Source organism: Wandonia haliotis (assembly GCF_039523435.1).
Lineage (GTDB): Bacteria > Bacteroidota > Bacteroidia > Flavobacteriales_D > Crocinitomicaceae > Wandonia > Wandonia haliotis.
Window position 1 is genome coordinate 947,034 of sequence record NZ_BAAAFH010000022.1, and the last position, 57,671, is coordinate 1,004,704.

Genomic DNA, 57,671 nt, shown 5'->3' on the forward strand with positions numbered 1-57,671 from the left:
ATTATTCCAGATTGTTGTAACACCCGACGGGCAGTTATCCGTTGCAACACTATTCACCAATGAGGGATTAGAGGGGTTCGAATACTTACTCAGGTACAAATCTCCATACGTTACCGTGTTATCGTTCATATTCGCATTGCTGTTGGCCACAGGACTCAAAGCACTGTATTCACCACCATCGAAGTACAAACGAACATCAACCGAACCTGAGGGCTGAATCTGAGGGGTTATCACCCAACGACGTCCCAATACGGCCGTACGGTTCTGAGGGGTAGGGATAGCACAGGCATCTATTTCAAAAGGAGCTACCTGAACATACGATGTTGCAGTTACATTGCCCAGATTCTGTCCATGAGAATTAATGGCACAAAGCAGACGACCCGAAACGCTGTTGTAGAAATGAACCCAACCGTTTTCGGAAACAACACAGGTGGCTGATTCTCCATCAATCGACAGGAAACCACTCGGGTTAGGAACCGTTACACTGGTTGAGGCACAAGTACTCGCAGGACATCCTCCCGAACTACTCGCACGAACATAATACGTCGTGCCACTACCTGGACTCACATTTATCGATGGACCCGTACCAATTACCGTACTTCCGCATGAGCCCGAGAACCATTCATAATGAGCTCCACTCACTAAGGTACCACCGCTTTGGGTCAGTGTGACCTGATTCCCCTGACAGTAGGTACCTCCTCCTGTTACGGAAGAAGGAGCTGTTGAGGGACTACCCACAGTAAAGCTCACATCGCTGCTGCAATAACCTACTGTAGCTCGAAGCGTTACTGCCCCCGTATATGCTCCAGGCAGGTAATTAGATCCCGAAAAACTTCCCCCTCCGGAAACAATCGACCAGTTCACCGTAGGGTTATTGTGTGCCCCGCCCAACGTATACGTCAAAGGAAGGGTTCCTCCTGAACAAATACCAGCGGTACTCGTAGTATTTGTTACTGTCGTGTTCTGACGGTAACGCAATACAGCTGATTGTCCCGTGAAATCATGCCCCGTGGCTCCACCACAGGTGTTCAGAGTTTCACACGCTCTGTTAGAAGTCACATTGATCCGATGATTTCCCGAAGTATTTGCATTAAAAGTAACCGTGTTCGTCCCAACAGAACTAACAGGACTGTAGCCTGCACAAGTTGTACCCGCTCCCCAGGCCTGCATATAAGCCGTACTCATAGCAGTTCCACAAGCAGCAGTTCCCAGGTTCTCTACCGTATAGTTAACGCCATTGGTTAAAGACAAAACCGAATGCGTTCCGGAACCCGCACACCACGTTCCCGACCAATTCGTACAACTTGGTGCTGCCGGAATCGTTCCATTAGCAGAGGCAGTAGAACCTACTTGTGTGGGAACCCCTCCTCCTCCAGATGGAATAGTATATGTTACACGCAAAATCGGACGCTTATTAACATCTGTCGAGCCATCACCGACCCCATCAGACCCATGAACATAATACGATCCGTTGTATGCAGTCTTATAGTACCCCACATTTATTGCACCTGTGATATTAGCTTGTACAATAGAAACTCCTGTCGCATTAATTGGTAACGTATTTACTCCTGTAGGAATATTATCATAAGAATGATGATTCGCTCCAGTGATGGTATTATACAAAGTCGTACCATTCATTGTCCCCGGATTACCCGTAAAAACTCGCAAGCGGTTGGCTTGTTGACTTGAATAAGTCTTGCTCTCTACATAAAAAATCACTTCTACCGAAGTAATCGTTGCACAATCAGGAACATAAGAACCGATATCAAATCTGGCCCAGGATGCGCGGCAGGTTGGACATCCCCCAACATTATTATTCCATTGAAGGTAACCATATGATTTACTTCCTCCATCTGTTACTCTTCCCGAATTAGGGTTAGATGGTCCCGTACAGGGAATATTTACAGTTGTCTGTGACACAACTAATGTAGAGACCATCACAAAAACAACCAATGTGAAATAACTAACACATTTCTGAAAAATCATAGTATTCTGTTTTCATTTAATTAAATCTCACTCACCGGTCTATCAGACAGACCAGTAAAACAAGCATTCAGTGTTAACAGATACCTAACTTCCGTGTGAGTAGTAGCAAGTTAATCCTGTTCAGAAATTCACCTCAAACGTATTTACTGTTAAATAAAAACGCAGAAAACCTCTTGTAAACACCTAGCTGACAAATATATACAAAAATGTAACTTTTACCCAAGAGGGGCTACCCCCTCAAAAAAATAAACTCACTCAAAATAAAAAATTTGTAGTTTTACTAAATCGAGTACGAAAAGTTAATTTGTGATCAACCTTGCACATATCATTAATCCCGTAAAAACCGGAGAAAATTCTGACTTATTTGTAGCACAACCCGTTACATTCGAGTCAATGATAAGAGCGCGTCAATTTTCCAAATTTACAGATCAAATAAATCTCTACACAACACAATTTGAAGAAGATACAGCAATAATACCAACCTGTTTCACACAACTCTCGCACCTCGAAAGGAGTATTTTAGCCGTGAATACCGAATTAAAGGGGAAAAAATTACCTCTGATCCATGATATTCTGGAAAAGGCATATCTTGAAACAGATGAACAATATATAATCTATACAAATGTAGATATTGCACTTATGCCACATTTCTACGACCGCGTGATCCAACTCATTGAAAACGGGCATGATGCTATTGTAATTAATCGAAGACGAATCAGACCTGATTATAAAGGAATCGAAAACCTTCCTGAAATGTATGGTGAACTTGGCAGGTCTCATCCTGGTTTTGACTGTTTTGTTTTCAAACGTGATCTGTTTGACAAATTTCAACTTGGTAGTATTTGTATAGGAATTTCTTTTCTGGAGGTTACACTCCTCCACAACTTATCTGCTTTTGCTAAAAAACCTGTTTTTATACTTGATGAACACTTAACTTTTCATCTGGGAACAGATGTTTTGGTTCCCCGAAAAAAGAATCCGTATTATCATCATAACAGAAAAGAATACTTCGAGAAAATCAAACCACAATTAGCCTCTAAATTTGAGTTAAAAAAGTTTCCTTATGGAAATCTTCCCTGGTATGAACGAGCGATAAAATGGGGTCTTAATCCGTCGTTATTTACACGGACTTATCTACAACTTGAAGGGAAGAATTTCTTCCAAAGAGTAAAAATGTTACTTGATGAAATCAGATGGCGAATTCTCCAACGTTAAATTAAGAGAAGTAGTTTCATCAGTTGCGGTTCTTTTATGCGGAAATTTTCCGCTGTCAATTTCCATTTTCCAAACCCCAAACTATATTCACCTTCTCGCATAAACCCCAGAAATTCATTATAATCTTCCGCCTGTTGATTACCCTTCTTTATTTTTGCATATACCTTCTTCAGACCTAGTTCTTCAAATGCAAAATGTAATAACAATACAGAAGCTTCTAACGCGATTCCAGTGCCGGAATAGGATACCTCCCCTATAAATAAACCAGTTTCAGCTGTTGCCTGTACTCTATCAATATCCGCCAGATGGATCATTCCAATAGGGGTTTCATTATACCTGATCAGGAAATACCGGTTTTCGTCATTTGTGACCGAATTCAGCCACTTTATCTGATCTGTCTCACTAATTATGGACTGGTACTCCATTTGTCTTCTTATAGGCTCTGAATTTCTCCATACCCGGACAAGTTCAGCAGTTTCCGGAGTTAAAGATTCCAGCACTAAATTGTTCCCTTTTAGTCTCAACATTTCTTCCTGATCAATACTCTGTCAAAATTCTTTTGCGCCACCCAAAGCCTCCGAATATATTCACCTATGATTCCCAAAGAAAGGAGAATCATACCCGTAGAAAAAAAGATAGATACAATGAGCGATGTAAAACCCAGTTCAGAACCAAAAGCAAATTTAGCGTAGATATAATAGCAGCCTATAATGAAGAAAATAATAGACATGAGTAACCCAAACCGTGTTATTATTTTCAAAGGTAATGGGGAATGCAACATAAGAATCTGGATCGCAAAACGTATCAGTTTCCAGGTTGAATAGTTTGATTCTCCATTCACTCGTTTTGCATGACTCACTTTACAACTTTCAACAGCGGAAGCATTTCTGAGTAAAAACTCATCCAGAAAAATAACAGGAGACAACGACATTTTAAACCCTTCAACAACCTCAGATTTCATTAAGCGAAAAGAGGTTACTATTGAGTAGTCAATATCCGAATACCCCATTAGCCTCTTTAGCATTCTACTCCCCAGATTTCGACCTGCTGCATGCGCTTTATCATCGTACGTTCCATAGACAAGATCAAGATCCTCCAGATCCATTTTCGCTATCAAAACATCAAAATCTTCCGGATTATGTTGTAAATCATCATCCATAGTACCTACCAAAGAAGATGAAGAAAAAGAAAACCCTACAGCCGTTGCGGTATGCTGACCGTAATTCTTTGCTAACTGAATTACCTCAAAAGAAAAGTTCAGGACCTCCTGTAATTTATCGACAAGACATTGATAACTGTTATCCCCACTTGCGTCATCTACAAATATAAAATGCACATTAGCGGATACATTAGCCGACCAATTCTCTAAACTTACCAACAAGTCTGGGATATTCGCTTCGGCATTATATACAGGAATTACTATATCAATATCCTTCATACGCTATAGTTTCAACGAAAACGGGGGAAAACATACCTCAGGATTTAGCTTTAAAACCACTGATGCAATCGAAAAACCAACACCAAAACCACTCAGTAGTGTCCATTCTTTACTATTCTCATTTAGTCGTTCCCTGACGACTCCAATTGTAACCGGAATGCTTGCAGAAGCCGTATTACCATAATCATATAACGAGTAAGGAGTCTTCTCGACGGGAATCGATAACTTTTTCCGTACAGCCTCATTAATTACTTTGTTAGCCTGATGAAAAAAACATAACCCTACATCGTCTTTATCAATAGAAAAATGATCCAGCAAACCTTCTATATTTTTAGGGACGTATTTTACAGAATAGTTAAATATATCAATCCCGTTCAACCGCATATAGGTATTAGCATCCTTTCCCGTCTCCGCATATATTGCATTCCGACCCTTACCAAACGTCTCCAGATTAAAATACATATCTGATGAATCATCAGAAAGTCCCCTCTTTTCAATCCCTACTACTGAAACCGCATCTGAGAATACCGGGCGAACCGCTTTGTCAGTCTCCTCCGTAAGAAAAGAGGAAATATCTCCACAACATAAAACAGCCCGGGCATTATTCCCAGATAAACCGGATAATACCTGATTAACTGTATAAAGACCATAGACAAAGCCTGAACAGCCGGAGTTAATATCATAGCAAAATACTTCTTCCTCCAAATTGAGAAGTTCATGTAGCTTACAAGCGACTGATGGAATTGCATTATGTTGATTCTGCGTCACACAAATCAATACATCTATACTTTCCTTTTCCCAATTCAACTCTTCCAGCAGCTTTTCAACCAATGGATGAAAAAACTCCTCAATAGAAAGTGATTTATCTTCAACAATTTTTCTAAAACGGATTCCTGTATGTCTTACCAAAGGCTCTCTCTCTTCCTCCGGGATCAGATCAAGAATGAGATTATCTTCTGTATTCTCAGGAACACCGGAAACTACTCCTTTTATACAGGTATTACGAGTAGTAAAGTATCCCATTATTCGGCTGCTTTAATGAGTTCATAAATATCCTTCAGAGTTGTACACCTTGCCAAATCAGAAGATGAAACCAACACATTCATTTCATCACTTATGCGGGAAATGAATACCAATGCATTTAAAGAACTCCAGGTTCTGATTTCTCTGAAAGGCATATCAGCTGACACTTCTCGACGGTCAACCAGAAGTTCTTCAGCAGTAAAATCAAGAAAATCGTCAATAAGCAGTAGTTTCATTATCAAACAAATATAGTAGTATTCGAATCAATTCAAACTGAAAGATAAAAAAGAAAAATGAATAAAAAAACCCGTACTCTTTCACAGTACGGGTTCCAATTATATACTTTTCAGAAATTAATGTTCTTCTTCTCCTTCTGCCAGAGGAACTATCTGAGGGATAAAGTCTTCTTCGGCACCAGGCTTACTGTAATCGTAAGGCCATCTGTGTACTTCAGGAAGAGCTCCCGGCCAGTTTCCGTGAATATGTTCAACTGGTGTAGTCCACTCCAGTGTATTTGACTTCCATGGGTTTTGAACTGCTTTAGGTCCTCTGTAAATACTATAGAAGAAATTATAAAGGAAAATCAGCTGAGCAAATCCACCCAGGATAGCAAACACCGAGATAATTTGATTCAATTCAAAAATAATCTCGAATTGGTTAGCATCGAATGTCTCGTATACTGAGTAATCATAGTAACGACGTGGTGCTCCCGCAATTCCAACAAAGTGCATTGGGAAGAATACTCCGTATCCTGAGATAAGAGTTGTCCAGAAGTGAACGTATCCCAATCTTGTGTTCATCATTTTTCCGTACATCTTAGGGAACCAGTGATAAACACCCGCAAACATTCCGAATACGGCTGACATTCCCATTACAACGTGGAAGTGCGCCACAACAAAATAGGTATCGTGAACAGCAATATCAAGTGCTGAATCGGCAAGGATAATACCTGTAACACCACCTGTAATAAAGGTCGATACCATACCTACAGCAAACAACATCGCCGGAGTATAAACGATAGAACCTCTCCACAGTGTTGTCAGGTAGTTAAATACCTTAACTGCCGATGGAATTGCAATCAAAAGTGTCGTAAATACGAAGACACTCCCCAGGAATGGGTTCATTCCAGTAACGAACATGTGGTGTCCCCATACTATAAAGGAAAGGAAACCGATCGCAAGAATAGAACCGATCATCGCACGATATCCGAAAATAGGCTTACGCGAATTCGTAGAAATAATCTCCGAAGAAAGCCCTAAAGCAGGAAGAAGTACGATATATACCTCAGGGTGTCCAAGGAACCAAAACAAGTGCTGATATAATAACGGAGAACCTCCTGTATTATCAAGCATTTCACCACCTACAATAATATCACTTAAATAGAATGAAGTTCCCATTGTTCTGTCCATGATCAACAAAAGTGCTGCAGAGAAAAGAACAGGGAAAGAAAGCAAACCTAGAACTGCAGTTACAAAGAAAGCCCAGATTGTAAGTGGCATTCTTGTCATGTGCATTCCTTTAGTACGCAAGTTCAACACAGTTACAATGTAGTTCAATGATCCGATCAATGAAGATGCGATAAAGATTGCCATTGAAGTCAACCAAAGTGTCATCCCCAATCCTGAACCAGGAACAGCCTGCGGCAATGCCGATAACGGTGGGTAAACCGTCCAGCCGGCCATTGCTGGCCCTGTCTCGATAAATAAAGATATAATCATTATTGCCGAAGAAAGGAAGAACAACCAGTAAGAAAGCATGTTCATGAATCCGGATGCCATATCACGTGCACCGATCTGGTAAGGGATAAGCAAGTTAGAGAACGTTCCAGACAAACCTCCTGTCAAAAGGAAGAATACCATGATCGTACCGTGCATTGTTACCAAACCAAGATACATATTTCTATCCAGGATACCATCCGGCGCCCATCGATCTCCTAGAAATGCATGCAAGAAATCCGAACTTTCTTCCGGCCAACCTAATTGAATACGGAACAAAATAGATAATAACATCGCTACCACTCCCATGAACACTGCAGTTAACAAGAACTGCTTTGAGATCATTTTATGGTCGTGACTAAAGATATATTTTGAAACAAAATTCTCTTCGTGATGTCCGTGTGCTTCGTGAGCTCCAACTGCCATTTTCTAAAATTTATTTGTTAGTATAATTAATCTTATTTCTTAAATGTGTTTTCAGCAATTTCCTGCGTCCACCACTCATTGTATTGTGCCTCATCCAATACTTCGACAAACAACTTCATATTTGAGTGCGATGCACCACAAATTTTGTTACACATCAAAATATACTGGAAATCATCATCATTCAATTCTTTACGCATCTCTTCTGTCGTCATAGAAGGGGTAAACTTCATACGTGTAACCATTCCAGGTACAGTGTTAATCTGTGCACGGAAATGAGGGAAGAAAGCACTGTGTATGATATCTTCAGCACGGAAGCTGAATTCATATTCTCTACCTTTACACAATACCAACTTTGTATTTGACGGTTTTACAATATCATCGTATGCATAAACATCAAGACTGTCATTGTGCAGGTTCTGAAGTTGTTTCAAACGAAGATAAATTCGTTCTTTACTTGCTAAATCCCCGCGCATCTTCTCCATAGACTCAACCGAGAAAATATTATCCGGATTATTAATACGATCCTCAGCAGCTTTAATCAAACTGTCCATTTCCTGAACACGTGCATCAATTGTATTACGCGTAGCCAATCCTAACGGGTTATTTCCGTTGATTAGTTTGTAATCGAATTTACCAAGAACATTATCTTCTCCAGCGTAACGTACTGTCCAGTCGAACTGCTTTGAATATAACTCCACTCGAATTGCATCTTCTCCTGAAGCACCTTGTCTTTCATTCCAGTTTTTCAATCCAAGAATGATAATAACTGCAAGAACTATAGAAGGAACGACAGTCCATAAAAGCTCCAGTTTGTTATTATGAGGATACCAGTATGCCTTAACGCCTGGTTTTTTGTAATACTTATAGGCAAACCAGAACAATAACCCGTTCGTAAGGAAGAAAACTAATAAAATAATAATCAAATTCAATCCCATCAACCAGTCATATCCTACACCCTCAACAGAAGCTGCTACAGGAATTCCTCCTGCACCATAACGAGCTACCATCCACAGAAAAGACCCGAAGAAGATAAACATGAACAGCAACATTAGATTTGCGTTCATCTTATTATCTCTCAATTCAATTTCCTCTTCGCGACGGTTACGCAGCTTCGAGGTCAATTCGTAAACCCGCATCAATTGCGCTACAGCAATGATTCCTAAAACGATTACGATAAGTGCTATGAACTTCATTCTTCCTTATTTATTCGGTTTTTTTACTAAATCTTAAATTTCATGATGAATACTCTCGTCCAGGAACGGGTGATTCACCGGAGTAAGAGGAGCTTTTGTTAATGCGTTCAATACAACATATATGAACACTCCCGCAAACAGAAGGAACAATCCAACTTCAAAGAAAGAAATGGATGCACTACTTCCGATTGACCCGGGTACTACCATCATGTATACATCTACCCAGTGGAAAGCTAAAATTACCAAACCTACGAATGTAAGAATTCCAGAATTACGTTTTGCTTCACGCGACATCAACATCAGCATAGGAAGTGCAAAGTTGATAATAAACATTGTAAAGTAAAGCAATTTAAAGTCCTCTATTCTTTGTTGGTAATAAATTACCTCTTCTCCCATATTCGAATACCAGATCAACATAAATTGTGAGAACCATAGGTAAGACCAAAGGAAAGAAGTCGCAAATGTCCATTTTCCAAGGTCATGAATATGACTGTCATTTACTTTCGGCAAGTATCCGTTCTTCTTAAGGTGTAATGTCAATATTACAAGAACAACCATTGTAGAAGTCCACATTCCTGCAAAAACATACCATCCGAACAATGTCGAGAACCAGTGAACATCAATTGACATAATCCAGTCCCATGAAGATGTTGAACTAAATACAGCGAAAAGAACAAGGAAAGTAGCTCCTTTACGGTAATTTTTAAAGTGGATATCAGTACCTCCTACCTGATCCTCCAAAAGTGAACGCTGACGGAATCCACGATAGAAAATGTAGTATACCGCCAGATAAATCACTGTTCTGATCAGGAAGAAAGGAACATTCAGATAAGCCGATTTATTCTGAATGATGTGATCGTTTGCCACTGTATCCGGATCCATCCAAATATAAATGTGACCTCCGTGTGTTAAAGAAAGTACTACAAAAACAATTAATAATATAATTGCTCCTACCGGGATATACCCAGCAACACCTTCAATAACCCTTTTTACATAAGCATACCAACCTGTTTCTGTTGCATACTGTAAAGCAAGGAAGAACAAAGCTCCCAAAGCTATTGCGAAAAAGAAGAACCCATCAATAAGAAAGTTCGCCATGATTCGCTGAAATTTGTCCTCCCCTTCACCCATCGTGAAGATTCCTACAATTGCTAACAGTGCTCCAATTGATATCAATCCGAGAACAAGTTTTTTTGACTTATTTGAAATACTAAATTCCATCGCTGTGCTTTTTTGTACTTTCTTATAGTTAATTATCCTGCCATCTGGTTATCATCCTGAACATCTCCTTCGGCTCCTTCCGTTACGTCACCCTCGTCTTCTACAGACTCAGACTCCGGATACTTGTCATTCTGAAGCTTTTTTATGTAATGAATTACATTCCAGATTTCTTCTTTATTCAACAACGAAGCGTGTGCTCCCATCAAACCTTTTCCATAGTAAATAGAGTAGAACATTTGTCCATCCGCAATGGCAAGCGTTCCGTAATTTGGTACTCCGGAATATGCTCCAGATTCAACCATAGGTCCTTTACCATCTCCTTTTTCACCATGACAGTGCTGACAGAATTTTGAGTACAATTTCTTTCCTTTATCCAATACTTCTTTGGCATTATCCGCATCAATCATAACCGGATTCATATCTTTTGCTGCCAATTCGTACTCTCTACCCAATGAATCGCTCAATTCACTTCCGTAGTGTCCATGAGACATGTCCATTCCCTGATCAGCAAGACGGTGATAAGGAAGCATCATTAGTACATGCTTTTTATCTGTTCCGTGGTAAGGAATTGTTCCTACCGGAGGAGTCATTGCCGATTGAGTTAAAGATCGGTTTTCATCATAACGTTCTCTTACCTCTCCATAATCCACATACGGTTCAATTGCAGGTGAACGATACATGTCTGGCATGTATTCATAATACGGACTATCTGCATTTGAACTACAGGAAGAGAAAAGGATCACTCCCGCAGACATGGACAATGTTAGTGTAGCTATTGCCTTTAAAGTTTTCTTCATGGCAAACTATTTTAATTCTTTTTGATCTAATTCAATAATTCCCGTTTCCTTCAGCATCGCCTGTAATTCATCCTCAGAAAACTGAGCATTTTCCGACAAACGTAGCTCCATAACAAACTTGTCATCTGTTGTTCTAGGATCAGGGTTATCCGCCTTCATACCTGGCAATGTTTTGTTACGCAACAAATACGTAATTGACATTCCGTGAGCAGCACAAAGAACTGTAAACTCAAACGTAATCGGAATAAAAGCGAGCATATTCTCCAAATACGTTCCGTTTGGTTTACCACCAATATTCATCGGCCAGTCATCAATCATGAAGTAACGCATACCGATCGTAGCAAGTGTAAGACCCGTAAGACCATAAATGAAGGACATGATTCCTAAACGTGTCTGTTTTACACCGATTATTGGGTCAATACCGTGAATCGGGAATGGAGAGAATACCTCTGCGATTCTGACACCTTTTGCGACCAACTTCTTTGCACCATCTTTTAGTACATCGTCGTCGTCATACATTGCATATAATACTTTATCCGCCATGTCTGTGCTTCATTAATGATTATTACTTTCATGACCATGTGCATGGTCGTCCGACTGATTTTTGTATGATTCTCCTGAAGACTTCAGAATTGTCTTAAGCTCGTTCAATGGTAATACCGGGAAGAAACGTGCAAACAACAAGAAGAAAACAAAGAACAATCCGATAGTTCCTACAAAGATTCCGATATCAATGTGTGTCGGGTAGAACATACTCCAAGAAGATGGAAGGTAATCTCTGTGAATTGATGTTACGATAATTACAAAACGCTCAAACCACATACCGATGTTTACTACAATCGAAATGATGAATGTAAACAACAAACTTCTTCTTAACTTCTTGAACCACATCAACTGCGGAGAGATTACGTTACAAGTCATCATCGACCAGTAAGCCCACCAGTATGGTCCGGAGAAACGGTTAATAAATGCGTATGATTCGTACTCAACTCCAGAATACCATGATACGAAAAGCTCCGTAAGGTATGCCACCCCAACAATCGAACCGGTTACCATGATTACAATATTCATGTATTCTACGTGTCTTGTATGAATGTATGCCTCAAGATGCATTGCTTTACGCATAACCAACATCAGTGTCTGTACCATCGCAAAACCGGAGAATACCGCTCCCGCAACGAAGTAAGGAGGGAAAATCGTGGTGTGCCATCCCGGAATAACTGAAGTTGCAAAGTCAAAAGATACAATCGAGTGTACCGAGAATACAAGTGGTGTGGCAACACCGGCAAGTACAAGTGAAACCAATTCAAAACGATTCCAGTGTTTTGCTCTTCCTGACCATCCGAAAGCCATCAAAGTATACATTTTCTTAGATAGCGGATTCTTAACACGATCCCGTAAAGTAGCAAAGTCAGGAATCAATCCGATGTACCAGAAAACAACTGATACAGAAAGATACGTTGAAATCGCGAATACGTCCCAAAGAAGTGGTGAGTTGAAGTTCACCCAAAGCGATCCGAACTGGTTAGGTAAAGGAAGTACCCAATAAGCCATCCAGATACGTCCCATGTGAATCAGAGGGAAAAGCCCTGCCATAAATACAGCGAAGATTGTCATCGCTTCAGCAGAACGGTTAATCGCCATTCTCCATTTCTGACGGAACAAAAGAAGTACTGCAGAAATAAGTGTTCCGGCGTGACCAATACCTACCCACCATACAAAGTTGGTAATATCCCAGGCCCAACCAACGGTTTTGTTCAATCCCCAAACTCCGATACCTGTACCAAGAAGATAAAGTATTGTACCTACTCCGTATAGTCCAATAATTGCGGCAATCGTAAATAATACATACCACATTTTGGGTGCCTTGTCCTCGATAGGCTTACAAACGTCATCTGTAATATCGTGATACGTCTTGTGGCCTAAAATCAGGGGCTCTCTAATCGCGGATTCCTTGTGCATTACAATTTATTTTAAAAAATATTGTTATTAATGATGACCTTCATTTCCGTGCCCTTCACTACCGTGATGAGCGTAATCCTTTTCTACCTGAGCAGCATCCAACCCGGCATTATCATGGTTACGAACTTTAACCTGGTACCAGATATTTGGTTTCACACCAATCTCTTCCAGTGCCTGATATGCACGCTTACCTTCTGAAGCTACGCGTACTTCCGAATGCGTATCGTTCCAGTCCCCAATTGTGATTGCATTTGTAGCACAAGCATCAGCACATGCAACAGTTACATCACCATCTTTAACGGGTCTTCCTTCTGCTTTCGCTACAAGTTTACCTTCCTGAATTTTCTGAACACAAAGTGAACATTTCTCCATTACACCACGTGTACGAACAGTTACATCAGGGTTCAACACCATACGTCCAAGATCATCCTGAGCAGGGTTGATTTCTGTAAACTTCTTGTATGCAGGATAATTAAACCAGTTGAATCGACGTACTTTGTACGGACAGTTGTTCGCACAGTAACGTGTACCAATACAACGGTTATAAGCCATTTGGTTCAATCCTTCATTCGAGTGGTTAGTCGCCGCAACCGGGCATACTGTCTCACATGGTGCGTGATTACAGTGCTGACACATCATCGGCATAAATACTACCGAAGGATTTTCTTCAATATTATCTTCTAATGCTCCGTACGAGAATTCTTCTTTCTTCGTACCAACAGCTAATTCATCTTCTGACTTGTAATAACGGTCAATACGCAACCACGCCATCTCACGCCCACGTCTTACTTCATCCTTACCAACAACCGGAACGTTGTTTTCAGACTGACATGCAATTAGACATGTTCCACATCCTAAACACGAGTTTAAGTCGATAGAAAGTGCCCAACGGTGCCCAACATGTTCAACAGGATGAGAAGTCCACAAATCAAATTTACTTACATGCTCCTTACCATGGTGCGTTGTAAGCATGTGTGGCGGGTTGTATGCTGTTTCATTCTTCTTATTGAAAATATCAAGCGTTGTTTCTCTTACAATAGAAGAACGTCCCATAGCTGTCAACTGGAACTGTGTTGCTGCAATCGGATAGTTTCCTCCGATCTTTTTCACAGAACCAACAACATCATACGACATATACCCGGCAGAAATATCGATCAGTCGGAAAGCATTTTTACCAATAGAAGCACGTTTACCTTCTTCCATTTCGTATCCTCCGTATTCTTTCGTACGGAATGCTGCTTTACCTATTTCCTCTCCATTTTCTCCACGTCCGTATCCAAGTGCTATACCTATTGTACCAGACGCTTGTCCAGGAGTAGCAATCACAGGCAATTCGAATGTTTCATTTCCAACAGTAACACTTGCCAATGTAGCTCCATGCTCCTGATCCAATTTCACATTGTAACCGGCATCCTTAGCTTCCTTGTAGTTCATGGTGATATAGTTATCCCATGTTACTTTAGAAAGTGAATCCGGCATTTCCTGCAACCATGGGTTTCCTGCCTGAAGACCAATACCCATTGATGCTTTTTGATACAATACTACTTCTACATCACCACCTTTTGGTAATTTACCTGCAAGTCCGTTAAGAGAAGCAGCAAATTCAGGAGATGACGGAGCTTCAGCAGGAACAGTCATCGCACTATCGTGTACTGACTTATTCCAGAATGTATGGAAATCAGCAAACTCTGTTTGACGTGTAAATCCTTCCTGTTCCCAGATAGTACGTATATAGTCAAAGTAAACTTTACTTTCTCTTCCTTTACGGTTTGCTTTACCTGCCCATACAAGGAATGACTCTTGCGCCGACGCTGTATTGTGCAAAGGCTTGATAGTTGGCTGTGCAATTCCGTAATGATTTTTCACCGGAGCGTAATCGTTCCATGTCTCCAATGCATGATGATCAGGACAAACGTATTGACAGTTCGCAGCAGTTTCATCATTCCAGGAAGCAGTTGAAACAGAAAGACCTATTTTTGAAATAGCCTCTGACAATTTAGCTCCGTTTGGTGTTGTGTAAACAGGATTCGTTCCGTAGAAGATGACTGCATCCGGACCTTTTCCTACCAACACGTCTTTAACAAACTTCATCATCTTTGCCTCTTCCGATTTAAACATCGCAACAGGATTGTTCAGATTGATAGTTGTCGTATACGCACCCAGTGCGTGGTTAATCTTATTCGTTATAATCTGAAGTGCTTTGTTGTTTGATCCACAAACCACTAATGATTTACTTTTGCTTGATTTCAAAGCTTTAACAGCTTCCTTAACTTCTGCCATATCTTTTACAGCAGATGTATCAATACCGGAAATTTTTCCAGCACCTACTCCTTCAGCTATTGCAGCTAAAACAGCAGCATACTGAGAAGGCTTAACCATTCCCCGGTAATCTGCATTCGCACCTGCCATAGACATATTTGCCTCAAACTGGAAGTGCTTGGACATTTTTCCTGCTTCTGGCTTTCTGTTTTTCGCATACTCAACAGAATATGCATTAGCAAGTAACCAACCATTCAGGAAGTCTGCTCCAACAGAAACGATTGTATCTGCCTTCGCAAAATCGTAGGAAGGAATAACATCCATCCCGAAACTATCTTTATTCGCCTGACGAATTCCGTCATATGATACCGCGTCATACTGGATGTGTTCAACATTACCGTATTCTGCCGAGAAATCCGAAATAACACGGAGTGTCGAAGGACTGATAATCGTATTCGAAACGATTGTTATTTTTCCGTTCTTCGACTTGATCGCTCCAAGTGATTTTTTAATGTCTCCATCTACTTCAGACCAGGTAGTTTCCTCTCCGTTTTTCAATGGATTTTTAAGACGTTCTCCATCATAAAGTGTCAAGACAGAAGCCGCCATTTCAGGAGTAAGTCCTCCGTAAGTAATCCCGAATTCGCGATTACCTTTAATATGAATAGGACGCCCTTCGCGTGTCTTCACCAAAATTGAAGCGTAAGAATTACCATCGTAATAAGTAGACGCGTACCAGTTCGCTACCCCGGGAGTAACATCCTCAGGTTTTGTAACGTATGGTATCGCTTTAGTAACCGGAGCTTCACAAGCTGCAAGTGTCGCTGCCGCCACACTGAATCCCAGAAACTTTAAAAAGTCACGACGATCTGTTGATGCTTCTCTTAGCCTTTCATCCGCCAAGAATTCATCAACACTAAGTTCTTGAGGTGCGATTTCACCACGAGACTCGAAGTACTCAGGTTTTGCATTCACTGCTGCAAGATCTTTCGGATTATTCTCTGTCATTCCCATATTTCTATTGACCTTCAAATGTTATTAATAGTGACACTTCGCACATTCCCAACCACCAAGTTCCTTAACGGTCACTTTATCATCTTTCAAATACTTCTGGTATAATTCTTTATCATTATCCATAAGTCGACGGTGAATCTCGTCATAGTAACCTGAACCAACTGTATTTACAGGACCGTTCGAAATTTCTTTTTCACCATGACACTCAATACACCAACCCATTGTTAAAGTAGGGCGCGTAAGTTTAATATTTCCTTCTATTGCTGACAATTCTTCAACCGGAACGACTCTTGCCGTTTTCTCTTTCGTCATGTCACCGTGACACTGCTTACAATCAAGACCACCTACAAGAACGTGCTGCTTGTGATTAAAGTAAACGTGATCTGGTAAAACGTGCACCTTATTCCAAACAATAGGATCTGTTTCACCTGTGTAAGACCCCGGACCTTCCGGATCAAATCCTGCCGCAGCGTAGATTTTTGCAATCTTTTCTTTTTGCGCATCATCTTTCCCTTTCACCCCTTTGTGACAGTTCATACAAACATTCACTGTAGGGATACCAGCCGTTCTTGAACGTTCCACTGAGTTGTGACAATACTTACAATCAATACCGTTAACACCGGCATGAATATCGTGCGGGAATTCAATTGGTTGCGAAGGCTGGTAGTTATGATAAACCCCTACCGTATTCAACGCCAGGTATCCGTATACCAAACCTGACATAACAACAACCAACACAATAATTCCTACAAACTTTCTGTTTTTAAATGCCCATGAGCGAATCTCATCTCCATAGCTTTCTTCAGCAGGAGCTGTACCGGTCTCATTCTCAACTGTAGCATACTTTAACTGGCGACGAACACCTCCTACTGCCAAAATAATACCCACGAAAACAATTCCGATCAAAATCCAAACCCATGAATTAGACTCTTCCTCCATTGGCCCAGATGCAGCATCTCCACCCCCCGCAGCAACAGCGGCGACAGGAGCAGTATAATTATCGGCGTAATCAAAAATCGCCTCAATTTCCTCATCTTTCAGGAATCCGAATTTAGACATTGCTGTTGGCGACCAGGTAGCAACAGATGCTGCGTATGGATCTTTAGCAGCAGCAACACTCCAGTCACGCACCCATTCATGAAGCGAACCTTCTAATGCTCCGCCTTCCTCCCATTTAGCCCGAACGCCTTGCATCTTGGGGCCGGTACTGCTCTCCAGCACCTTATGACAGGTAGCACAATGTGTAGTAAACAACTCTTCCCCGTTGGCTGCCCATGAGAAAGAAGTCACTGAAACATAAGTAAATGCAATAAGCCCCAGAATAAACCCGGACGTCTTGCCAATTAATTGATTCATAGCCATTTTCATTAATAAAAGCTTTATCGTTCGCTAGTACGGATACTTTTTATTGTTCGCAAATTTAGAAGAAACAGCTATTCCCCTGACAGTTTTATGACAAAAAAGATCGGTTGGCGGGTAATTTAAAACGATTCTAAATAACTAAAATCATCATGAAGCTGCATTGCCTATTTCTAGTCAATGTTTTACACTTCTGTACCCATCCTGTGAGCGCAAAAAAATGTTAAATCTATCTATCTGTTTCGTTAATTACTTTTCGCTACAACAACCTACGTTCCGACAAAAAAAGTAATTTTGTTCCCGGTTACACCTTACTTAGGATGGAACGAAAATTGTAACACAGAAAAACATGAGATCAATACTTATTATTCTTTCAGTAGTTTTTACCTGCTCAACTGTTTTTTCACAGAATGAGGATTGGCTTACTTATCCGGTTACCAAAGAGACCAAACAAACTCCGGGAAAAGTAGTCTACAAAGAAGATCCACGCACTCAAAAATTGATTGACCACCTATCCATCCCGCAACCTCCGGAATATAAGGTAGTAATTGACGGATATCGTGTACAGATTTATTTTTCTAACGATCGTACTCAAATTGATCGGCAGCGCGACATCTTCCAACGCAGCTTTCCGGATACCGAAACCTATGTTCAATATGAAGCTCCTAATTACAGCATTAAAGCGGGTAATTTCCGTACAGAGCTGGAAGCGGAAAAACTTCGCTCACAAATTATAGCTGAATTTCCCGCGAGCATTATTCAGAAAAGTAAAATAGAGCTTCCTAAAATCAAAGAACCGGTAGAGCTGGATGACGAACAGGAGAAATAGAAAAAAAAGCAAGAGAAAACCTACTGTCAAAAAGTTATTCCTTTTTGGTAGTGAATGGTTCTTTATACTACTCTTCTTTATTACATTTTGGTTTTCTTATGTGATTGTACTGGATATTCCTCCGATGGAAAATCCGGATATTCTGCATCAAAAAAGAAAAGAAGTCAGTTCTACTATACGAACATTTGGAAATTCATGGGCGAAGAAAAGTAATGATACGGACTGGATCGTGTATCTGGAAGGGACTCCCTTTTCGAGAGGATACGCTTATGGACAACTCATCAAAGAATCTGTACAATTACAGGAAGATCATTTTATAGACCAGATTGAGAAAATGGTTCCCTCAGCAGGGTTCAGAAAGTTTCTGATGGTGATGATCGCTTTCTTTAATCGCGATCTGGATGAGTATATTCCCCAGGAGTTCCTTTCAGAAATCTACGGTGTGTCGTTCTCTTTTTCGGACAGTTACGATAACCTTGCCGGCAAATTTGATCGTATTCTCAATTATCATGCTGCTCATGACATCGGTCATGCACTTAACGATTATGCAGTAGTCGGATGCACTTCTTTTTCTGCAAAAGGAGAATATACCGAAGACGGATCAATGCTGGTCGGAAGAAACTTTGATTTCTACATGGGTGATAATTTTGCCCGTGAGAAGGTTCTTACTATAATGAAACCAAGCGAAGGATATGGTTATGTTTCCTATTCGTGGGCCGGTATGATGGGAGCAGTATCAGGGATGAATGAAAAGGGAATCTCTGTAACGATTAATGCTGCGAAATCGCATCTCCCTACAGTATCCAAAATGCCTATTTCTCTGCTTACCCGCGAAATTCTTCAGTATGCTGCGACTACGGAAGAAGCCATCGAGATTGTTAAAAACCGAGATGTATTTGTTTCTGAAACATTTATGGTTTCTTCTGCTTCGGAAAAAAAGACAATTTTAATTGAGAAGGCACCGCAAACAATGGATGTGTTTGAAACAGCTGATGAGCTTATTATTTGCTCCAACCATTATCAATCGGAAGCTTTCAAAAAAGATGAGTTTAACCAGGAAAACATCAGGGAATCTGACTCCAAGTTCAGATACGACCGCATGCAGCAACTGATTAATGAGCAATTCCCCCTTACACCCGTCAAAGCAGCAGGAATATTACGTAATAAAGAAGGATTGAACGATCAATTCATTGGATATGGCAATCCCAAATCTCTCAATCAGTTTATTGCCCATCACGGGATTATTTTTGAACCCGAAAAAATGCGCCTCTGGGTATCAACTTCTCCTTATCAAATGGGAGAATTTATCTGTTACGATCTAGCGACAATTTTCAGTACAGAAACGCTTACCCATGCATCTCCGATCACTATTGATTCACTTTCTATTCCGGAAGACATCTTCATTCAGACCACTGATTTTGAAGCTTTCAATCAATGGAAAACTATCAAACAACTACTATTTGAAGATTATTTCCTCGGAAAAGAATATTCGCTGACCCCTGATAAGGAACAAGAGTTCATTCGTTATAATCCGGAAAGTTATGTCACGTATATGACGCTGGCCGAATTCTACAAATCCAAAGGAGACTGTAAAAAAGCAGTTGATTATCTGGACATTGCCCTTACTAAGGAGCAAGCCTCTTTGAAGGAACAAAAATCTATCGAGAAACTACGTAATGAATGTATTGAACACATATCCGGAAATTGATTTCAAAACTTCGTCAGTAATTCAAACTGCTCAACTTGAAAAGTTAAAGCAATTACTGTACTACGTTTCTGAAAATTCCACCTACTACAAAAACCTGTTTGCAGAAAATTCGATCCATGTTCATTCAATTCATTCACTGGAGGATTTTCAAAAACTTCCGTTGACAACCAAAGCAGATCTTGCACAATATAACGAAGATTTTTTGTGTATCCCTCTTTCGGATGTCGCTGACTTTACCACAACATCCGGAACTACCGGACGCCCGATAGCATCTTATCAATCACGCGCGGATTTGGACAGACTCGCCTATAATGAGGCCCTATCCATGTTATGTACAGGCGCAGGAAGTGAAGATGTTTTTCAGCTCATGACAACAATTGACAAACGTTTCATGGCCGGATTAGCTTATTACCTTGGTATTCAAAAAATAGGTGCAGGAATTGTACGAAATGGTCCGGGAGGAATTCCTCTCCAATGGGATTCCATTTTACGTTTCAAGCCAACAGTTCTTATTGCAATTCCAAGCTTCATCCCTGATCTGATTGATTATGCCGAACAAAACGGAATTGATTATAAAAACAGCAGCGTACAAAAAATTATTTGTATCGGTCAACCGCTGCGGAATGAGCAATTAGAATTGAATGAGCTCGGAAAAGCGATCTGTTCAAGATGGAATGTCGAGCTCTACTCCACTTATGCTTCGACCGAAATGGCCACTGCATTTACCGAATGTCAGGCAGGAAAAGGTGGACACATGCCCTCAGAACTCATTTTTCTTGAAGTACTGGATGAAAAAGGGAATCATGTTAAAAACGGAGAGCCTGGTGAAGTCGTAATAACAACTTTAGGTGTAGAAGCAATGCCACTGGTTCGGTACAAGACAGGTGATGTCTGCCACTATTTCTCCGAGCCCTGCAGTTGCGGGCGAACCACTCCGCGACTAGGCCCTGTAATCGGACGTAAAAATCAAATGCTAAAAGTAAAAGGAACCACAATATTTCCTTCTGCTATTTACGATGCTGTTGAAAAAGTAATCCCCGAACCGGATTATATTCTTGAAATCTCATTGGGAGATTACTCCAACGATCACATTACTATTCTTATTGATAATAAACACATCGCTAAGGCTGAAAATCTATCCGTCCGTCTGAAATCTTCACTACGTATGATGCCCGAACTCAAGTTTACTGACAAACAAACCTTACGCAAACTAAAGTTCCCCGAAGACGTAAGAAAACCTCTGAAATTTGTAGATAAACGCTAAAACAGGATAAGACTGAAAACACGAAGTCCTCAGTCTTACCCTTATTGCGAAAAAACACAACACAGAAACCTCCCGATACGTTTATCAGAAGTCTATTATCTGTGTAAATACCGGAGCTTCGCTGATCAGTATTTTCCCTTCAAACTCGACAAGTTTCAGGTAAATTGTTTCCTGATAATCAAATTGCGCTTCAAACTTGCTCAACGCTTCTTTGGACATACCCGCTTCCTGGTATTTTTTCTTTAAACTTTTGTCTTCTCCATATCCTTTACGTTTTCCCTGAAGGTTAAAGTACATTTTTCCTCTCTCAGCAACTTTTCCAAACGAAATTCCGGAAATGGCAATATCAACTCCCGGGTGGTCATCTCCTGGTTTCAACTCAACAAACGTATTCTTCAATTTATCAGCTTGGTCTTTAAACGCTTTGATAATTTCATCTCCACCCGGTACAATAAATGCTTTGATCTTCTCCTCTGCGCCTGGTTTACCTAAAAAGAAATCGGCAAACGCTTCTTTCGCATTTTTTGTATACATTTCCTCATAGAGATCTGAAAAATATGGTATTTCGGCAGGTTGTTTCTCTTTTTGATATACTTCCCTAAATCCAACTGCTCCAGCTGTTCTGTAAAGGTTTTTATCTCCTGTAGGAGTGCCGTGTTCAATTTTATTACCGGGTCCTCCTTCAAAACCGACAAAGGTCCAATCACCCCGCTGTGTTTTGTTTACACTTCTTTCGAAAACAACTTCAATATAACCTTTACTGTTTGTGTAATTTTCTTTCGCGATTGCTTCTTCCTCTGCCGGGATATCATATTCAATCGTCTCACCAGTCAACACATACTGCCGAATGACAGACTCCTTATCCGAATAACTCTCTCTCCTTTCCGGACGTTCTGACTTTTCAATCTTTGAAATAGAAGTAAACGGTTCTACCAATTGAATGTCCATTTCTCTACTATAAGCCGCTGGATGCCCTTCCATCTGGAAAAGTGAAGCAACCAGTAATTCATGGAAAAGCGCGTCCTCTTTTCCTCCTTCAACCCGCCAGGGATTTCCAAAATGCCATGAATAATAACTCCAGCTATTCTGCAAAACCGAACTCTTTATTCTTGAATATTCAACAACCAGCGGGAGAACATACTTTACCCCTTCTTTATTAGGTGGTGTTGTTACTTTAAACGTTACAGTAGCTCTGTCCTCCGGCCAATACCAGTTAAGACGGTAACCCTGATTTGATTTGAATACATTCCATTCACTCTTCACGGGCGAGTCAACCGACGCATTCTGTTGCATTTCAAATTTGCAGGCAGCAGGGTTTGCAATTAGATACTTCTCCCGTAAGGATTTACTTACAAATGTATTCCCTGCCTGGTACTGTTTGAATACAGATTCAATGGAAGGCAATGCAGGAGCCTGCCCGTTTACTGATAGTGACAGAATGCTAATACAACAAGCTATCAGTACAATTATATGTTTATTCGTTTTCATCTTTCTATCTTTACGTTTATTACAGTTCTTCTCTCCCATTTACTCTTTTATAAACTTGTGTGTAACTCCGGACCCCATTCTAATGAGGTAGACCCCCGGAGCAAAACCGTTCACATCAACAACAGAAGTTCCGGAAATTCCTGTCTGATCCAGTACTACCTCTCCATGAACAGAATAGATCTGAATAGTTGTTGTACCGACAAGTTCAATAAACAGTTGATCTTTAACCGGGTTTGGATACATTAGGAACTGATCTTCCGTATTATTTTCCATACCGGTTGAAGAAGAACAATTTTCAGGGGCTGTCCATGCCGTCTGAATAGAATACATACAACTTGCATCCTCCTCAAAATCTACTGTAAGATCTACAGTTTCCCCATTCGCATTAAGACCCGTTAATGTAATAGTCTGGGGACTTCCTGTGGCTGCAAATAGCTGACCATTTACATTCAGATTACCACCCGGAGCATCTTCGTACTCGACAGTAATAGTTGTTTCGTATGTATTATCTTCCGGATCACATACCGTCACTTCTTCCACCACTGCATTGGTCATTGTACAGATACAGTCATTACTAAAAGAAGCTATTTCGTCTACATTTGCTGACCAATTGTCCGTGCTCCACGACGGGTCATCAACCAGAATACAGTATAAATGAGGATTTTCTGTTGCATTAAAGGTTTGAAAATTACTATTGTTTCCATTTTGTAAATTCAACCATGTCAATTGATTTTCACCACATTTGAGACGATAAAGTTCTGGATTTGAACTGATATCCAATGTTGTTAACGCACTCCCTTCACAGTACAAAATAGATAATTCGTCCAACATACTTACGTCCAGAATCTCAATTGGACTATTGGAACAATTCAGGTTCTCAAGATTCAGGTTAGTACTCACATCCAATTGCGTTAACCCGGTATTATTATACAGGGTCAGGATTTCCAAATTAGAGCACCCATTTAAGTTAATCGTTGTCAAAGGTGTATTATCGCATTCGAAAAAGCGCATCCCTATATTACCGCTTAAGTCAATAGTCGTTATTTGATTATCACTGCAATTCATATCAAAAACATTAATAAACGCTTCAATTCCGGTAAGATCAGTAATCCCCATCCCGATACAGTAGATACTTCCTACGTAGGCAACTGCTTCTTCACACTGTATTTCGGTATCACCGTTTGTGTTAATAGCGCTTTCTCCTACCAGATAAGCCTTAAATGCAGCATCAGGAATAGTAACTATACAGGCATTAAATGCCTCACAATCCTCAGTAAACGTAGCAGTAGGATCAGTATTATTCCAGTTTGCCTCACTCCAAACCGCATCATCAACCTGTATACAAGTCAGATCAGGGTTATTATTGGTATTAAAGTCAGACCCCGGCATATTCAGATTATTGCCATTCTGTACATTCAGTTCGGTTAATAGGTTACTAAAACAGTTTAGTTTAATCAACATGGTATTTGCGCTCAGATCTAGCTCCGAAAGTTGATTAAGTCGACAATCCAAAGTAGTCAAATTGGAATTAGTACTTACATCTAATACTGACAACTGATTATTTCCGCAAAACACAAGCTCCAATGCCGGTAATCCACTCAAATCCAAAGATGTTACTTCATTATTTGTCAAAGTTAAAGCAGTAAGAACAGAGTTATTCCCTAATAGTAAAGAAGTAAGCGCATTATTATGACACGAAGCCGATTCCACCAGTACATTATTGCTCAAATCTAAAGCGGTGATATTCTGTCCTACACAAGTAAACCCGGTAATATTAGTAAAGGCTTCTATCCCGGTTACATCCGACACAGTTCCCGGAACAGATACAGTTGTAAGAACAATTGTCCCGGTATATCCCTCCGCCTCAGAACATTGAATTTCATTATCTCCGTTTACATTAATTAATGCCTGATTTAACAAATAGTTTTTAAAGTTTGCATCTGGAATAGTAATCACACAATTGTCGCATACTTCATCAAAACTCGTCGTTGGATCAATATTTGTCCAGTTACTTGTACTGTAGGCTGCATTATCAACTTTGATACAGGCAAGATCCGGGTTATTAGTTGCGTCAAACGATACAAATGAGGTATTTGTACCCGTACGAACATTTAGTTCTGTTAGTTGATTGCCACTACAGGTAAGATATTTCAAATCCCAATGTGCGCTTAAATCGAGTTGTGTCAACTGGTTGTTGGCGCAGTTTATATTTCTAAAAGAACCCGGACCGGAATGAAGTATGAGCGAAGAAATAGCATTATCATTTATCGTCAGGAACTGTAAGGATGTGTTGGCACTTACATCTAATGTTGTTAACTGATTGTAACGAACATTGATATTGGTCAGGTTAGTACTCGTTCCGAAATGAGCGGATGTCAATTCATTGTTATCCAAACGAACAAAAGTAAACGCTGCATTGGCACTTAAATCCACGGATGTCAACTGATTATTCGGACAATCCAGTCCTGTCGCGTTGACAAACGCCTCAATACCTGTAAGGTCCGTTATACCAGCATTACTGCAGTTGATTGTTCCTGTGTAGGCTGTTGCTTCTGAAACCTGAATCTCCATATCTCCGTTTGAGTTTATCACTGCTGAACTCAGCAAACGTGCTTTAAAATTAGCGTCAGGAATATTCACTACCTGTGCATTTGTTACATAACCTGTTAGTAAGGTTATGAGTAGTAGAAATGTCTTTTTCATCTGTTATTGGTTTTGTTCGCAATTATTCCGGTTCAGCACATTGTCAGTCCCGGCTTCTTATTCGTAAAAATCAATGATGACAGGAATTCTGACAAAAAATAAGGGTAAATAGACCTTTTTTTTTAGTAGACACAGGATTCTGTTGAGGGAATACTTGTTTATATTTGGTGTTGATAGAAAATCGTTGGTTGACACGATGATAAATCCTTTATTACAAGAAATCCGGCAATGTACAATTTGCGCTTCATCTCTTCCGTTGGGACCTAACCCTGTTGTGTCAGCCCACTCCGACAGCAAGATTGTTGTAATAGGTCAGGCTCCCGGTAGTGTGGTACACCAGACTGGAGTTCCATGGGATGACGCCAGTGGCAATCGTTTACGGGACTGGCTAGGAGTAACTGAAGATGTTTTCTATACTCCTGAAATTTTTGCCCTCATTCCTATGGGATTTTGCTATCCGGGAAAAGGAAGATCAGGAGATTTACCACCCCGCCCTGAATGTGCCCCTAAATGGCACGGTGAGTTATTGAGTCAAATTCATCACCCACAACTTATTTTACTTATCGGTACTTACGCTCAACAGTACTATTTGGGAAACCGACGAAAAAGTACGCTCACTGAAACGGTGAAAAACTACATGACCTATTCTCCGGATTACCTCCCCTTACCTCATCCTTCTCCACGAAACAATATCTGGTTAAAAAAGAATCCCTGGTTTGAAAGTGAAGTAATTGATTCCCTTAGACATCAGGTAAAATCGATTATTAACAGTTAAAATGGTTCTTCATAAAAAGTTAACAACAGCCTAAACCATCTGATTTAAAAGCACTTTCTGTTAAAAATAAGTTTTCAATCAACTCTACAAGTTAAATTATTTGACTTGTATATATGCATTACCCTATATTTGTTTCACCTGCCACTATTTAGTAATACAAAAAAAAAGCGTAAACTATGATTACTAGAGTACTACTATTCTTTTGTTTCCTGATCAGTTCAGGATTATACTCTCAGAAACTTCTTCATCCGGTTGTTGCAGATATTTCGGATAAAATGAATTGTCCTGCAGAACGCTATACAGCAACTCAACTACAGGCGGATACAGAATACCGGTTCGAACTACAAACCGGAAGTGCTTTTTCCTGTTTTGGAATCGGTTGGAAAACAGAAGAAAATACGGATATACCTGCCAGTTTATTCGCTTTCCGCTACAGAACCCGACTCTCTGGAAAAGAATGGTCAGACTGGTTAAGCGGTGATGCTGATTTTACACCAAAAGAAATCCCTTCGGGACATTACAGAACGGATGCGTGGTTCACACATGACGCTACTTCACATCAGGAAATCGAGATTGTTTTTTCGGCACCCGTGCCTATTACAGAAGTTATTCTTGACATTTTTGATGGCAATGCTTTTAAAGAATCATCCATCGAAGGATCTGTTCAGGTTACCAAATCCACTCGCGCAGCATGTCCTGAATTCCCCTCAATTATTACGAGAAGTCAATGGTGTGGGGGTTCTGCACCCTGCGGAAGTGTTCTGGCCGGATATACTCCAACCACAATTTCTCCGACGCATGTTGTGATGCATCACGGAGCATCCCCGAATACCTATACAGATGGGCAGGCAGTTGTCCGTTCTTACTGGAATTATCATGTCAATTCAAACGGATGGTCAGACATTGGTTACAATTACCTGATTGACAAGTATGGAAATCTGTATCAGGGACGTCATAACCCAAATCTCCCTACAACCGACGTACGGGCAGCTCACGCCGGAAGTGCAAATAGCGGATCGATAGGAATCAATTTTCTAGGAAATCTTGATGTGTCTATTGCTACTACGGCTCAGCTACAAAAACTCTATGAACTTCTTGCCTGGTGGTTTGACTACCGGGGAATTAACATTTTGGGTAGCTCGGGTATGACAACGCAAACAAACGGATGGCAAATTCAACCCCACTTTACCACCCATAACGCAATCGGGTCTACTTCCTGCCCTGGAAGTGATATGATTTCCCGTATGCAGAGTATCCGGGAGGCAACACAAGCCATTATTGACAATTGTTCGGATAATATTCCTCCTTCAACTGTTGCTTCTACAAACTATGATTGGCGAGGGGCAGACTTCTATGTCGGTTTTCAGGACGAAGATAATGCTAATGGAAGTGGGATAGATGAACGATACGTACAAGTACTCCACTACAACGGCAATGAATGGCGCGCAAAAGCCAGTTCCGGACAATTCAATGACAACTTTGATAATTCCATTCATTCGGACTGGACCATTTCATCCGGAACCTGGTCAATAGCGAGCAATAAAATACTACAAAGTAATCAGTCTACCAGTAACTCTAACCTATACGCTTCACTGACACAGGATAACACACAAGCCTATATGTACCAGTGGCAAATGAAACTATCCGGCACAGGAACAAACCGAAGAGGTGGTTTACATTTTTTTGCTGATAATGCCACCCTGACAAATCGGGGGAACTCCTATTTAGCCTGGTTCAGAGCAGATGACAATGCTTTTCAGCTGTATAGAGTGGAAAATGACGTGCTATATACGGTTGTCAATACTCCCGTTACGATTAATGGTAATACTACTTACGATTGCACAGTAACGTACGATCCCGCAACAGGAGCTATTCGTGCATTTCTTAATAATGAACTTGTCGGAGAATATATTGATAGTAACCCTTTTCAATCCGGACAATACATCTCCCTTCGTAACGGGAACTCAACTATGGAAGCAGACAACCTAAAAGTAAGAACCTCCCGTGGAGATGAAATTTTTGTTACAGTCGGAGCTTCATCCGGTAATCAGGCTCTTTATGAGAGCCCTACTCCATCTCAGGATGCCTGCAGAATTAATACGGTGGTTAAAGATGTTACGAATAACTGGTCTGCGCAGTATGCCAAAAATATTTACATCGACTGGACACCTCCCCAAACACAAATTGGTTCTACTTCAACAACAGCTTCCGGAGATATTGTTGTGAATTTCACAGATTCGGATAACACAAACGGAAGTGGAGTTGAAAGAAGATTCTATTCCGTTGCAGATTATAACGGAAGTCAATGGAGGTCCAATACTAACCGGGGCTATTTTACAGAATCGTTTGACAACCATATCCACACCGACTGGACCACACATACCGGAAGTTGGGCTGTCGTAAGCAATAAGCTGGTTCAATCTGATGAAAGTAGTAATAACACAAATATCTATGCTTCATTAAATCAAACGCTGTCTAACCGTTACCTGTACAGCTTTGATCTGACCATAGACGGAACAGGAACAAACCGTCGTGCAGGATTCCATTACTTCTGTGACGATCCGGATACGGAAAACAGAGGGAACTCCTACTTTATCTGGTTCCGTATCGAATCACAACGATTAGAATTCTACCGCGTTCAAAACAATGTGTTCAGTCAGGAAAAAGTAATTCCCTGCAACTTTGCAGGAGGAACAACCTATAAAACGGATGTCGTTTATGATAGGATCACAGGAGAAACCTTTGTTTATCTCAACAATAAACTGGTCGGTGAATGGCAAGATCCCAATCCGATCTCATCTGGTAATTATATTTCCTTCCGAAGCGGACATAGTAAAATGACCATTGATAACTTCCGGACTTTCCGGACTCGTTATCCTTCAGCAACACTTACTACCGGAACGATGCAATCGGACATTCGTTACGAAAGTATTTCCAGCCCGACAGGAAGAGTTAGTTCTGTAGTCATCGACTCAGCTCATAATCTATCTTCAGTTGCTCAGGAGGATTTGTTTGTTACCTGGTCAGGTTTTTTCCTCACAGCAGGAGAAGAGGAAATGGCTGCTTTTGATGTCAACATTTACCCGAATCCTTCCAGTGGTGATGTAACGGTTGAAATCCACAGTGATACTCCGGAGGAGGCTGCCCTTCTTTTATTTGACACCAAAGGCACACTTGTTTTTGAAAAACAGGAAGCCATTCGTTCGGGAAATAATACGATTTTGCTCCCTCTGGAATCAGATCTTCCAAAAGGAATGTATTATCTGATCGTACAAACTCCTTCCAAAAAAATGACATTCAAACTGATACGGGAATAGCCATTATAAACAGCTTCAGAAGAGAAACATTGTCTATCTTTGGAGATATGACAACAACAGCAGAAGAAGCCGTAAAATACATAAAAAGTAACGACAACGTCTTTATTCATTCGGCAGCTGCCGTGCCTTCACATCTGGTAAAGGCAATGACAGAACGTGCACAAGAATTACGGAATGTATCTATTTACCAGATCCATACGGAAAATGAAGCGCCTTATGCAGACCCGAAGCTGTCAGAATCATTTACGATAAAGGCACTTTTTGTAGGTTCGAACATACGTGCAAACATTCAGAATACACACGGAAGTTATATTCCTATTTTCCTGAGTGAAGCAGCTTCGCTTTTCAGAGAGAAAATTGTACCGCTTGATGTGGCTTTGATTACAGTCTCTCCGCCGGACAAACACGGATACTGTTCGATGGGAACTTCTATCGACATTTCACTTGCTGCTATGCAATCAGCAAAAATTGTCATCGCACAGGTGAACGAGTTTATGCCACGCACTATGGGAGATGGAATTATTCACGTTGATACGATTGATTACTTCGTTCATCACAATGCTCCGCTCCCGGAAATTGCCGATCATGGATCGCAGGAAGAAGTAAACACGATCGGAAAGCACATTGCCTCTATTATCGAAGACGGATCAACTTTACAAACAGGAATCGGTGCTATTCCTAATGCTGTTCTGGCTTCGTTAGGTGGACATAAGGATCTGGGAGTGCATACCGAAATGTTTTCAGACGGACTTATCCCGTTAGTTGAAAAAGGAGTTATTAACGGTCGCTTCAAAAGAAAATTCCCCGAAAAAATTGTTGCCTCGTTTGTTGTCGGTTCCCAAAAATTATATGACTTTCTGGATGATAATCCAATGGTGCATATGTTAGACGCTGCCTATGTCAATAATACGGCGGTTATTCGAAAACATCCCAAAATGGTAGCGATTAACAGTGCTATCGAAATTGATCTTACAGGACAGGTTTGTGCGGATTCCATCGGAAGTAAAATATTCTCGGGAGTTGGTGGCCAGATGGATTTCATACGCGGAGCATCCCTTTCCCCCGGCGGAAAACCAATTATTGCTATGACATCCACAACACGCAAAGGAACTTCCAAGATTGTTCCTTTCCTTAAACAGGGTGCGGGCGTTGTAACAACCCGGGCACACATTCATTATGTTGTAACCGAGTATGGAGTTGTTAATCTTTTTGGAAAAACGATAGAAGAACGTATAAAACTACTTATCAGCATCGCCCATCCGGCACATAGAGAAATGTTGGAAGAATCTGCAAGGCTGTTGTTAGGGTAGTTGTAAGTAAATCAGGCTAATTTGTGATAAATAGCTCGTATTCGTTGGCTGTCATTCCGGTTGATTGATACGGTACTATCTCAATCGTATCAAGATCACTATCCTGAAATATTCTTTCCATTGTTTCGAGGTCTACTGAACCTGATTTCAGATGCGGATAATAATACAGTGTTCCATTTTTCCTGATAACCAAGTTACTTTTTAGTTCTATCGAGTAGTAATTAACATAATCCGGTAAATTTTCTGTCAGACGGAATGTGCTATTGATTATCGTTTCCGTATCAACACATCCATGCTCATATATTTTGAATTCTATTTCATCAGGAAATTCAACAGGTTTGGTCAGGGGAATTTCAAAACTGATATCCGTTGAATAACAATCCGGTGCCCCACAATCAATTCCATGAAGATCGAAAGGTAGTTTAAAAGAAATATTATCTCCTTTGGGATTGACAAGCCCTCTAATGTATAATTCCTGAAGCAAACTTGCCTTCAAATTTTCATTAGGTTTAGATGCTAAAAGTACTTTTCTCAAAGAATCCTGGCTTTTTTCAAACAGTAATTGGGGATCAATTTCAGCCTCAATATCATTATGATCCGTTTCTATTTGATGCTGCAAATTTCCTCTCATTCCTCCTCCGGAAGAACAGGAAAAAAGAATACTGCTCAACAATAAAACTACGTATTTCATACTCGTATGGTCTATCTGTAATTGTCTCCAACTTTCTTACTCATCTACATAGAATATTTAGTTAACAACTATACGTTCCACAAACCTATCCGTTGATGTACTCACCTCTAAATAATATACTCCCTTCTCTTTTTGCATAAAATCTATCTTGTTTTGTCCCTCAAACAGTGATCCTGTCTGTATGACACGACCTGAAGCATCGATAATAGCATAACTAGAATTTTGTACCCCTTTTAGCAAAACAGTAAATTCTCCGTTTCCCGGGTTTGGATAGACTGCAACCTTTATATCCTGACTATTTTCCCTTGTTCCTGCCGTTTCTATAGTATTTGTTCTAATAAACAGACCTGAATCATAAACCCCATCTCCAACATCTGCAATAGCAATTGTCAAAACATACTCTTCCCCAATTACGAGAGCAGCATCTGTACTCAACACATTTGATAAACCATTATATTGCAAGAATCCTGCATTAACACTGTAAGGATAAGTACTCCCATCTCCATTTTCACGATAAAACACTACATTTTCCTGCCAATCCGGATCAACCTCACTACAAAAAGAAGCATTAGAATTAAGTGTTTCTCCAACCTCCCCGGAATTAACTGCATTAATACTAACCGGGATATTTTTTCCCGGTATCAGTGCAATATTCTCTTTTCCTAAATACCCTGGACCTTCTAATAAAATACCAAATACATCATTAAACTGGGAACAAACATAGGTTGGATATTCTTCTGAACCGAAAACATACTGTAAAGGTAAAATCGTATCCGTAGCGATAAATGTAAGTTGCAGAACAGCAGCATTATAGGTAGTTGCTTCAGTTAAAAATTCAAAAACCTCATGACCGCCAGTCCCGTTATCAATTCCTGACATCTCTTCATCATTTGGTCCATGAGGCCCTCTCCTCATAGAATTAATTTCTTCATCCAAAACTGTACCCGTTGTTAGAATTATTCCTTCCTCCAATAAAACATTACTACCATTTGCCTTAAAAAAACCAATCGCATTTGCAGATCCTGAATATTCTACATCAATGACTTCCATCCCCGGCCAACTTATTACATCTTTACATAAATCTTCCAGGTTATACATTGTTGTTGTATATAGCTGCCCAACTGAAATAAAACTCAAAAAAACAAATAGAAACAAGAAATTACTACCAAGTTTAGTCATACCTACCTTTTTCAATTACCCCACAAAGATAACCAATCCTTTTGCCTTGTGTTTTTGATTATTCCGCAAAATAGAAGGTATTCACGTATCAAAAATCCTAACTTTGTAAAAAATTCGTGTACCCATGAAAATTAAGTCTGCTAAGTTTGTTATCTCCAATACCAAACCGGAGAATTGTCCGAAACCCGATATGCCCGAATATGCATTTATTGGTCGTTCAAACGTTGGAAAATCTTCATTGATTAACATGTTAACGGAGCAGAACAAACTAGCCAAAACTTCAGGAAGACCCGGGAAAACACAATTAATCAATCATTTTCTGATCAATGACAACTGGTATCTGGTTGACCTTCCCGGATATGGTTTTGCAAAAGCTTCAAAATCCGAACGGAAAAAATGGGAGGAGTTTATTCAGAAATACCTGAACACACGTGAGAATCTGATCACAACATTCGTACTGATTGACAGCAGATTGGAACCTCAGAAGATTGACCTGGAATTTATGGAATGGTGTGGAATCAAAGGAATTCCATTTGCAATGGTGTTTACAAAAATTGACAAACTTTCCAGCTCTGCACTTCAAAAAAACATGGCTGCTTATAAGAAGGAAATGTTAAAAGTCTGGGAAGAAATGCCTCCCGTTTTTTCTACTTCTTCGGAGTCTGCTTTCGGAAGAGAAAAACTTTTGAATTATATTGATCAACTCAATGAGAATATCGGAAACGCTTTCGGTAACTAATTGATGACTCCCGAATATTTAAGTTGGGGACTGGCAGGATTGTTTTTCATGACGTTTCTGGCAGCTACGCTTATACCACTCGCTTCTGAAGCTGTTTTTATCACTTACCTCGTCCTGGGGTACGATCCCATAGCTGTAATTTTTGTGGCTACTGCCGGGAATTCAGGAGGAAGCATTCTCAATTATTTCATCGGAAGACTGGGAAACCCCAGGTGGATCAAAGTTTTCGGAAGTTCCGAAATAAAACTTGCCTCCTTTCGCGAACGAATTGGCAGATATGGTCATTGGACTGGACTCCTCTTCTGGTTACCCATTATCGGCGATCCGCTAACCTTAGCCATGGGTTTCTTCAGAACACGTGTCGTACCGTCTTTTTTGGTAATAACAGGAGTAAAGTTATTGCGTTACGTTGTACTTTGGCTAATCTGGGTTTATTTTTCCTAATCTTCCAGTTTCGTAAGCGTAAATTCGTAACGACTGCCTTCACGATGTAGCTCTCCTTCCATCTGATCGGTAAGAAGTTCTATCAGCTCCAGTCCGAAACCAAAATGAGAACTTTCCTTCCAGTTACCTGAATCCGAATACATCAGGGTAAATCTCCCTCCTTCGCTATCTTCTATCCGAATCTCAATTTCTCCTTCCGTTGAAGTCAGAAAAGCATGCTTAAAGGAGTTGGTCAAAAGTTCATTGAGTAATAATCCAAGAGGAACAACCGTTTTCGCTCCTGTTTCGTGAAGTTGACAGACAACTTTCACATTAATATCTTTAGACACATCCCGTGATAAACGAACGATATCATTCACAAGATCATTGATATAAATTCTCAAATCCGAGCTTGAAAGTGCCTTTTCATTATACAGCTTATCGTGTACCAGCGACATGATCATAATTCGGTTAATTGCATCCGAAAAATTCTGACGGCTTTCTTCAGAGCTCAGATCATCCCGCTGCATTTTCAACATACTTACAATAATCTGCAGATTGTTCTTTACCCGGTGATGTACCTCTCGCAGCAAAAAAGAATTGGTTTCATTCTTCCGCATCAATTCCTGATTGATTTCAATTAGTTTATTCCTGGCATAATCCTGAAAAATGAGGTGTTGGTGAATCAGGTAACCAAAAACAAGAACTGACACTACTACTTCAATCAACAACGCTAAAACTTGTGTACGGCTATGTAGTATCAATGCTTCAATATTCGCATTCAAACCAAAAAGAATAAACCAAACTAACAATCCGATATGGTAGATCAGGAAGAAAACACCTGCTTTTTTCCCGGATCCGACAAAAGCAAAGGTCACAATACAAATCATCCAGATCAGATCCGCATAATGCAGAATCTCCTGAACATAAATGGTCGACACGGAAACGATAATACTTGCAGAAATGTTAAAAATCCAGTACGCTGCTTTATAGAATCCACTGCATTTGTATAGAAGTAATAAGGTCATCAGGGAAACCAAAAACGACCCTATGTAAAAACTCAGCATCAACGGATTTCCATCCAGATAAAAAAGAGAAAGTACAGCAAAAATGAATACAAAAACAACATTCAACCTCCATACAAGGAGAAAACGACCTTTTTCATAAAAATCCTGAAAATTGGCTGTTTTTGGTGTAAACAAGGACATAATCAGAAAATAAAATATTTCTTTCTAACCGCAGAAGTTCTGAAATCATCCAATACCTCCGAATGCCCCTTTTGTCTGAATTTATCTTCCAGTTTGAACGTTCCCTTTGCTACTTTATAATCAAATTCATCCTGAAACAATGGAATAACAGCGAGGTATTTCTTTCCTTCCAATTGACCTTTAAAAAAGGAAATTGTGTCAATCGGTTCCGAAAACATAAAATAGGTTTGTTTCATGGTTTCCGAAAGAGGCTCAGGCGGATTTCCCGCCGCTATAGTATGGCCATGATCAAAAAACGTTTTATTCTTCACCAAATAATCTGAAAACCGAAACAACCAGTTGATCACCCAGTTAAATCTGGGGTTCTCCCGTTCCTCCAGTGACCAATAAGACGGCAAACAAAAGAAAAGTTCAAAAGATTTTTCTTCCTCTACTCCCTGATTTTTCAAGACTTCTGATAGTCCACTTGTAGCAAGAATTCGAAAATCTCTTCCCCCTTCCCAGTTAATTAACTGCAAATCCACTCCGTTTTTCGATTCAATATTTTTTATCTCAAGCGCCATTTATTCTACCATTTTAAGTACTGCTTCAAAAAATACTGCAGAAGACTTCAAACAACCTCTCTCTGTCATTTCAAACAATTCCTCCTCCCGTTTTTTACCATAAGGTTTACTTTGTCGAAAAGAGACAATTTTATCCGCATGAGATTGTAAACTCGTATGAATACTATCAGTTGTGGAAAAATCTACCTCTGGAGATTCGCTTCGAAGACCAATCAGATTAATAGTATCCTTCTCACAAGAGAACAGTAATAATTGCTTCGGACTCCTGTGTTCAAGATGCGTGATCCGCTCCATTAATTGTGAGAAAACGCTTTCGGAAAACAACCGCACTAACTCTATTGCTTTCTCCGGTTCATTTTTATTCAAACGCTCCCAATCTTCCGCACTGACACCGTTGATTATTAGAAACTGTTTCAATTCATCCTCAAAGTGGATCAATTCATCCTCTTTCAGCATTCTGTATCGCATACTGCAAAGGTAGGAAAGTTTTGGATTGAAAAATTTGTACTTTATTTGTACACAAAAATAATTTTACCTCAAATAAATCTGAAAATGATCTGATTCATGAAGAGCACTGATATCTTATTAAGCATCCGGAAAATAGTACGTACCGTTCACCTTGAAAGTAAACGGATCGACAAGCGCTTTGGTGTAAGTATACCGCAATTACTTTGTCTTGGATTTCTTCAGTCTCAACCCGAATTCAGAGCAACTCCCAAGCAAATCAAATTATTCCTTCAGCTCAACGCCAGCACTGTTACTGGAATACTACAACGCCTCACGGCTAAAGGACTTGTCCACAAAATTGATAACCCCGCTGATAAGAGAGCTCCGTTTATCACATTATCTGTATCGGGAGAAAGACTTCTGAATAATTCTCCTGAGCTTATCCATGAAAAAATTGCACGTAAACTGGAGAACATGACCCCTGAAAAAGTGGACGAATTGCGCAAAGCTCTTGAGCTTATTGAACGACTCATGGAAGTAAATGACAGTGAAGACGAAAATGAGATCGGCCCCTTGTATGTTTAACAAAAATTAGGACAGAAACATCTCGTTTACTTACTGGTTATCTGAATCAAATTTGGAAAATACGTTTTCTTTCACTAATTTTGTACGTGTACAAACAAAATATTGTAATTAAATGTCCAACAGGAAAAGTAAACAAAACTCAAATTCAAGATTAAACGCAAGAATAGGAAAAACCAAAAAAGCACCTAAACTCTCTGAAAAAGCTAAAAAGCATCACGAGAAATTGTGGCGACTAACAAAATCAGGCTGTATTTAAAATCAAAACTATGAATAACTCAGGAGTGACCAATGAGTTACAGGTCGACTATGAGGTTCTTCACCAGCTAAGTGTTCCTACCCTTTTAGAAATGGTAGAAATCACTGGTTTTCTGTCCAGTCAACTTGGAGAGTATAGTGACACTCCTGAATTTATCCAATCCAGTCTCGAATATGCATTTAATAAAAGTGCAGGTTCGGGAGGTTTTGCCATACTTGCTAAACACAAAGGAAAACTTATCGGAGCAAGTGTTGTAAACACGACCGCAATGCGGGGATATATCCCTTCTAATACGCTCGTTTATATCGCCGTTCATGAGGACTTCAGAAACAAGGGAATTGGTACCCGTATTCTGAAAAAAACACAACGGCTGGCTAAAGGCGGACTCGCTCTTCATGTTGAGCCGAATAACCCCGCCAGAAAATTATTTGAAAAAACAGGTTTTAACTACCGCTATCTCGAAATGAGATACGAAAATGAATAACCGTGGCTCAGTTTATTCTTAACAAAACTGCACTCCGGTGCAATTACGAATATCTCAAAACTCTTTTTGAGAAAAACAATATACAATTTGCGATCGTTAGTAAACTTCTATGTGGAACCAAGTCTTTCCTGAAAGAACTAGTTGACTTAGGTGTACAGGAAGTTGCCGACTCAAGAGTTACTAATCTCGAACGCATTAAGAAGATCAATCCGGATATCCGGACGATCTATATTAAACCACCGGCAAAAAGATCAATACGGAAAATTGTTCAATATGCTGATGTTTCCTGTAACTCGGAATTACAAACTATTCTCTGGTTAAATGAAGAAGCCAAACGACAAAATAAGATTCATAACGTGCTTATTATGATCGAAATGGGTGATCTTCGGGAAGGAGTCATGGGCGACGACCTTATGAGTTTCTATGCTTCCATTTTCGAACTGGAGCATATTCATGTCATTGGTCTGGGAACGAACCTCAACTGTCTGCATGGCGTCATGCCCTCGAGTGACAAACTGGTACAACTGGGGTTATACAAACAACTCATTGAATCTAAATTCGGACAGAAAATAGAGTGGGTCTCAGGCGGTACCTCTGTCGTACTTCCTTTGCTGTTCAGGCAACAAATCCCCGCTTCTAACAATCATTTCAGAATTGGCGAGACGTTGTATTTCGGAAATAATCTCTTTACCGGTGAAATCATCCCTGAAATGCGTAATGATGTGTTTAGGCTGAAAGCAGAAATTATTGAAATTACAGATAAACCAAAGGTTCCCTTCGGAGAATTAGCTACCAATCCGAGTGGAGAACAGTTTTCCTTCGAAGAAGAAGACTATGGGCAGACCGTTCACCGTGCAATCGTTGATATCGGAATTCTGGATGTGAACCCAGATTTTCTGTTCCCTATTAATCCGAAGATCAAAATAGGAGCAGCGAGTTCGGATATGCTTGTTGTAGAGATCCCTGCAGATCCGGGATACGCAATCGGAAGCACTATTGAGTTCCGGGTTGAATATATGGCTGCTTTACGCTTGTTAAACTCTTTTTATATCGAAAAAATTGTTGTAGAAGATCCTTCCTGATATTTTCCCGCTAATCCGCTCTTGTTTCATCTCTTTTTGAGTACTTTTAAGCAGAATCAAAAAAAGATAAAACAGTGAAAAATAGTGTATTCATTTTATCTGCTTCCTCTCTGTTGTTCTTAGGTTCCTGCGGGACCGTATACAAATGTGGGGAAGATCGTCCGGAAAGGTTTGCTGCGGGCAATCGGTTAATGGCGGTTGTAGAAGAACGGGATCAATTATGTGATCGCATTTCGGGCTATGAAAGTGAGAACAAGCAATTACAGGATTCTGTACTAACTCTTAATGAAGAAATAGCCTCCCTTTCCTCCCACAATAGTGTTCTCAAAAATACAATTCTCGATCTTGAGGAAACCAATCAACAATTAACAGAAGAAAACCAAACACTTACCAAAGAACAAATTCAACTACAAAAAGAATATTCCAATTTATTCACGGATAGCTATACTCAGGCCCACTTGTACAACGAGCGTTTGAAAGTGAAAGAACAGGAATTATCCAAAAAAGAACAATTGCTTCTGGAACGGGAAGCGGCTATTCGCGAACTACAGCAAGAACTTGCCCGACAGGATTCTATTGCAAAACGCATGAATGACATCCTCAGAAATGCTTTGCTCGGATTTAATTCAGATGAACTTACCGTAGAGATTAAAAACGGCAAAGTATATATCTCCATGTCTGACAAACTCCTTTTTAAGTCAGGAAGTGCCTCTGTTGAGAACAAAGGTCAGGAAGCTTTAGGAATTGTTGCCCGTGTATTAGAAAAAAATCAGGATTTCGACATTCTTATCGAAGGACACACAGATAACGTACCCATCAAAACAGCTCAGTACGCAGACAACTGGGATTTAAGTGTCGCTCGGGCAACTTCAATTGTACGTATTCTTGCCGGCAAATACAATCTGGATCCTAAACGGCTTACCGCTTCCGGAAAAGGAGAATTCTCCCCAAGAGCATCCAATGAAACTACCCAGGGAAGAGCACAAAATCGTAGAACCGAAATTATTCTCTCTCCGAGACTCAATGAACTTATGGAACTTCTGAATGAGTAAATTCATAGTATAACTGCCCCAGTTTTCGGGGAATATCTCTACAAACTGTGGAAAATTTCCACAGTTTTTTTGTTTTTATAAAACACTTCCCTCTTATACCAAAAACAATAACACACCCACAAAAACTTATAAAACAATAACTTACAAGAAAAGAACTATATTTTTCCTGTTATTCCACTTTTTTATGGCACGGTTTTCTCACTATGGTAAAGCGTAAACATTTAAAACATTATAGTTATGAAAAAGTTGATTATAGCAGTAGCAGCGGTAGCTCTAACAGGAATTTCTTATGCAACAGTAAACACAAACACTGAAGCGATTACAAACGAGGTACGTATCATGGAAGAAGAGCAGGATAAAACTCCAGTGAAAGCTGAAGAACTTCCTGAAGCAGTGAAAAAAGTTCTTTCATCCGATGCGTATGCCGGAACAACAATAAAGCAAGCTTTCCTTGTACAAGGTGAAAAAGCGTACTACGAAGTAGAGCTTGTAAAAGAAGATGCCTCCACAATGACAGTGAAGCTTGATGAGCAGGGGCAGGAAGTGAAGTAGGCAGTAATAGTGTGTAGAGTAAGATATTTTCCTAAAATATCTTAAAGAAGGCTGGCATTTGTCCAGCCTTTTTTACTTTTATAGTACATCCAAATATTGGTCCGTGAAACAAATATTACTTATTGAAGACGACGTTACTTTTTCAACTATTATTTCGAGCTTTCTCAAAAAAAAGGGCTTTGAAGTAAAAGCTGTTTCCGGTATACAAAAAGGATTAGAAGAGTTAAAGAACGAACGTTTTGATCTCTTACTACTCGATTATCGACTTCCTGATGGAAATGGTCTTGAACTTATCCGCGAAATGGGAGGAGAAATTCCTTTTACTCCGACTATAATCATTACCGGATTCAACGATGTCCGCACAGCCGTTAAATCTATTCAGTCTGGCGCATTCGAATACATAATTAAACCCGTTAATCCGGACGAATTAATGATGGTTATTCAGGCTGCGCTCAGAAAAAAAATCGAGGTCCGAAAACCGGAACCTTCCGTTTCTCAATCCATCATTCAGGGAGAAAGTAAGGTTTCAAAAAAATTGTATGAACACGTTAAACTGGTAGCTCCTACAGAACTGTCCGTAATGATTATCGGAGAGAGTGGAACAGGGAAAGAGCATATCGCACGGTCTATCCATGACCAGAGCAACCGCGCCGGACAGCCTTTTGTTGCAGTCGACTGTGGTGTGCTTTCAAAAGATCTTGCAGGTAGTGAATTGTTCGGGCATGTAAAAGGTGCTTTTACGGGTGCATTAACGGACAAAAAAGGATTAATGGAAGAGGCGAACGGAGGAACTCTCTTTCTGGACGAAATCGGGAATCTCAGTTATGATGTGCAGGTAAAACTGCTTCGCGTTATTCAGGAACGAATTATTCAGCCTCTGGGTAGTTCAAAAACAATCCCTGTAGATATCCGTCTTATTACCGCGACGAATGAAAATCTGATGCAAAAAGTCGAAGAAGGTGATTTTCGGGAAGATATTTACCATCGTATCAATGGCTTCAAAATTCAAATGCCACCTTTGCGTGAAAGAGGTACTGATCTCGATCTTTTCATTGCTCATTTTATTCAAATGGCAAATTCTGAATTGAATCGTGAAGTACAGCTGGTATCTCCTGAAGCACTGGCAACATTGAAACGATACGACTGGCCGGGAAACCTGAGAGAATTAAAAAATGTAATTAATCGTATGGTTCTGTTGAGTACCTCTACCTTAATTGGTCCGGAATTAATACCTGATGAAATGTTGTTTGCTCTCCGCCAACAAGAACAGGAAACAGATTTAAAGCAAACGCAGGAAAGTACGGAAAGAGAAATGATTATTCAGGTGCTTGAACAAACCCGCTATAATAAATCAAAAGCTGCCCGACTATTAAACATTGACAGAAAAACCCTTTACAATAAGATGGAGAAATATGAAATTGACGGTTAATTAACTTTCATTATCTGAAAAGTCAGTTCCTTTAGTGCCATAACTCTATGTTTTAGTTGTTCATCCGTCAGGTACCTTTCTTCTGCTTCTAATACACGGAACTTTCCTGCCAGTTCTTTTAATCCCATCTGTGCGCAACGTCCGGCCAGGCGATGAACCAGTAACAGAATATCTTCCCGCTTCTTTTGGGAAAGAGCCGTTTCCAACCCGTTCAAATCCTGTCGGGTATCCTCATGAAATTGTTGAATTACCTGCTCCAGTTCCTCTTCGCTACTCAACATTTCACGAAGGGCGGATAATTCAAATTTCTCTGTGTTATGATCTCTATTTTCAAGTACAGCGTACAGTTCGTCTGCTGTAAATGGTTTTAAAACAATCGCATCAAAACCACTTCTTAAAACAATATCTTTTTCTTCCGGTAATACCTGGGCAGTGAGAGCAACAAGTCGCACCTGATCTGTTCTTTCTCTGATAATCCGACACAATTCAATACCACTCATTCCCGGCATTCGTATATCAGCCAGAATCACATCAGGATGCGCTGTAGTTAACGCCTGTAATATATCTTCCGGTGAACTGAAGAATCTTGCCCTACCTACTCTGTTCTCCAACAGTTTCCTACACAGATTGAGAATAAACGAATCGTCATCAATTACCCATACTTCCAAATCTGAATCCGTGATCTCGTTTTTCACCTTTTCTTCAGGCACATCAATAAGTTCAGCAACCCTTACGTACAATTCGATACTAAAACAACTCCCCTCACCCGGCTCACTTTCGACTTCCACTTTTCCTTTCATTTGACGCACCAGCTGACTGACAATACTCAACCCTAATCCGGTTCCCGAATGTACTGAAGCATTATCCAGTTGTTCAAACTGATTGAAAATTCTGTCTTTATCATCCGGCTTCATGCCCACTCCGGTATCATATACCTGTAAAAGCAATTTGGCAGACCCTGGTCCGGTCTTTTTAATGGTAACGTCAAGACCAATTTCTCCCTTCTCGGTAAATTTCAGCGCATTACTCAAAAGATTAATGAGGATCTGACGCAGTCTGAAAGGATCAGAGAGGATACCTTTCTTTTCATGCTCATTCTTATATGTACATCTCCATTCTATACCCTTCTGTTCACATTGCAATCGCATCCAATCATCTAGTTCAGTAATGATTTGCTCAGGATTTATCTCTTTTTCTTCTATTACAAGGCGGTTAGAGATGATCCGGGAATAATCCAGAACTTCATTCACAACCTGAAGTAAGTGTTTCGATGACTGATAAATGGCTTTGGTATGCTCTTCCGGTCGTTCTTTCATAACCAGTTCCGAAAAACCAATAATTGATTGCAGAGGAGAACGTATCTCATGACTCATATTTGCCAGAAATCGTTGTTTGGCTTCACTATGAAAGTCTGCACGTTTCTTAGCTTCTTCCAGTTCTTTCCGATAGCTGTTCATTCGGAAAATATCACGGATTACCAAAGTTATTAGTAAAAAGGTAAGTATGGTAAAAAGCATCATTAGGCCCCGGTTGAATCCAATGGTATCACGGGCAATTTCAATAGACTCTTTCCGATCCTCCGCCATCAGGCTTTCATTTTGTCTTTTCACATCATCCAGTAGCTGCATCAAACCGCCGTATACAGTCTCATTACTGGTTATCAATAAGTGTTCTTGCTTATTCAGATAGTTCAGATTAAACATCCGCTCCTTTTCCGCTTCTTCAAACGACACGCGAATAGTTTCAAGAATACTATCTCTTTGATGTGTTGTTGAGAGTGTATCCACCTGAACCTCTGTATACTCCTCTACCAGAACTTTTGGTTCCTCTATCTTTTCTTCTGTCTTTTTCTTTCTCTTAAATAAACCTTTTTTCTCTTCTTCGAGCTCAGGCAGAGTATAATCATACGTCAAAGTTTTTGTCCGGGTTGTTGTTGTAACAATATTACTGTCTATTTTGAGCTTATTCTTTTCTACTTCTTCCGCCAGTGCCTCAAACTGCCGGTCTACTATTCCATTGTGAATATAGCTGTAACGCGTTTTCAGATATCTCTCAAATAATTTTTCACGAATACGGAAAAGGGAATCAATTTTCAACAAACGATCTAACTGCTCAGGTTGATTTTGAAATGCGTCTGTTAACTTATCCAGACGGGCGTAAATCTCTTTCAATTCTTCCGAAAACTCATCTGAAATGTCTCTTCTCCCAGATAATGCTTCCTGACGATACATATCATTCAACACCACCATTCTGTCTCTGAGAGCAATGAGGGAATCCTGTCTGGAGTCCGGCTCGGTCAACCGTTCAACGACATCATTCATACGATGAAATGCCTGCCGGTTCACCAACCATAAACTTAAAGAAAGCGTAAGTACGAACAAAAAAGCTATTGCTAACTTACCGCCAACGGATTGTATAAAATTTCCCTTTTCCCTCAAAAACTAATTTTACCTTAAAAATAGAGCTTTAGAAGAAGAAGTTTTCCCAAAAAATGCAAAAACAACTCATTTTTGAAAAAAAACGGGCAGAATTTTAGAAAAATCGGGGATTATTAATGGATAAAATGATTCGTAATAAAACTGATGATTTTTGTCTGGTAATCATTAGCATTCGTAGTATTCCAATTCCCGTGACCTTCTCCTGCATATAATGTCCATTCATTATACACAGAGACATCTGACAATTTATCGTGCAAAATGGTTACTTGCGTTGCCGGAACCAGAGGATCCTGGTCGCCATAAAAAGACAAAGTCTTAGGAGCGTTTTGTGTAATGTGGTATACGGGACTTACTTCCTGGTACAAAGCAGGGTTCTCATCGTAAGTTACAGGTCCCACCAGACTGATCAGCCCATATTCAAAATCAGGTTCACTGGTATAAGAAGGATCTGTAAAATCAGCCGGACCAACCGTATTACAAATTGCTTTTATGTACCCCTCATCATCAAACTTATATGCGTATAACATCGCCAGATGACCTCCTGCACTATTCCCCAAAAAGCAAATCTCATGCGAAAGATCATATTTACCACTAAAAATAAACTGAATGGCCTTTTCTACATCGTTTATTTGCTTCGGATATCCCGGACTACTATTCGTAGCTAATCTGTAGTTCATATTAACAATAGCACAATCCGGATACACAAATTTCAACGCATTAAAGGTACTCTGGAAGTTTTCTTTATCTCCTGCACTCCATCCTCCACCATGAATGAGGAAAAAAACCTGCGTACTTTCTGCAGAGCGATTTGCCGGCAGATATATATCCATTACCTGCTCCGGATCAGATCCGTAGGCAACATCGGTTAAGTCATACGAAACTGTAGGGTCCAACTGTTCCTGAACCGGTTCTTTTATGACCTCTTCTTCCTTTTTACAAGAGACTACAAGCGTAAATGAAAGAACCGCAAGTAACAAATAATAGCTTCTCATTTCGAAGGTTTTGGTGAATGTATTCAAATGTACAATAAATTTATTGATACCAATACAAAAACAAAAAAGCGGGATATCTACTGACATCCCGCTTTCCTTATACTAAATTATACTATTTATAATCAAACGTTTCCATAAATTTAGTAGTAAAGTTTCCTTTTCGGAAATCTTCATTATCCATTAGTTTTTTATGGAAAGGGATTGTGGTTTTTATCCCTTCGATGATATACTCGTCAAGAGCACGTTTCATTTTAAGGATAGCTTCTTCTCTTGTTTGCGCCACTACAATCAATTTTGAGATCATTGAATCGTAGTTTGGTGGAATTGTATACCCAGCATACACGTGCGTATCTAAACGAACTCCATGTCCTCCCGGGGAGTGGTATGAAGTAATCTTACCTGGAGAAGGGCGGAAATCATTTTCCGGATCCTCAGCGTTAATACGACACTGGATGGCATGCATCTGCGGATAGTAATTCTTACCTGAAATTTTCTCTCCTGCTGCAATTTTGATCTGTTCTTTGATCAGGTCAAAATTGATTACTTCTTCCGTAATGGTATGCTCAACCTGGATTCGTGTATTCATCTCCATAAAATAGAAGTCACGGTTTTTGTCCACAAGGAACTCTACCGTACCAACACCTTCGTATTTCACAGCTTTAGCAGCCTGAATGGCAGCTTGCCCCATTCGCTCACGCAGATCATCTGTCATGAAAGGACTTGGAGTCTCCTCTACCAATTTCTGGTGACGACGTTGGATAGAACAATCACGTTCCGAAAGATGACAGGCATTTCCATATTGGTCTCCGGCAATCTGGATCTCAATGTGGCGTGGCTCTTCAATGAACTTCTCCATGTAGATCCCGTCATTACCAAAAGCAGCTCCTGCTTCCTGACGTGCTGAATCCCATGCTGCTTCAATATCCTCTTCTTTCCAAACAATACGCATTCCTTTACCACCACCACCGGCAGTAGCTTTAAGAATGATCGGATATTTAATCTCTTTTGCAACTTTCTTGGCATCAGCAAGATCCTTCAATAATCCCTTTGATCCTGGAATACAAGGTACTCCGGCTTTAATCATGGTCGCCTTTGCCGTCGCTTTATCTCCCATACCGGCAATTTGCTCGGGAAGTGCACCGATAAACTTGATTCCATGCTCCTGACAAACTTTCGAAAACTTCTCATTTTCCGAAAGAAATCCATATCCGGGGTGAATAGCGTCTGCATTAGTTATTTCAGCAGCTGCAATGATATTAGGAATAGAAAGGTAAGATTGTGAACTTATTGCGGGACCGATACAAACTGCTTCGTCTGCAAACCGAACAGGCAAACTGTCCTTATCTGCAGTTGAATATACTGCAACGGTTTTGATACCCATTTCTTTACATGTTCTGATAACACGTAAAGCTATTTCACCTCTGTTGGCAATTAATATTTTTTTAAACATAGTGAATGACGTTGGTTCAACAAAAAAATGAGTCTTTGCTTATGCAGGCTCAACCAGGAAAAGAGGCTGATCGTACTCTACAGGAGTAGCATCATCAACCAGTACTTTCACGATTTTTCCGGAAACTTCTGACTCAATTTCGTTAAACAACTTCATTGCTTCAATAATACAAACTACATCACCTGACTTGATTGTATCTCCTACGTTTACAAAGTTATCTTTACCTGGACCAGGAGCTCTGTAGAACGTACCGATCATTGGTGATTTAATCGTAATCAATTTCGAGTCATCTTCAGCAGGTGCAGCTGGTTTCTCAGCAGCAGGAGCCGGTGCAGCGGCAACAGGAGCCGGAGCGGCAGCAACAGGTTGAGCCTGTGCAGCAGCAATCTGTGCAGGTGTAGCAACCGGAGCTTGTTGAAGAACGATTGTTTGCTCTTCTTTCTTCGACTTTTTACCTTCTGATTTGATTGTTATCTTAAAATCCTTTTGTTCAATTTCTACCTCAGTAACACCTGAGCGCGAAACAAACTTTATAAGTTCCTGAATCTCACTTAAATTCATAATACTCTATTATTTGGTTGGATAAATATACAAAATGTTTTTACGAATTGTAGGCCCATTTCAGATAGATAGCACCCCATGTAAATCCACCTCCAAAGGCAGAAAGAATCAGGTTATCACCCTTTTTCAACCTACTCTCCCAATCCCACAAACAAAGCGGAAGTGTACCGGCAGTTGTATTACCATACTTCTCTATGTTTACCATAACTTTCTCAGGAGGAAGCCCCATACGCGATGCTGTTGCATCAATGATACGAAGATTTGCCTGGTGCGGTACCAACCAATCTACATCATCACTTGTCAGGTTATTCTTCTCCATGATTTGTGCAGAAACTTCTGCCATATTTGTAACAGCAAATTTAAATACCTGCTTCCCTTCCTGCTTTACATAGTGTAATCTCTGGTCTACTGTATCATGTGATGCAGGTGCGGCACTACCACCACCGGGTTGTAACAGGTAATTTCTCCCTGCTCCGTCACTGTGCATAATACTATCGATGATTCCCAATCCTTCAGTATTTGGTTCCAGCAATGCTACTCCACCGCCATCACCAAAAATAACACAAGTAGTTCTGTCCTGATAATCCAGAATAGAAGTCATTTTATCCACCCCGATTACTAATACTTTCTTGTGCTTTCCTGTTTCAATGAATTGCGCTCCGATAGTCAGTCCGTATATAAAACCTGAACAGGCCGCAATGACATCAAAACTCCATGCATTTTTCATTCCGACTTTATCGGAAATGACGTTCGCTGTACTTGGGAAAGGGTAGTCCGGAGTAACCGTACCACAAATTACAAGATCAATATCCAATGGATCGATATTTTTCTTTTCCAGCAATTTCTTTACAGCAGCGGCCCCCATATCTGAAGTAGGACCATCTTTCATAATACGCCTTTCACGAATACCTGTTCTTGTACGAATCCACTCGTCAGACGTATCTACAATTTTTGACAAATCTTCATTTGTCATCACGTGTTCAGGAACATATCCCTCAACACCTGTAATTGCTGCTGTAACCTTTCCCATTATTTAAAAGCTTCTTTAATTTTCTTCGACAAATCAGAACCTACTACGTTTGCGGTATGCAGAATCATATTCTTCACCGCAACATCGTTGGAAATTCCATGACCGATAACAACTGTTCCGTTCACACCTAAAATAGGAGTACCACCGTAATTTTCGTAATTAAAACGGTCAAAATACTCATCTTCCACCCCTCTTTTTCTGAGAAGTGAATAAAACCCTTCGGCTGTCTTCAGAACAACGTTACCTGTAAACCCATCACAAACAATAACATCTGCACGATCTGTAAACAAATCGCGTCCTTCAATATTTCCGACAAAATTCAGATCATCCGATTCCTGAAGTAGTTTGTGTGTAGTTGTAGTCAGTAGGTTCCCCTTTTCAGGTTCCTCACCAATATTCAGCAAACCGACACGAGGATTCTCGATTCCGTTTACGTGCTTCATATAAAGTGAACCTAAAATTGCAAACTGATATAAGACATCCGGTTTACAATCCGCATTTGCCCCCACGTCCAAGAGAATCGATTCTCCTCCCGTAAGTTTGGGAAGCGTGGATGTAATGCAGGGACGAATCACTCCCGGAATTGCATTTATCTTATAAATAGACCCTACCAGCATTGCGCCTGTATTTCCTGTACTGGCAAAAGCATCAATCTGTTTTGTTGCCAGCAACTCAAACCCGACAGCAATACTACTGTTCGGTTTTTTCGGCAATGCACGTGTAGGGTGATCACTCATAGTGATCACCTCCGGAGCATGTACAAAATCCACCTTGTCAGGATCTTCCCCTAACCCGGCAATCTGTTTACGGGCGATTTCTTCGTCGCCTATAAATACAATACGACAATCCTCCGGAAGATCTTTGAGGGCGAGATAAGCTCCTGCAACATTCGCATCAGGAGCGAAATCTCCTCCCATAATATCTATTCCAATCCTCATCTGGAATCTCGTATTCAGCTGTAAAAAATTATACAGCTACTTCTTTCTCAGCTACTACTTTACCTTTATAGTAAAGTTTTCCTTCGTGCCAGAATGCTCTGTGAAACAAGTGTGGCTGACCCGTAGTTGGGCATGTTGCGATATTCGCAGCAGTTGCCTTAAAGTGGGTTCTTCTCTTGTCCCTTCTTGTGGTCGAAGTTCTTCTCTTAGGATGTGCCATTTTACTTTATTTTTATATACAAATCTACAAATACTTTTTATTCTTCTTCGTCTTCGTCCCAATCGTCCTCAAAATCATCTTCATCATCGGGATCGGAACTATTGATTGAATATTGGCTAATCAACGTTACCATTTCTTCGTTGCATTCACCTTCCTCATGCACTTTTCGCGCAGGTAGCAAGACGTTAATGAACTCATAGAAATAAGGAGCCATTTCCAACATATACGCTTCAGGAGGCAAAACAATCAACTCTTCATTATCAGATTGTTCTTTCCCGAACTTAAACACCAGTTTAAACGCTCCTTCTACTGGCAGCTCCAATGGATCTGCACATCTGTCACAGGTAGTATTCACAACCCCCTTGACTTTGTAACGTGTTGTCAACATGTTTGGTTTTTTATCCAACTCCATGTCGATTAGCACTTCTCCTGATTCAATCAGGGAATACTCAAAATTCTCAAAGAACTCAGCACCAATTTCAAAGCTAACCTGATGCAAACCATCTTTTAACCCTGAAAATTGAACATTATAATTACGCAATGAACTTTTCACTGTTCAAAAAATTGGACGGCAAAGGTAAGAAAATAAACTGAAATCAAACACATTTAATCTCTCCCTTTATTATTTTGTGGTTGCGACTGAAGCGGATTCGCCTCAATCTCCCTTATAAACTCACGGTTTCTGTATATATCTACTGCCAAATAAATTGCACTTCGCATTGAAGTTTCGGAAGCAATTCCCTTTCCGGCAATATCAAAAGCCGTTCCGTGATCAGGAGAAGTTCTTACCACGGGTAGCCCTGCTGTAAAGTTCACCCCCGAGTCAAACGCAAGTGCTTTAAACGGCGCCAGCCCCTGATCATGATACATAGCTAACACAGCATCGTAGTGCTTACGAGCTTCTGAACCAAAAAATCCATCTGCCGGAAACGGACCATTCACAAGGATATCTTCCTGTTTAGCAGCTTGTATCGCCGGTGTAATCACCTCTGACTCTTCTTGTCCCATTGCACCTTTTTCACCTGCATGCGGATTAAGCCCCAAAACAGCTATTTTTGGTCGAACAATTTTAAAGTCTCTTTTTAACGATGTATTCAACGCTTTGATCTTATTCAGGATCTTTTCCTTTGTCAGCTGTTCCGGAACCTCTTTTAAAGCAATATGTGAAGAAACCAAAGCAACACGCAAATTCTCAGACACCATCATCATTAAAGCCTCAGCTACCCCTGACATGTCTGCCAGGTATTCCGTATGACCGGGAAACTGGAATCCTGCTTTCTGAATGGTTTCTTTTGAAATAGGCGCAGTCACCAAAACATCAATTTTATTAGCGGCCAAATCAGCCGTTGCGGCTTCCAGCGAAAGAAATGCATGCTTCCCACCTGCTTCTGTTTTTTGCCCCGGCTCAATCCTCAGATCATCCCCCCAGCAATTAATCACATTGATCTTACGCGGGTCTATCTGATCTGCTGTTTTAATCGACTGGTACTGAAAATCATGTTCTTTGATTGCTTTTTTATAAAACGAAAGTGTTCGTGTCGAGGCATAAATAACAACTGAACAATCTTGCAGAATCCGGTTATCTGAAAGCGCTTTAATTGTCACTTCCGGCCCGATACCGTTAACATCTCCTATACTGATTCCTACCCGAACGGGTTGTCTATTTTCCATCTGTGTAATTTGCTAAAAATCTTGTTAATAAACGGACTCCTGTACCAGTTCCTCCTTTTCCTCTGTATCCGTCCTCAGCTTCTAAAAATGCCGGACCGGCTATATCGATGTGAATGTATGGATTTTTTGTGAAGTGCTCTAAAAACTTTCCTGCTGTAATCATCCCGGCATACGGACCGCCAAGGTTATTCAAGTCTGCGATATCTGACTTCATTTCTTCGGCATACTCATCCCAAAAAGGAAGCTGAACCAGACGTTCATGTACCTCATTCCCGGCTGCAACTAAATTGTCAATTACTTCCTGTGCAGCATTTCCCATCACACAAGCTGCCCGCGTTCCAATTGCCCGCACGGCCGCACCGGTTAATGTTGCCGCGTCGATAACAAGCTCCGGGCTGTACTTATCTCCATAAGACAGTGCATCGGCCAATACCATTCTACCTTCTGCATCCGTATTTTTGACTTCTACCGTTTTACCATTATACATAGTGATAACATCTCCGGGAGCATAGGCGTTTTTCCCCGGTCGGTTATCTGTTGCCGGGATAATACAAATAACATGAACGGGTAATTTGTTCAACGCTACAGACATCATCGTTCCGACCATACACGCCGCACCCCCCATATCACTTTTCATGATATCCATACTATGTGCAGTAGGCTTAAGGCTTAAGCCACCTGTATCATACACAATCCCTTTTCCCACAAGTACAACAGGCTGTTTATTAACGGCTGCATCGGGCTTGTATTCTATTACCGAAAAAGTGGGCGGTTCTTCACTCCCCAGATTTACAGCTATCAACCCTCCAAGTTTCAACGACTCTATCTGATGTTTCTCCAGTACCGTTACATGTACTCCAACAGGAGCTAGTTTTTCCTCTATTTCTTTGCTCAATTGAGTAGCTGTAAGGTAACTATGTGGCTCGTTTACCAAATCTCTCGACCAGTACACAGCACGGATCGTATTGTTTACAATCTCAATCTCCTTTTCATTTCCGTCTAACACTGCAATTTTCCGGAGAGAGAATTCTTTCTCCTGCCTATCTGACCGGTATTTAAGAAACTGGTAATTTGCTAATGCAAGTCCTTCCGCTACTTCGATAGCAGCTCCTTCAGCACCAGTTATTTCAATTTCTTCAACTGCTTTTTCAAGTTTCTTTCGAACCTGATATCCATACATTCTGTTCTTCTCCGAATGCGATTTAACTTTGGCAACAAAAATCCATTGCTTGCCTGTTTTCACAAAGTCAAAATCTTCTTTTGAGCCGGAAAATTCGTTCAGAAATGCAATTACTTCCGACGGAATTCTCTCCGTTTTTAGCGCATCCACACCTCTCTCATCCAGCAAAATCACCTGACATGCTGCTATATCTGCTACTTGTTTACTATATATTTCCGGTTGCATCTGAAAAATTTTAGGTAAAGTTAACCAAAAGTGTCCAAACCGCAGGTCTGACCGATCGAGAATTCAACCGGTTACTTATTTTGTTTATCCTGTCGGTCTTTCAAATTATTACTCCTAGCTTTATTTGTAATCGCATTACTATGAATTATTTCCAAGTTTGTTGTATTTTCACCTTATGACTTTGAGACAGGTACTTCTTCTGATTTGTTCTATGCTACACTTCTGGGGGTATTCTACTCATAATCGTATGGGCGAAATAACCTATCGTCATTTATACGGAAACACATACGAGTTCACTGTTAAGACCTGTACCAAACTCACAGCCGAAGCAGACCGTCCGGAGCTGGAAATCAATTACGGAGACGGAGACAGTGACACGATTCCGAGAATTTCACAAATTCAGGATCCAGTAACAGATACCAAAGAAAATCTTTACAGAGGTATTCATACCTTCAGTGGACCGGGAACTTTCACAATTCAGGTTGAAGACCCCAATCGGAATATGGGGATTATTAATATTTCCAATTCTGTAGAAAAGATCTTTTGTATTCAGTCCGTACTTGTCATCTCCCCCTTTCTCTCTCCTAATAATTCTGTTCAATTTTCGAATTGTCCCTGTCCGGAGATAGCTTGCATGAATCAACCCTGGGTGTATAATCTGGCGGCATTTGACACAGATGAAGACAGTTTGTCTTACTCACTTATTCCCTGCAAGGGAGAAAACTGTGCAGATTTTGCTATCCCTCAGGTATATCAGTATCCACAGACGGTAGGTGGCGGAACAATGTCCGTTCATCCGGTGACAGGAACAATTGTTTGGGACAGTCCGGCTATTATCGGAGAATATAATCTGGCTATTTTGGTCACAGAATGGAGAAACGGGGTCAGAATTGGCTCTGTTATCGTAGATATGCAACTTACTGTTGCGCCTTGTAACAATGTAGCTCCGGAGATTACTGATATTGCCGATACCTGTGTACAGGCAGGTACACATCTCACAAGATCTGTCACGGCAACAGATTCTGATTTGGGTCAAACATTGCAAATGACTGCCGAGGGCGTCCCCTTTCAGCTAGAAAATTCACCGGCCTTGTTCTCTTCTGTTCCTGCTCAATCATCTGTTATCGGGACATTCAGCTGGACACCGGACTGTGCTGCAATACGAAATTCACCTTACAATGTTCTGTTTGAAGTGTCAGATAACGCGCAAGATGTCTCTCTCCGAGACATGAAAGTCTGGAATATAACTGTCAATGCACCTCCCGTCACGGGACTTGTAGTCACTCCCTCAGGCACTTCAATGGAACTAAACTGGGACGATTATTTTTGTGATGAAGTACATCATTATTCGATTTACAGAAATACTGATTCCGTTGTAATCGATGATGATTGTTGTTCTTCCGGTTTTCTTTCAGGAAGCGGTTTTGAACAAATCGGAACAAGTGAGACCAACTCCTATACTGACACGGACGAACTTATAATCGGTAATCGATACTGCTATATCATAACAGCTGTATTTGAAAATGGTATTGAAAGCTGTGCCTCCGAAACAAACTGTTCTCAACTGGACTTTTCGGTTCCTATCCTAACCCATGTAACCATTACCAGTACGGATGTATCAAGCGGCTCTGACTCTATACGATGGACCCATCCCAGAGACTTAAATCCCTTACAGTTTCCGGGACCTTATTCATACAACTTATACCGAAGTATTGCAGAAAATTATCCTGAAGAACTTATTTTTCAGACAACTACAGAGGCTGTACTTGAGGATTGCGATACTTTGTTTACAGAAACAACTCTTAATACTACTGCCAATGGTTATCGCTACCGGATTGAATTAGTAAATAACGGAGCCATTGTAGGTTCAGGCGCATCGTCATCCAGTAGCTTCTTGTCCATTATTCCAAACGACAATCAACTTGAATTGAGTTGGACAACGAATACATCCTGGCAAATAGACAGCACAGATGTTTACAGGGAATCTTCTCCGGGAAGTGGCATATTTACGATGATCGAAAGAGTTTATGGGACAGAATTTATTGACACAGGACTGATCAATCAACAACTTTATTGTTACAAGGTAAAGACCTACGGAAGTTACAGTTTGCCTTCTGTTATTCGTCCTTTGGTTAACTGGTCACAGGAAGTTTGTGCCGCACCCTATGATTACACAGCTCCCTGTTCGCCCTCGTTAACACTACTAAGTGATTGTGATGCCTCTACTAATTTTCTCTCCTGGAATAACCCCAATCAAAGCTGTTCGGACGATGTAACCCGATACGCCGTTTACTTCAGCCCGGATTCTCTGCAAGAACCTTCTTTGTTAGAAATCATAGAAGGAGATCAACATACGGACTACGCCCACTTTCTTCCGCAGGGAACACCAGGATGTTATTATGTCACGGCTTTGGATTCAATTCCTTACAACAACGAAAGTTTACCTTCAAACAAAATCTGTGTTGAACATTGCGAACCACTATACACCCTTCCCAATGTTATTACCAATAACGGGGATGGAATTAATGATATTTTCCATCCGCAACTCCCTTATAAATTTATCGATCATGTTGAATTTCGACTCTTTAACCGTTGGGGGCAGATATTGTTTGAAACGCAAGACCCTCTTATCAATTGGGACGGAACAGAATCTAAAAAAGGAAAAACAGTAACAGAAGGCGTCTATTTTTACACTTGTCGCGTGTATTTCCTAACTTTGTCAGGAGAACAATTTATGGATTTACATGGTTTTGTCCATGTCTTTAACGGGAATTAAGATTTATGTTTACAGGAATTATAGAACAGCTTGGGGAGGTAAAACACATTGAAAAGGATCAGGAAAACGTTCATTTTACGCTATCCGCTGACTTCACCAATGAGTTAAAGATTGATCAAAGTGTGGCACACAACGGCGTTTGTCTGACAGTTGTTTCTATAGAAAATGATACGTACGTAGTTACCGCCATTAAAGAAACACTGGATAAAACGAATCTGGGAAATCTGAATCCCGGAAATAAAGTGAACCTTGAACGATGCATGAAACTCGGAGATCGTTTGGATGGACATATTGTACAGGGGCATGTCGATAAAGTTGCCGAATGTACAGCGATAGAGAATCAGGATGGAAGCTGGAAATTCACTTTCAGGTATGAAGGAAATGAAAAAACAGTAGAGAAGGGTTCTGTAACTGTCAACGGGATAAGTCTTACCGTAGTTGATTCAACTGACAATGGTTTTTCTGTTTGTATTATTCCGTACACTTACGAACACACCAACTTTCACGAACTAAAAGTCGGTGATAAAGTAAATCTGGAATTTGATATTATCGGAAAATATGTGGCGCGTCTTATGAAGTAGTAAACCACCAAAAAAGACTCTATTGCTGTGACTTCTCCGCCCAGCCCGGCAATTTTTTCTCCAGTTTTTTCTGTAACTTTTCGAATACTTGTGCCCGCGAAGAAGTACCACTTAATCTCAGGATATCATACCCTTTGAATTGCCCGTCCTCAAAGTACATAAATTCAAATGTAACGGAGCTCATTTCTTCCTGAAAGATCGGATAAAGATGTCCCTCTTCCAACGCTTCTGTCAACGTAACAGGGAAGTTCTCTCTCGGTTTGAACTTTCGATCAAATCCTCTTACCGAAATCAAAAGATACCCCTTAATTCCTTTTGTTTTCAGTACCTGATTCAACGAATCAGACCCCAAATCATCCACTGAATTTCCTACTTTAGAGTAGTTCAATGAGGGTTTAACATTCATACCAAACTGCGCAAAAAATTTAGTCAGATTTACTTCAACAGCATACCTGTCATCCGGCTTGTCGATTTTGCCAATAATTAAAAGGCTTTCGACCCCTTTTATCGGAACAGGTGATTTTTGTCCCATAACCGGCAAAACTAATCCTAACAACACAAGATACAGCAGATATTTCATGAACTCTGTTTTATTTTAATGCTACAAAAACTGTGCTAATTGAGCACAATTGCCAAATGTAGGAATTTATTAGCAGACTAAAACACCTCTCTGGCAATCACCTCTGTGGATGAAGAATTACTCATTGTATAATAATGAATACATGGTGCACCTGCCTTTTTCAATTCTTTGGACTGGTGAACTCCCCATTCAATTCCTAATCTTTCTACGTCTGCATTTGTCTTGCATTTCAGTAATTCGGCAGATAGTTCTTCCGGGTAATCAATATGAAAGAACTTGGGCAGAAAAGAGATATGTGCCATCGTCTTAATTGGCTTAAGCCCCGGAATTATCGGAACCGTAATTCCAACCTGACGACACTTCTCTACAAAGTCAAAGTATTTTTTATTATCGAAAAACATCTGTGTCACGATATACTCAGCTCCCGCACCTACTTTTTCTTTCAGGTATTGCAAATCCGTCTGGAGGTTCATCGCCTCGAAATGTTTCTCAGGATATCCCGCCACTCCAATACAAAAATCCGTCGGTTCGAGTTTAATATCTTCAATGGAGTAATTTCCCTTATTCATATCAACGATCTGACTCACCAGTTCAACTGCATACGAATGTCCTTCGGGATGTGCCCGGAAATTACTTTCCGTTTTGATAGAGTCGCCACGTAAAGCCAATACATTATCAATTCCTAAAAACTGAAGATCTATCAGGGCGTTCTCTGTCTCTTCTTTTGAAAACCCGCCACAAATCAGGTGAGGCACGGCATCCACCTGATACTTATTCATAATCGCGGCACAAATACCCACAGTCCCGGGACGTTTTCTGATTGAAACTTTTTCCAGCAATCCCTGCCCCCGCTCCTTATACATATACTCCTCTCTATGATAAGTTACGTTGATAAATTTGGGTTTAAATTCCATCAGAGGATCTATCCCATTATAGATAGATTGAATACTTTTTCCCTTTAGTGGTGGGAGAATTTCAAACGAAAAAAGAGTTTCTTTCGCGTTGTTAATATGATCTATTACTTTCATTAAAGTGCACTGTTTTCAATACCCGAATGTGCAAATATAAAGTTAATGAGTTGACATTTACACTGAACTGTCAACTCATTAACCAATGGAGGAGGAATGCTATATTATTCCTAGTTCTTTTCCTACTTTTATAAATGCTGCGATTGCTTTGTCAAGATGTTCCCGCGTATGAGCTGCTGAGATCTGGGTTCTGATACGCGCCTGTCCCTTCCCTACTACAGGGTAGAAGAAACCAATCGCATATACACCTTCTTCAAGCAAGCGGTCAGCAAACTTCTGAGAAAGTGCCGCATCATACAGCATAATCGG

General features: G+C 40.3%; 50 protein-coding genes (1 of these 50 only partly in view). 17 read left to right on the top strand and 33 right to left on the bottom strand.

The window, feature by feature from the left end; all coding sequences use genetic code 11:
• On the bottom strand, nucleotides 1-1,986 hold a 1,986-nt coding region (locus ABDZ97_RS16800), incomplete at its 3' end, for an immunoglobulin domain-containing protein (protein WP_343790607.1).
• Nucleotides 1,987-2,292: 306 nt separating this feature from the next.
• Between ABDZ97_RS16800 and ABDZ97_RS16805 the strand changes: the two genes are divergently transcribed.
• Complete coding sequence (locus ABDZ97_RS16805; protein WP_343790611.1) at nucleotides 2,293-3,201, top strand: hypothetical protein; 909 nt, start codon at nucleotides 2,293-2,295, stop codon at nucleotides 3,199-3,201.
• Here the strand turns inward: ABDZ97_RS16805 and ABDZ97_RS16810 are convergent.
• From ABDZ97_RS16810 to ABDZ97_RS16865, 12 genes are all read right to left on the bottom strand, one after another.
• Entirely contained in the window at nucleotides 3,198-3,728 is a 531-nt protein-coding gene (locus tag ABDZ97_RS16810; RefSeq protein ID WP_343790614.1) for a GNAT family N-acetyltransferase, read from the bottom strand. The genes ABDZ97_RS16805 and ABDZ97_RS16810 overlap by 4 nt on opposite strands.
• Complete coding sequence (locus ABDZ97_RS16815) at nucleotides 3,722-4,639, bottom strand: glycosyltransferase (RefSeq protein ID WP_343790617.1); 918 nt, start codon at nucleotides 4,637-4,639, stop codon at nucleotides 3,722-3,724. Before ABDZ97_RS16815 ends, ABDZ97_RS16810 begins: the two co-directional genes overlap by 7 nt.
• 3 nt (nucleotides 4,640-4,642) lie before the next feature.
• Nucleotides 4,643-5,662, bottom strand: coding sequence for a 3-oxoacyl-[acyl-carrier-protein] synthase III C-terminal domain-containing protein (locus ABDZ97_RS16820; RefSeq protein ID WP_343790620.1), 1,020 nt, complete (start codon nucleotides 5,660-5,662; stop codon nucleotides 4,643-4,645).
• Nucleotides 5,662-5,898: a phosphopantetheine-binding protein gene (locus ABDZ97_RS16825; RefSeq protein ID WP_343790623.1), complete on the bottom strand. Its 237-nt coding sequence runs from the start codon at nucleotides 5,896-5,898 to the stop codon at nucleotides 5,662-5,664. The genes ABDZ97_RS16820 and ABDZ97_RS16825 overlap by 1 nt, the downstream gene beginning before the upstream one ends.
• Before the next feature lie 117 nt (nucleotides 5,899-6,015).
• On the bottom strand, nucleotides 6,016-7,803 hold the full coding sequence (locus ABDZ97_RS16830) for a cytochrome c oxidase subunit I (protein ID WP_343790626.1): 1,788 nt from the start codon (nucleotides 7,801-7,803) through the stop codon (nucleotides 6,016-6,018).
• Between the two features lie 32 nt (nucleotides 7,804-7,835).
• Complete coding sequence (locus tag ABDZ97_RS16835) at nucleotides 7,836-8,996, bottom strand: cytochrome c oxidase subunit II (protein ID WP_343790629.1); 1,161 nt, start codon at nucleotides 8,994-8,996, stop codon at nucleotides 7,836-7,838.
• Between the two features lie 33 nt (nucleotides 8,997-9,029).
• Entirely contained in the window at nucleotides 9,030-10,217 is a 1,188-nt protein-coding gene (locus ABDZ97_RS16840) for a quinol:cytochrome C oxidoreductase (RefSeq protein ID WP_343790632.1), read from the bottom strand.
• Between the two features lie 32 nt (nucleotides 10,218-10,249).
• Nucleotides 10,250-11,014 carry a c-type cytochrome gene (locus tag ABDZ97_RS16845; protein WP_343790635.1) on the bottom strand — a complete coding sequence of 255 codons (765 nt, stop codon included), beginning with the start codon at nucleotides 11,012-11,014 and terminating at the stop codon, nucleotides 10,250-10,252.
• A 6-nt stretch (nucleotides 11,015-11,020) separates the two neighbouring features.
• Entirely contained in the window at nucleotides 11,021-11,557 is a 537-nt protein-coding gene (locus tag ABDZ97_RS16850) for a DUF3341 domain-containing protein (protein ID WP_343790638.1), read from the bottom strand.
• 12 nt (nucleotides 11,558-11,569) lie between these two features.
• Nucleotides 11,570-12,976 carry an NrfD/PsrC family molybdoenzyme membrane anchor subunit gene (gene nrfD / locus ABDZ97_RS16855; protein ID WP_343790641.1) on the bottom strand — a complete coding sequence of 469 codons (1,407 nt, stop codon included), beginning with the start codon at nucleotides 12,974-12,976 and terminating at the stop codon, nucleotides 11,570-11,572.
• A gap of 27 nt (nucleotides 12,977-13,003) precedes the next feature.
• On the bottom strand, nucleotides 13,004-16,243 hold the full coding sequence (locus ABDZ97_RS16860; protein WP_343790644.1) for a 4Fe-4S dicluster domain-containing protein: 3,240 nt from the start codon (nucleotides 16,241-16,243) through the stop codon (nucleotides 13,004-13,006).
• A gap of 30 nt (nucleotides 16,244-16,273) precedes the next feature.
• Nucleotides 16,274-17,605 (bottom strand): cytochrome c3 family protein, encoded by a 1,332-nt coding sequence (locus tag ABDZ97_RS16865; RefSeq protein ID WP_343790647.1) that lies wholly within the window; start codon nucleotides 17,603-17,605, stop codon nucleotides 16,274-16,276.
• A gap of 352 nt (nucleotides 17,606-17,957) precedes the next feature.
• Here ABDZ97_RS16865 and ABDZ97_RS16870 point away from each other — a divergent pair, with 352 nt between their 5' ends.
• From ABDZ97_RS16870 to flxY, 3 genes are read left to right on the top strand one after another with little or no spacing between them, the layout of a single operon-like run.
• Entirely contained in the window at nucleotides 17,958-18,437 is a 480-nt protein-coding gene (locus tag ABDZ97_RS16870) for an SPOR domain-containing protein (protein ID WP_343790650.1), read from the top strand.
• Nucleotides 18,418-20,145 (top strand): C45 family autoproteolytic acyltransferase/hydrolase, encoded by a 1,728-nt coding sequence (locus ABDZ97_RS16875; RefSeq protein WP_343790653.1) that lies wholly within the window; start codon nucleotides 18,418-18,420, stop codon nucleotides 20,143-20,145. The genes ABDZ97_RS16870 and ABDZ97_RS16875 overlap by 20 nt, the downstream gene beginning before the upstream one ends.
• Nucleotides 20,114-21,409: a flexirubin biosynthesis putative acyl-CoA ligase FlxY gene (gene flxY / locus ABDZ97_RS16880; RefSeq protein ID WP_343790656.1), complete on the top strand. Its 1,296-nt coding sequence runs from the start codon at nucleotides 20,114-20,116 to the stop codon at nucleotides 21,407-21,409. The genes ABDZ97_RS16875 and flxY overlap by 32 nt, the downstream gene beginning before the upstream one ends.
• Nucleotides 21,410-21,493: 84 nt before the next feature.
• Here flxY and ABDZ97_RS16885 read toward each other — a convergent pair whose 3' ends face one another.
• Complete coding sequence (locus ABDZ97_RS16885; RefSeq protein ID WP_343790659.1) at nucleotides 21,494-22,897, bottom strand: hypothetical protein; 1,404 nt, start codon at nucleotides 22,895-22,897, stop codon at nucleotides 21,494-21,496.
• A 39-nt stretch (nucleotides 22,898-22,936) separates the two neighbouring features.
• On the bottom strand, nucleotides 22,937-25,600 hold the full coding sequence (locus ABDZ97_RS16890; protein ID WP_343790662.1) for a T9SS type A sorting domain-containing protein: 2,664 nt from the start codon (nucleotides 25,598-25,600) through the stop codon (nucleotides 22,937-22,939).
• Nucleotides 25,601-25,799: 199 nt separating this feature from the next.
• On the opposite strand from ABDZ97_RS16890, the gene ABDZ97_RS16895 reads away from it, so the two are divergent.
• The 3 genes from ABDZ97_RS16895 to ABDZ97_RS16905 all read left to right on the top strand — a co-directional run bounded on the left by ABDZ97_RS16895 (nucleotide 25,800) and on the right by ABDZ97_RS16905 (nucleotide 31,002).
• Nucleotides 25,800-26,375, top strand: coding sequence for a uracil-DNA glycosylase family protein (locus ABDZ97_RS16895; RefSeq protein ID WP_343791018.1), 576 nt, complete (start codon nucleotides 25,800-25,802; stop codon nucleotides 26,373-26,375).
• A 176-nt stretch (nucleotides 26,376-26,551) separates the two neighbouring features.
• Nucleotides 26,552-29,692 (top strand): N-acetylmuramoyl-L-alanine amidase, encoded by a 3,141-nt coding sequence (locus ABDZ97_RS16900; RefSeq protein WP_343790665.1) that lies wholly within the window; start codon nucleotides 26,552-26,554, stop codon nucleotides 29,690-29,692.
• Nucleotides 29,693-29,739: 47 nt separating this feature from the next.
• The gene (locus ABDZ97_RS16905; RefSeq protein WP_343790668.1) at nucleotides 29,740-31,002 is read left to right on the top strand and encodes an acetyl-CoA hydrolase/transferase family protein; all 1,263 of its coding nucleotides are present in this window, start codon (nucleotides 29,740-29,742) and stop codon (nucleotides 31,000-31,002) included.
• Nucleotides 31,003-31,018: 16 nt separating this feature from the next.
• Here the strand turns inward: ABDZ97_RS16905 and ABDZ97_RS16910 are convergent, their stop codons facing one another.
• Entirely contained in the window at nucleotides 31,019-31,693 is a 675-nt protein-coding gene (locus ABDZ97_RS16910) for a hypothetical protein (protein ID WP_343790671.1), read from the bottom strand.
• Nucleotides 31,694-31,750: 57 nt separating this feature from the next.
• A complete protein-coding gene (locus ABDZ97_RS16915; protein WP_343790674.1) occupies nucleotides 31,751-32,872 on the bottom strand; it encodes a choice-of-anchor L domain-containing protein in 1,122 nt (373 codons plus the stop codon).
• Between the two features lie 124 nt (nucleotides 32,873-32,996).
• Between ABDZ97_RS16915 and yihA the strand changes: the two genes are divergently transcribed.
• Both yihA and ABDZ97_RS16925 read left to right on the top strand, forming a co-directional pair.
• Nucleotides 32,997-33,611 carry a ribosome biogenesis GTP-binding protein YihA/YsxC gene (gene yihA, locus ABDZ97_RS16920; RefSeq protein ID WP_343790677.1) on the top strand — a complete coding sequence of 205 codons (615 nt, stop codon included), beginning with the start codon at nucleotides 32,997-32,999 and terminating at the stop codon, nucleotides 33,609-33,611.
• Nucleotides 33,612-33,614: 3 nt separating this feature from the next.
• Nucleotides 33,615-34,055: a YqaA family protein gene (locus tag ABDZ97_RS16925; RefSeq protein ID WP_343790680.1), complete on the top strand. Its 441-nt coding sequence runs from the start codon at nucleotides 33,615-33,617 to the stop codon at nucleotides 34,053-34,055.
• Here ABDZ97_RS16925 and ABDZ97_RS16930 read toward each other — a convergent pair.
• From ABDZ97_RS16930 to ABDZ97_RS16940, 3 genes are read right to left on the bottom strand one after another with little or no spacing between them, the layout of a single operon-like run.
• Entirely contained in the window at nucleotides 34,052-35,242 is a 1,191-nt protein-coding gene (locus ABDZ97_RS16930) for a sensor histidine kinase (RefSeq protein ID WP_343790683.1), read from the bottom strand. The genes ABDZ97_RS16925 and ABDZ97_RS16930 overlap by 4 nt on opposite strands.
• 2 nt (nucleotides 35,243-35,244) lie before the next feature.
• Nucleotides 35,245-35,805 (bottom strand): suppressor of fused domain protein, encoded by a 561-nt coding sequence (locus ABDZ97_RS16935; RefSeq protein ID WP_343790686.1) that lies wholly within the window; start codon nucleotides 35,803-35,805, stop codon nucleotides 35,245-35,247.
• Nucleotides 35,806-36,273: a DUF6495 family protein gene (locus ABDZ97_RS16940; RefSeq protein WP_343790689.1), complete on the bottom strand. Its 468-nt coding sequence runs from the start codon at nucleotides 36,271-36,273 to the stop codon at nucleotides 35,806-35,808.
• Nucleotides 36,274-36,369: 96 nt separating this feature from the next.
• On the opposite strand from ABDZ97_RS16940, the gene ABDZ97_RS16945 reads away from it, so the two are divergent.
• The 6 genes from ABDZ97_RS16945 to ABDZ97_RS16970 all read left to right on the top strand — a co-directional run bounded on the left by ABDZ97_RS16945 (nucleotide 36,370) and on the right by ABDZ97_RS16970 (nucleotide 41,692).
• Nucleotides 36,370-36,837: a MarR family winged helix-turn-helix transcriptional regulator gene (locus ABDZ97_RS16945; RefSeq protein ID WP_343790692.1), complete on the top strand. Its 468-nt coding sequence runs from the start codon at nucleotides 36,370-36,372 to the stop codon at nucleotides 36,835-36,837.
• 266 nt (nucleotides 36,838-37,103) lie between these two features.
• Nucleotides 37,104-37,577: a GNAT family N-acetyltransferase gene (locus ABDZ97_RS16950; RefSeq protein ID WP_343790695.1), complete on the top strand. Its 474-nt coding sequence runs from the start codon at nucleotides 37,104-37,106 to the stop codon at nucleotides 37,575-37,577.
• A 2-nt stretch (nucleotides 37,578-37,579) separates the two neighbouring features.
• On the top strand, nucleotides 37,580-38,659 hold the full coding sequence (locus ABDZ97_RS16955; protein ID WP_343790698.1) for an alanine racemase: 1,080 nt from the start codon (nucleotides 37,580-37,582) through the stop codon (nucleotides 38,657-38,659).
• A 74-nt stretch (nucleotides 38,660-38,733) separates the two neighbouring features.
• A complete protein-coding gene (locus ABDZ97_RS16960; protein ID WP_343790701.1) occupies nucleotides 38,734-39,711 on the top strand; it encodes an OmpA/MotB family protein in 978 nt (325 codons plus the stop codon).
• Between the two features lie 237 nt (nucleotides 39,712-39,948).
• Nucleotides 39,949-40,263: a hypothetical protein gene (locus tag ABDZ97_RS16965; protein ID WP_343790704.1), complete on the top strand. Its 315-nt coding sequence runs from the start codon at nucleotides 39,949-39,951 to the stop codon at nucleotides 40,261-40,263.
• A 103-nt stretch (nucleotides 40,264-40,366) separates the two neighbouring features.
• On the top strand, nucleotides 40,367-41,692 hold the full coding sequence (locus ABDZ97_RS16970; RefSeq protein WP_343790707.1) for a sigma-54-dependent transcriptional regulator: 1,326 nt from the start codon (nucleotides 40,367-40,369) through the stop codon (nucleotides 41,690-41,692).
• Here ABDZ97_RS16970 and ABDZ97_RS16975 read toward each other — a convergent pair.
• The 10 genes from ABDZ97_RS16975 to ABDZ97_RS17020 form a co-directional block, all read right to left on the bottom strand.
• Entirely contained in the window at nucleotides 41,689-44,130 is a 2,442-nt protein-coding gene (locus tag ABDZ97_RS16975; RefSeq protein WP_343790709.1) for an ATP-binding protein, read from the bottom strand. The genes ABDZ97_RS16970 and ABDZ97_RS16975 overlap by 4 nt on opposite strands.
• 113 nt (nucleotides 44,131-44,243) lie before the next feature.
• On the bottom strand, nucleotides 44,244-45,122 hold the full coding sequence (locus ABDZ97_RS16980) for an alpha/beta hydrolase fold domain-containing protein (RefSeq protein WP_343790712.1): 879 nt from the start codon (nucleotides 45,120-45,122) through the stop codon (nucleotides 44,244-44,246).
• 112 nt (nucleotides 45,123-45,234) lie between these two features.
• Nucleotides 45,235-46,572, bottom strand: coding sequence for an acetyl-CoA carboxylase biotin carboxylase subunit (accC, locus tag ABDZ97_RS16985; protein ID WP_343790715.1), 1,338 nt, complete (start codon nucleotides 46,570-46,572; stop codon nucleotides 45,235-45,237).
• 39 nt (nucleotides 46,573-46,611) lie between these two features.
• Nucleotides 46,612-47,133, bottom strand: a complete 522-nt coding sequence (gene accB / locus ABDZ97_RS16990) for an acetyl-CoA carboxylase biotin carboxyl carrier protein (protein WP_343790718.1) — start codon at nucleotides 47,131-47,133, stop codon at nucleotides 46,612-46,614.
• Nucleotides 47,134-47,173: 40 nt separating this feature from the next.
• On the bottom strand, nucleotides 47,174-48,163 hold the full coding sequence (locus ABDZ97_RS16995) for a beta-ketoacyl-ACP synthase III (RefSeq protein WP_343790720.1): 990 nt from the start codon (nucleotides 48,161-48,163) through the stop codon (nucleotides 47,174-47,176).
• Nucleotides 48,163-49,101 carry a phosphate acyltransferase PlsX gene (gene plsX, locus ABDZ97_RS17000; RefSeq protein WP_343790722.1) on the bottom strand — a complete coding sequence of 313 codons (939 nt, stop codon included), beginning with the start codon at nucleotides 49,099-49,101 and terminating at the stop codon, nucleotides 48,163-48,165. Before plsX ends, ABDZ97_RS16995 begins: the two co-directional genes overlap by 1 nt.
• A gap of 28 nt (nucleotides 49,102-49,129) precedes the next feature.
• A complete protein-coding gene (gene rpmF, locus ABDZ97_RS17005) occupies nucleotides 49,130-49,321 on the bottom strand; it encodes a 50S ribosomal protein L32 (RefSeq protein WP_343790725.1) in 192 nt (63 codons plus the stop codon).
• A gap of 37 nt (nucleotides 49,322-49,358) precedes the next feature.
• Nucleotides 49,359-49,874 carry a YceD family protein gene (locus ABDZ97_RS17010; RefSeq protein WP_343790728.1) on the bottom strand — a complete coding sequence of 172 codons (516 nt, stop codon included), beginning with the start codon at nucleotides 49,872-49,874 and terminating at the stop codon, nucleotides 49,359-49,361.
• Between the two features lie 53 nt (nucleotides 49,875-49,927).
• Nucleotides 49,928-50,992 (bottom strand): 4-hydroxythreonine-4-phosphate dehydrogenase PdxA, encoded by a 1,065-nt coding sequence (gene pdxA / locus ABDZ97_RS17015; RefSeq protein ID WP_343790730.1) that lies wholly within the window; start codon nucleotides 50,990-50,992, stop codon nucleotides 49,928-49,930.
• Nucleotides 50,982-52,397, bottom strand: coding sequence for a leucyl aminopeptidase family protein (locus ABDZ97_RS17020; protein ID WP_343790733.1), 1,416 nt, complete (start codon nucleotides 52,395-52,397; stop codon nucleotides 50,982-50,984). Before ABDZ97_RS17020 ends, pdxA begins: the two co-directional genes overlap by 11 nt.
• 175 nt (nucleotides 52,398-52,572) lie before the next feature.
• Between ABDZ97_RS17020 and ABDZ97_RS17025 the strand changes: the two genes are divergently transcribed.
• Entirely contained in the window at nucleotides 52,573-55,173 is a 2,601-nt protein-coding gene (locus ABDZ97_RS17025; RefSeq protein ID WP_343790736.1) for a T9SS type B sorting domain-containing protein, read from the top strand.
• 5 nt (nucleotides 55,174-55,178) lie between these two features.
• Nucleotides 55,179-55,754: a riboflavin synthase gene (locus tag ABDZ97_RS17030; RefSeq protein WP_343790739.1), complete on the top strand. Its 576-nt coding sequence runs from the start codon at nucleotides 55,179-55,181 to the stop codon at nucleotides 55,752-55,754.
• 19 nt (nucleotides 55,755-55,773) lie between these two features.
• On the opposite strand, the gene ABDZ97_RS17035 is transcribed toward ABDZ97_RS17030, so the two are convergent.
• From ABDZ97_RS17035 to kbl, 3 genes are all read right to left on the bottom strand, one after another.
• Entirely contained in the window at nucleotides 55,774-56,334 is a 561-nt protein-coding gene (locus ABDZ97_RS17035; protein WP_343790742.1) for a hypothetical protein, read from the bottom strand.
• A 77-nt stretch (nucleotides 56,335-56,411) separates the two neighbouring features.
• Entirely contained in the window at nucleotides 56,412-57,362 is a 951-nt protein-coding gene (gene metF / locus ABDZ97_RS17040) for a methylenetetrahydrofolate reductase [NAD(P)H] (RefSeq protein WP_343790745.1), read from the bottom strand.
• Nucleotides 57,363-57,461: 99 nt separating this feature from the next.
• A protein-coding gene (gene kbl / locus ABDZ97_RS17045) for a glycine C-acetyltransferase (RefSeq protein WP_343791021.1) crosses the window boundary here: on the bottom strand, nucleotides 57,462-57,671 show its 3' portion. 978 nt of this gene lie beyond the right edge of the window; 210 of the gene's 1,188 nt are visible here — the last part of the coding sequence; its start codon lies beyond the right edge, outside the window; it ends in the stop codon at nucleotides 57,462-57,464.

Excerpts from the sequence above, each read along its gene's own strand:
- ABDZ97_RS16810 (WP_343790614.1), bottom strand. The coding sequence starts at position 3,728 with ATGTTGAGACTAAAAGGGAACAATTTAGTGCTGGAATCTTTAACTCCG.
- ABDZ97_RS16815 (WP_343790617.1), bottom strand. The coding sequence starts at position 4,639 with ATGAAGGATATTGATATAGTAATTCCTGTATATAATGCCGAAGCGAAT.
- ABDZ97_RS16820 (WP_343790620.1), bottom strand. The coding sequence starts at position 5,662 with ATGGGATACTTTACTACTCGTAATACCTGTATAAAAGGAGTAGTTTCC.
- ABDZ97_RS16825 (WP_343790623.1), bottom strand. The coding sequence starts at position 5,898 with ATGAAACTACTGCTTATTGACGATTTTCTTGATTTTACTGCTGAAGAA.
- ABDZ97_RS16830 (WP_343790626.1), bottom strand. The coding sequence starts at position 7,803 with ATGGCAGTTGGAGCTCACGAAGCACACGGACATCACGAAGAGAATTTT.
- ABDZ97_RS16835 (WP_343790629.1), bottom strand. The coding sequence starts at position 8,996 with ATGAAGTTCATAGCACTTATCGTAATCGTTTTAGGAATCATTGCTGTA.
- ABDZ97_RS16840 (WP_343790632.1), bottom strand. The coding sequence starts at position 10,217 with ATGGAATTTAGTATTTCAAATAAGTCAAAAAAACTTGTTCTCGGATTG.
- ABDZ97_RS16845 (WP_343790635.1), bottom strand. The coding sequence starts at position 11,014 with ATGAAGAAAACTTTAAAGGCAATAGCTACACTAACATTGTCCATGTCT.
- ABDZ97_RS16850 (WP_343790638.1), bottom strand. The coding sequence starts at position 11,557 with ATGGCGGATAAAGTATTATATGCAATGTATGACGACGACGATGTACTA.
- nrfD (WP_343790641.1), bottom strand. The coding sequence starts at position 12,976 with ATGCACAAGGAATCCGCGATTAGAGAGCCCCTGATTTTAGGCCACAAG.
- ABDZ97_RS16860 (WP_343790644.1), bottom strand. The coding sequence starts at position 16,243 with ATGACAGAGAATAATCCGAAAGATCTTGCAGCAGTGAATGCAAAACCT.
- ABDZ97_RS16865 (WP_343790647.1), bottom strand. The coding sequence starts at position 17,605 with ATGAATCAATTAATTGGCAAGACGTCCGGGTTTATTCTGGGGCTTATT.
- ABDZ97_RS16870 (WP_343790650.1), top strand. The coding sequence starts at position 17,958 with ATGAGATCAATACTTATTATTCTTTCAGTAGTTTTTACCTGCTCAACT.
- ABDZ97_RS16875 (WP_343790653.1), top strand. The coding sequence starts at position 18,418 with ATGACGAACAGGAGAAATAGAAAAAAAAGCAAGAGAAAACCTACTGTC.
- flxY (WP_343790656.1), top strand. The coding sequence starts at position 20,114 with ATGAATGTATTGAACACATATCCGGAAATTGATTTCAAAACTTCGTCA.
- ABDZ97_RS16885 (WP_343790659.1), bottom strand. The coding sequence starts at position 22,897 with ATGAAAACGAATAAACATATAATTGTACTGATAGCTTGTTGTATTAGC.
- ABDZ97_RS16890 (WP_343790662.1), bottom strand. The coding sequence starts at position 25,600 with ATGAAAAAGACATTTCTACTACTCATAACCTTACTAACAGGTTATGTA.
- ABDZ97_RS16900 (WP_343790665.1), top strand. The coding sequence starts at position 26,552 with ATGATTACTAGAGTACTACTATTCTTTTGTTTCCTGATCAGTTCAGGA.
- ABDZ97_RS16905 (WP_343790668.1), top strand. The coding sequence starts at position 29,740 with ATGACAACAACAGCAGAAGAAGCCGTAAAATACATAAAAAGTAACGAC.
- ABDZ97_RS16910 (WP_343790671.1), bottom strand. The coding sequence starts at position 31,693 with ATGAAATACGTAGTTTTATTGTTGAGCAGTATTCTTTTTTCCTGTTCT.
- ABDZ97_RS16915 (WP_343790674.1), bottom strand. The coding sequence starts at position 32,872 with ATGACTAAACTTGGTAGTAATTTCTTGTTTCTATTTGTTTTTTTGAGT.
- yihA (WP_343790677.1), top strand. The coding sequence starts at position 32,997 with ATGAAAATTAAGTCTGCTAAGTTTGTTATCTCCAATACCAAACCGGAG.
- ABDZ97_RS16925 (WP_343790680.1), top strand. The coding sequence starts at position 33,615 with ATGACTCCCGAATATTTAAGTTGGGGACTGGCAGGATTGTTTTTCATG.
- ABDZ97_RS16930 (WP_343790683.1), bottom strand. The coding sequence starts at position 35,242 with ATGTCCTTGTTTACACCAAAAACAGCCAATTTTCAGGATTTTTATGAA.
- ABDZ97_RS16935 (WP_343790686.1), bottom strand. The coding sequence starts at position 35,805 with ATGGCGCTTGAGATAAAAAATATTGAATCGAAAAACGGAGTGGATTTG.
- ABDZ97_RS16940 (WP_343790689.1), bottom strand. The coding sequence starts at position 36,273 with ATGCGATACAGAATGCTGAAAGAGGATGAATTGATCCACTTTGAGGAT.
- ABDZ97_RS16945 (WP_343790692.1), top strand. The coding sequence starts at position 36,370 with ATGAAGAGCACTGATATCTTATTAAGCATCCGGAAAATAGTACGTACC.
- ABDZ97_RS16950 (WP_343790695.1), top strand. The coding sequence starts at position 37,104 with ATGAATAACTCAGGAGTGACCAATGAGTTACAGGTCGACTATGAGGTT.
- ABDZ97_RS16965 (WP_343790704.1), top strand. The coding sequence starts at position 39,949 with ATGAAAAAGTTGATTATAGCAGTAGCAGCGGTAGCTCTAACAGGAATT.
- ABDZ97_RS16980 (WP_343790712.1), bottom strand. The coding sequence starts at position 45,122 with ATGAGAAGCTATTATTTGTTACTTGCGGTTCTTTCATTTACGCTTGTA.
- accC (WP_343790715.1), bottom strand. The coding sequence starts at position 46,572 with ATGTTTAAAAAAATATTAATTGCCAACAGAGGTGAAATAGCTTTACGT.
- accB (WP_343790718.1), bottom strand. The coding sequence starts at position 47,133 with ATGAATTTAAGTGAGATTCAGGAACTTATAAAGTTTGTTTCGCGCTCA.
- ABDZ97_RS16995 (WP_343790720.1), bottom strand. The coding sequence starts at position 48,163 with ATGGGAAAGGTTACAGCAGCAATTACAGGTGTTGAGGGATATGTTCCT.
- plsX (WP_343790722.1), bottom strand. The coding sequence starts at position 49,101 with ATGAGGATTGGAATAGATATTATGGGAGGAGATTTCGCTCCTGATGCG.
- rpmF (WP_343790725.1), bottom strand. The coding sequence starts at position 49,321 with ATGGCACATCCTAAGAGAAGAACTTCGACCACAAGAAGGGACAAGAGA.
- pdxA (WP_343790730.1), bottom strand. The coding sequence starts at position 50,992 with ATGGAAAATAGACAACCCGTTCGGGTAGGAATCAGTATAGGAGATGTT.
- ABDZ97_RS17020 (WP_343790733.1), bottom strand. The coding sequence starts at position 52,397 with ATGCAACCGGAAATATATAGTAAACAAGTAGCAGATATAGCAGCATGT.
- ABDZ97_RS17025 (WP_343790736.1), top strand. The coding sequence starts at position 52,573 with ATGACTTTGAGACAGGTACTTCTTCTGATTTGTTCTATGCTACACTTC.
- ABDZ97_RS17030 (WP_343790739.1), top strand. The coding sequence starts at position 55,179 with ATGTTTACAGGAATTATAGAACAGCTTGGGGAGGTAAAACACATTGAA.
- ABDZ97_RS17035 (WP_343790742.1), bottom strand. The coding sequence starts at position 56,334 with ATGAAATATCTGCTGTATCTTGTGTTGTTAGGATTAGTTTTGCCGGTT.
- metF (WP_343790745.1), bottom strand. The coding sequence starts at position 57,362 with ATGAAAGTAATAGATCATATTAACAACGCGAAAGAAACTCTTTTTTCG.